The organism is Pseudomonas sp. P4_C8, from assembly GCF_056401975.1.
In genome coordinates this window covers 112,489-153,879 of record NZ_JBFUIH010000012.1, presented here as the reverse complement: position 1 = coordinate 153,879, position 41,391 = coordinate 112,489, and the positions used below count along the sequence as shown (strand labels likewise).

Sequence of the window (41,391 nt, the reverse complement as noted above, 5' to 3'; positions counted from 1 at the left end):
GCTTCCTTCTGTCACTGTTATTGGTTGGACAGTTGATCTCGGTTGGGTCGGACACCTTCTTGGGGTCATTTACTTGGTCTGGATGCTAAATCTTTACAATTTCATGGATGGAATTGACGGTATTGCTAGTATTGAGGCTTTGTGTGCTTGCCTCGGGGCCTGTTTACTTTACTGGCTTGGCGGGTTTACTGAGCTTTTATGGACTCCTTTGATACTGGCAATGGCCGTTGCCGGGTTTCTCTATTGGAATTTTCCTCCTGCACGTATTTTTATGGGGGACGCAGGAAGCGGATTTTTGGGTATCGCCCTGGGAATGATTTCGTTACAGGCTGCTTGGGTTTCATCGCAGCTACTCTGGGGATGGCTAATCCTCTTGGGCGTGTTTATTGTCGATGCGACATTTACACTGCTACGTCGGTTGGTTCGAGGAGACAAGGTTTACGAAGCTCACCGAAGCCATGCTTATCAGTACGCTTCGCGAATGGCTGGAAAGCACTTGCCAATCACGCTTGCGGTGGGAGGCATCAACCTGTTTTGGTTGTTACCTATCGGAATCTGCGTAACAAAGTTTGGGCTTGATGGCGCGCTCGGGCTGATGATCGCCTACTTGCCTCTAATCGTCCTGGCGATAATGTTTCACGCAGGGGAGTTAGAAAAGACGCCATCCTCAGGTGTTTGAGGCTTGATGTTGTAAAGTATTGATTGTATGCGAATGTGGCACTCAAAGTGTCTGACTAATAAAAGTGTGGTGAGAGGTGTTCGTAGGGGTATGGATAAGTTCCGAGCTTTGCTATTAGGTCTTCCGCGCCGAAGTAAACGACTTATTCAGGTGACGGTAGACATCGTCCTTGTCTGGCTAGCCCTCTGGATGGCATTTGTTGTTCGCTTGGGGGTTGATGATTTGATCAATCCTTTTACTCAACACCTTTGGCTCTTCCTAAGTGCCCCAGTGGTAGCCATTCCGCTCTTTATCCGGTTTGGAATGTATCGCGCTGTTATGCGCTACTTCGGGAACGACGCTCTTATCGCAATCATTAAGGCAGTCAGCCTGTCATCCTTAATTCTCGGCGTTGTCGTCTATTGGTACAGTAATCATCAAAATGTCGTACCTCGGTCAATCATTTTCAACTACTGGTGGTTGAATTTGATCATGATTGGTGGTTTGCGGCTGGCAATGCGTCAGTTTTTCCTTGGAGATTGGTTTTCTGCGGCTCAACATGTCCCTTTCACCAATCGTGATGACGGTTTGCCGAAAGTAGCTATCTACGGGGCTGGAGCTGCCGGAAATCAGCTCGTCGCAGCGTTGCGAATGGGGCGTATCATGCGTCCTGTTGCCTTTATCGATGACGATAGCAGTATTGCCAGTCGTATTATCTCCGGACTGCAGGTCTACAAACCCAAGCATATTCAGCAGATGATTGACGTGACTGGCGCGCAAGAAATTCTACTGGCGATTCCTTCATCATCTCGTGGTCGTCGTCGTGAGATCCTCGGTTTGCTTGAGAGTTACCCGCTTCATGTCCGTAGTGTGCCTGGGTTCATGGACTTGGCAAGCGGGCGGGTTAAGGTCGATGATATTCAAGAGGTGGATATTGCCGATTTGTTGGGGCGCGATGCAGTGCCTGCTCAAGAGGAGCTGCTTGAGCATTGCATCAAGGAGCAGGTGGTCCTTGTCACCGGTGCAGGCGGCTCCATAGGCTCCGAACTGTGCCGACAAATTCTGGCTCTTCGTCCGACTGCCCTTTTGTTGTTCGAACATAGCGAATTTAATCTCTACAGTATTCTTTCTGAGCTTGAACAGCGAATTAATCGTGAATCCTTGTCGGTAAAACTGCTGCCAATTTTAGGGTCGGTTCGAAACCAGCATCAACTTCTGGATGTGATGAAATCTTGGCATGTAGACACTGTTTATCATGCCGCGGCTTATAAACATGTCCCTATGGTTGAACACAATATTGCTGAGGGTGTGCTAAATAACGTGATTGGCACTCTTAATACAGCCCAAGCTGCTTTGCAGGCGGGCGTCTCGAACTTTGTGCTGATCTCCACCGACAAGGCGGTTCGGCCCACCAACGTAATGGGCAGTACCAAGCGGCTCGCTGAACTGACTCTTCAGGCATTAAGTAAAGAGGCCGGGCCGGTGTTATTTGGCGATAGGACTAGTATCTCTACGGTTAATAAAACTCGATTTACGATGGTCCGGTTTGGTAATGTTCTGGGGTCCTCAGGTTCGGTTATCCCTTTATTCCATAAGCAAATCAAGTCGGGTGGTCCGCTAACAGTTACGCACCCGAAGATCACTCGTTACTTCATGACTATTCCCGAGGCCGCACAATTGGTCATTCAAGCCGGCTCTATGGGGCAGGGCGGCGACGTATTCGTGTTAGACATGGGCGAGCCAGTAAAAATCGTCGAACTGGCGGAAAAAATGATTCATCTGTCCGGTTTAAGTGTCCGCTCAGACAAAAATGCCCATGGCGATATCGCTATTGAGTTCACTGGTCTGCGGCCAGGAGAGAAGCTTTACGAAGAGTTGCTGATTGGGGATAACGTAGCTGCAACTCAGCATCCGATGATCATGACTGCAAACGAGGATCATCTGGATTGGGATGTGCTCAAGGCCAGGCTTACCGAACTGTTGGCTGCGGTCGAGCAGGATGACTACTCCCGTGTCCGTCAATTGCTGCGTGAGACTGTCCAGGGTTATACGCCGGATGGCGAAATTGTTGACTGGATCTACCAGCAACGTCGACTTGAGCCCTGATCACATCATAGGGGAGTAGGATAGTCAGCATCGGAAGGGCTTCTACGTAGGTGCTGAGAAACTGCGTCGTGAATCCCATATTCGCAACTGCTCGCCAGACATTACGCGGAAACGTGAGGCATGTCTGGCAGTAGGTGTGCCATAAATGGGGGCGCGCCTCGTAACGCTTAGTGAAGTGCCATTAGCTCACCGGAGTGAGGTAGTAGGCTAACAGTGCCATTACTCCAAGCGACGATCAGAATGCAAAAAAATATCGATATCGAAGCCCTAAGAACTTACGCGGTCGGTATGACGGTGATCGCCCATTTAGGTGAGTTGATACCCGCTTGGACGTCATCTTTATCGGTATTTTGGTTGGGTAGTGGTGTAGATCTATTCTTCTGCATCTCTGGATTTCTAATCTGCCAGATTCTTCTTCAACAACGTGATTCAACGTTTGGTGATGTCGCAAAAGTATTTTGGGTCAAGCGAGTATCCAGGCTATGGCCTGCCGCGATGTTCTGGAGCGTGTTCTCGCTCTGGTGTGCCTTTTTTTTCAAAGATGGAGTTTTTGGTTCCTTTAATGACAGCCTGACTAATGCGCTTTTTAGTATGTTGCAGTTTGAGAACGGCTATCTTGTAGGTTGCGTGTATTTTCAATGGTTACCTTGCGCGATCAGTCCAAACTATTGGGTCTATTGGTCGTTGTCGCTAGAAGAACAGTTTTATTTTGTATTCCCGTTTCTGTTGTTTTTTGTTCGAATGCGATACTTGGTCCCTGCGTTACTAATAATGGTGCTTTTGCAACTCGCCATCGTCAGGCCGTGGGGGACACCGCTATGGTTTTTTCGCACTGATGCGCTATTGCTCGGAGTGCTTCTTGCTGTATTGAAACAAAACGTCTATTTAAAAAATATCCGTTTGTTCGACAATAATAATGTAATTAGAGTTGCCTGTGTCGTGTCGTTGTTGGCGGCGACAGTGTTGCTCGCTCGACGAGACTGGTTTTCTTTATTTCACAGTTATGTTGTTCTGGCAGCATTTGCTCTAGTTGTACTCGCTTCTTTCAACAAAAACTATATCGTGAGTTCGGAACGAGGGCGCCGGGTTTCATGCTTTTTTGGCGCGCGATCTTACTCTATCTACTTGATCCATACTATCGCGTATTATCTGACGCGCGAAATATTTATCAGGCTAGGGGCGGGAGGTGAACCTACGCAGGTACACATCGCTTTGATGCTTATAGTCGCCGCAGTTCTATTGGGGTTGATGGTAGAATTTTCGTACCGGTTGGTAGAGCAACCTTGTCGATTGTACGGACGTAATCTAGTCGCCAGTTATAGGGAGGAATAGTCTTGAACAGTGTAAAGAATGACAGTGGCCCCGGGGTGAACGGCGTAATGCAGCGTCTTGTGGTGATTGGCGGTACTGGTTTCGTAGGCCATCATCTTCTCAAGGCATTGTCGGATACCAGCAACGCTTTCGAGATTATTTTTGCGGTGCATCGGAACGAACCGGCTTGGTTGGCTGACTCATCGATACACGTTCAGCGCTTCGATGTAGAGAGTAGCGCTTCGCTGGCGGTGATATTGACCCCAGGCTGTATTGTATTGAATTTACTCCGCCCAGACGGATCTGGTTGGTTCTTGCCGGCGATTGAGAGCGTGCTGCGGGCTTGCCGCACCGCTTGCGTTAAGCGCTACATCCATGTTTCAAGTATCGATGTATTTGGAGCAAGTCAGGACAGTGTCTGTACATCTGCTTCTCCGATAGTCCCCATGACACCTTATGAACGAGAGCATGCAGCTGCGGAAGCGCTCGTACGTGCTGAAGTGGCCGAACATTTTGAGGTGTTGGTTTTACGGTTGGGAGCGGTGTTTGGTGTGGGAGGGCTGAATATCGTATCGTTCGTAAAAGAGGTTTCGAGTGCTCCCCATTGGAAGCTCGCACTACGTCGATCGTTGTATGGTGCCCGTCGTATGCATCTCGTTAGCGTTGAAAAAGTAGTCGAAGTATTACTTTTTATCACTACCGTAGAAACAATTGTCCAGGGTGAAATCATTGTCGTCACCGAAGATTCTGCGCCCGATAACAATTTTGCTTACCTTCAGGACTGCCTGATGAAAGCATTCGGTCGATCGGTTTTTTCTCGTATACCTTGTCTTCCTCCCAGTATCCTTCGTTACGTTTTGGATGTGCGCAAGGTTAGTAATTCTGATCCAATGCGACGTTTTCGTGATACTCGTTTGTCCGAACTGGGTTTTTTGGATTGTGCGCAATTTACGACTCGCCTTGATAGTTACGTTAAATATTTGAGGGCGAATGCATGAAGATCCTATTGGTTAACATTTCGCTGGATGCTCAGCGAGGAGGAGGTACGGCTGAGCGTACTCGGCATTTGGCCAAGGCTTTGTCCGAGAAGACAGGCTGTCCTTGTGAAGTCATTGCTATGGCCGGCGACTCTTGGCAGTCAGAGTTCGATGCCAATGGTATAGAGACATACATCACGGGAAGGATTGGCCACCGTTTACCAGTCCCATTGGTCAATCCATTGCGGGCGTGGAAGGCAATTAAGTCCGCTGACGTTATACATATCATGGGTTACTGGAATTTGCTCAGCGTGTTTATCGGATTCTTGGCCAGGCTGGCAAAAACGCCTTACGTATTGTGCCCGGCTGGTGAGTTTGCGTCTGTCGGAAAGCCACGACCGATCATGAGGATTTTTCATGCTCTCCTTGGCAAGTCATTGATCAAAGGCGCTGCGGGCTTTATTGCGATTACTCAACTTGAACGGACGCTCATTGCGGAAATCTCCCGCCTGCCAGAAGACGGTATACCCGTATTTTCAAATGCAGTATCGGAGCCGGCGTTGCTTCCGAATCGTACCCAAGCAAGTCTCCCTCTTGAGCCCTACATCCTATTCATGGGAAGACTAGCGCCTGTAAAAGGACCTGATCTTCTGCTTCAAGCCTATCTCGCTACTCCTGCTGCGCAAGCTTATCCATTAGTTCTCGCTGGACCTGATTTCGGCATGCAGAGTGAATTACAGTTATTACTCGCAGATAGCGCGCTCGCGAATAAGATTCATTTTATTGGTTTCCTGAATGAGGCGCAGCGTAACGAAGCTTATCAACACGCGTTGATGTTGGTTATCCCGTCCAGATCAGAAGCAATGTCCCTCGTTGCCCTCGAGGCGGGTATTGTTGGCTTGCCGTTGCTGCTGACTGATACCTGCGGGTTCGACGAGGTACAAGCGATTGATGGGGGATACGTGGTCGAGCCCACTGTCGTCGGAATCAGTCAGGGGCTCGAACTCATGCTTTCTGATGTTGACGATCTGGCTAATAAAGGCAATCGTCTCAAAACGTACATCATCGATCACTACAGTTGGCAGGTTATTGCCACTGGAATGATCGAGTATTTTGAGGGCCGTATAGGAGTGGAAAAAGTGCGAACTACGAAGTCGTAGCCTTAGAGGTTCTCATGGTTGTCTTGTCAAGTATCAATTTAAGCACGAGTAAACCAACCAGGAATGCTGAAAGTTCTAAAATAAAGAACCAGAAAGCGATCGGAAAATTCATCTGAACGATGAGGTAAGCTAACGCAATGCCTACTGTTGCATTGGTCATGGCATTGTTTAGCAACTTTCTTGTGGCAAGTTCGATGTTGTAACCGAGGAAGAAAAGAAACATAATTCCGGCAAAAAGTACAAGGTGGCTACCGCTATAAAATAGGACCGCGATAGGGCCTGGAATTGTCATAAAAGTGAAATTCTCATAGTCTGCATACTTCGCATCGGATATACGCTGGAAGATTGCCTTAGTACCCTTTGCCGGATCTTCCTTTAGCCCTTCCGTTAATAGCTGGATGCTTAGACTTTGGTCGCTCGTCACTGCTAGCACGCCTTCGATGCCGACCCAGCGATCAACTATTAACTTGCTTATTTCCTTAGCTATCCGATTGATCTTCTGTTCGGGGGTTAGGGGCGGAGCGACATATGGTATTTCCGCCTCGCTAGGCTTCAATTCTTTTTCGGAAGGTTTGAGTGTGTCCTTGGAAGCGGTATCTGCATTACCTGCAAAACCTGCGTCACCTGCATTACCAGCATTACCAGCATTACCAGCATTACCTGCATTACCTGCATTGCCTGCATTGCCTGCATTGCCTGCGTTATCTGCATTCTCTGCATTATCTACATTTGCTTGTTGCTTCATTAACGTTGCATCCGTAACGGGTACCGCTTTGGCAAAGGATGCCAATCGGTCCGTTGAAACAGCAAGAAGCGAAAATACGAACAAAAGTGCCGTGGCACAAACTACTTTTATCCAGTCTCGTTTCGACAGCTGCCAGCCTAGGCGTTTGCCTTGAAGCAGGTAAATTACGAATGGAACCGCAACATGAAGAATCATCTGTGCCCGACTACCCATGGAAATAGCGGTCAGTGCACCTTCAATAATAACAATATAAAAAAGTGTGCGTGGGGCAAATGTGCCGTTTGCGACCATCCAGTAGGCTAGCGTTGAAAGAGCAATGACATTGCCCCAGGCCACCATGAACGCCACCACCACGTAGATGTAACTATTTAATTTTAAAGTTGGCTCGTAACCAATTTTCAAAATTGAAAAATAGTAATTGAATGTCAAAAGCCCTATGGTGAATAGGACCATTAATGCCAGTAGTGGAGGTAAAAGCCTGGAGTTTACTATGTTGTTTTTGAGTTCGACTCGGTCTTTGGCTTTGAATGCTACAGAGTAGTAGCAAATGAGCAGGGCACCGAACGCCGTGATCAGTACCGTAACAGCCTTGTCCCAAGCTGCCGGGGACTCATCGAAATCACCAATCGGTTCGTTGAAGTCGTTACCCAGGAATAAGTGCAAGACAATTTTTGCCCAGCAGCCGAGTGTCAGAAAAGAAAATAGAAAGAAACTGAAATAACTCTTTGCACGATTGATAAGCGTGGCATGTACTATCGCAATAGATAGAGCGCTATACGCTATAAATAATATTTTTGTTCCCGGATAATAAAAAGTTGCGCTGATACTGACCATGAGTACCATGGCGAGGATCGATAATGTGATTGGTTTATGCACCATAAAACTTTCCGGGATTACTTTCATTTTTTCACCGATCTGGATTTATAGATTCCAATGACGTAGCTGATCATCTTGCGAGAAAAAAGCGATGAGGGGTGCAGCGCAGCAGCGCGAGCCATTCTTTTAAAAGAGACTGCGTATCGACCAGAAAAACCGTGCATGAATCCAGAGAGCATGAGTGCGTTCGCCGTGGCTCTTTTCTTCCAGTGCAAGTAGGGTTTCGGCAAATCAGCACTGTTAAAGAAGCTCTCAATCACCTGGACCGGCTCGTCTGATCTCTGGGCCGTGGATCGATTATAGGTGGTCGAGCCAGAATGAATACGGAAGTCTGCCAGAGCTTCAGGGACCCTGATGAATGGGCCGCGCTGGCAAAGGCGTAAGAAAAAATCCATATCCGGAATGCTCCTTAATGCGGTGTTCCAATCACCCACTTGTTCCCATGTCGATCGTTTGAACAATGCGCCTGGGCCAGGTAAGCACTGAAAATTTGCGACAAGGAGTTCGCTGGAAAAGTCAGGAGCATTAATGGTTCGGACATAGGACGAATGTTCGTCGATTACGCAAAAGTCAGGGTACGCCAACACTGTTTCTGGCGACGACTGCATGAGCGAAACGATTTTTTCGATGGCCGTCGGGTGCAATCTATCGTCGGCGCTAAGGTAACCCAATAAATCTCCGGTACTTTGCTTCCATCCGAAGTTCATCGCGGCGCTCTGACCGGCATTCTCTTGTCGAAAATGCAAAAACTCATCCGGAAGACTTTTCAGCAAGTCGGACGTGTCATCTGTCGATCCATCATCCACAACAATCAGCTCGACATTTTGATAGGTCTGCTTTTTGACGCTGTCAATAGCATCCAATACATACCGGCCGGTATTGTATGTCGGTATGACGATGCTGACCTTTGGCAGGTTCAGGGTTTTATCTTTCATGCGAAATCTCTTTGCGAAAGTAGACGCGAGCGAATTGCGTGAGTGATTTGTAGTTGGCAGTTGTTTTCAGGCCGAATATCCGACGTACGTAGTAAATCATCAGAGTGGATTGGATGATGCTGCCAACGCTATAGACGATAGCCAGCCCTATAATTCCATAAAAAATGATTGCTACACTTCCGCCGACAATCATCAGGACACCACTTACGACAGAAATTTTCATCGCGATATTTTGTTTTTGTAGCATGACCAATGCCATGCCAGCGGTACCAGCGTATGTCTGAACCACTTGCGCGATACCGAGAATAATGAATATATAGTAAGCCTGTGAGTATTCTTCGGGCCACGCTTTCGAAATGATGAACTTGCCAGCAGCGGCGAATAGTATGTAGCCGAAGATCGCCATTCCTGTCGCTGCTCCGGCGCCTATCCCCATTACCTTTTGAAGGTAGAGTCTTTTGTTGCGCACCCATATACGACCGATTGACGGTGCGATGACGGTGTTGATGACGGCCAGCGGTATCAAAACCAATGCAGCAAGTCGTGACGCTAAGCCGTAAATTGCGACGTCTGCAGTACTGCCAAAATACGCAATGATCCACAAGTCGGCTTGAGCAACTATGAACAGCACACTTGTTGTCGTAACGTTAGGTAAAGTTTGTCGGAGTATCTCTGTATAGCTGATAGGCTGGATGATTTCTCCAGTATGTGCTCTATACCAGCGCCACAAGGAGTAACCACCAAGCAATGCGGTACATAAAACACCGGATATTCCTGCCAGAAGCAATACGTCAAGCGGCAACGTCAATTTCGACTGCCAGGCAATGATTACGGTAGCGGCGCTCGCGACACCTGCCCCCACAACCAGGAAACTGGCTTGGACGAAGTGTCCTAATACTCGATGCTGTTCAGATAGCAAGGTTACCAGGGCAGCCAGTACCATACTGATTGAAATCAGAGGTGCGAGTGTTTGAAGTGCTCCCACTAATTCTGAATCTAATAAATTATTCAGCAAGTGAAGGGTTAGCCAGAAGCTAAAGGCGAAAGTGCAAGCGGCTAAACCACCAATTAACAAGGTCCGAAGTAATGTTTGCTTTATTCGGCCATTATCTTTAACACCCATCGCTCTCGAAATAATGGCTGGGGACGTAATACTCAAACCCAACTGACCCAATGTTGCAAGCGCCGCTATTATGGATTGGCAAAGAAAAAACAAACCAACCGACTCTTGTTTCATGGTGAGCGGTAATAAAATTCCGGTCAGGGCCCCTGTGCCAAGCAAGAGAAACCGGCCGATAATTGCTGCAGCACTTGCCGCTAATGGAGAGGATAGCGCGCTGATAGATTTCTTTGCAGCCATGTGATGAGTTCGCAGGGAAGACAGAAGGCGGTCGGCGATTTTCACGGTTTTTCAATGCTCTGTCTATCGCTCACCGTAGCTCAGGGCACAGGTATGTACAACAGATCCTGATTTTTTTCTGATGGTGCCAAGGCTTTCCGTTTTTAGGACGTGCTGATAGCGAATTGCAGCGATATTGCTTGCACCAGGTCCGGCTTCATAGGTGGCGAGCGCTTGCTCGGCATGAGTGTCTGATAGATCGGCTTCAGCGCTTTGCTCAGCTCGCGCCGCTTTTCCCAAGTGGCGTAGTCAATGTTGTTACGGATCAGATGGACGATGCAGGTCTGCGGTGTGTTCATGCCCGAGCACAAAATTTATGACTACGCCCAATGAGGCTGTCGATCGCATCCATCCCTGCCTTTATTAATTCATATCCTGTAACGGACACACTTTTGACAGTTCCATCCCATGGCCTAAGTTTGGAAGGCAGCTTCGGAAAGCTGCTTTCTAAATCGATGTCATGGAGCTTCAATTATGCGTACTGGCTATTTCTACTCTTTGGTTTTTGCCCTGCTCACCAGCGCTTCTGTTGCCACAATTGCCGCACCTGCGGCGAAACCCGAATCAGGCAGCGCACCTCTGGTGCTGGAGGTTTCCCCTAAGACGCAGTCTGGCAAAGTCGACCTCAATGCAGCCGATGCCCCGACACTGCAGCGCGAGTTGACCGGTATCGGAGAGGCCAAAGCCAAGGCGATTGTTGCCTATCGTGAGAGTAATGGGCCATTTTCATCCGTAGACGAACTGCTGGAAGTGAAGGGGATTGGTAAAGCGATTCTGGACAAGAATCGCGAGAAGCTCCACGTGAACTAAGCTTTTAGCTCAACGCCAGGGGCCGGTCATTGACCGGCCTTTTTGCTTTCTGGCGAAAGGGTCGGTGCTGCGCCTTTCATCGGTCAATAAAAAATTATGGCTATCATATACGGCTTAAATTATGTCTATAATTCATTTGTCGTTCGCTGACGCGTACTGGCATTCAGGCGCTCGCTTCCCCTAAACATCTCCCAGGAGCACAGTCATGACTTCCACCCAGTCCCAAGGTACAGCCCTCGTTACCGGTGCATCTTCCGGTATCGGTGCGATTTACGCTGAGCGGTTGGCAGCGCGTGGTTTTGATTTGTTGTTGGTTGCTCGTGACGAGCAGCGGCTTGAGGCTGCTGCGAGCAAGTTGCGCGCCGAGCACGGTGTTCAGGTGGAAGTATTCAAGGCAGACCTGACACAAAAGGATGATGTACTGAAGATCGAACAGCGTGTTCGCAGCGATTCGAGTATCAGTCTGCTGCTGAACAACGCTGGCGTCGCGGCAGATGGCCTGCTGGCGAATGCCGACATGGAGCAGCTGGAAAAGTTGATTCAACTGAACGTCACCACGGTCACACGCCTGGCATCGGCGGCAGCCGCCAGTTTTGCCAAGGCAGGCCGGGGTTCTATCATCAATATAGCGTCGGTGGTGGCGTTGTTTCCCGAGCGCTTCAATGCGACTTACAGCGCTAGTAAAGCGTATGTGTTAAGCCTGACGCAGTCCTTGAATGCCGAACTGGACGGCACTGGGGTCAAGGTTCAAGCCGTGTTGCCAGGCGTGACGCGCACCGAAATCTGGGAGCGCTCAGGTATCGACGCTAGCCAGATTCCGGCGGACATGGTCATGGAAGCAGGTGAAATGGTTGATGCTGCGTTATCCGGTCTGGACCAAGGTGAGCTGATCACCATTCCATCGTTGCCAAACGCCTCCGAGTGGGACGACTTTGTAAAAGCCCGCCTGGTAATGGCGCCGAATCTTTCCAAGAGTACGGCCGCCGCACGTTACAAATGAGGCGCCATCCATCGGCTTGAGGTATTTGCGACATGAGTGATCGTCGAGTAGTTGTCACCGGCATGGGCCTGGTGTCTCCGCTGGGTAGCGGTGTTGAAGCTGTCTGGGAGCGTTTGCTGGCCGGGCGTTCCGGGTTGCGTAATTTACCTGAAGAGGTGGTCGCGGATCTGCCGGCCAAGGTTGGCGGCGCTGTACTCTCCGTGGCGGAAGATCCCGAGGCGGGTTTTGACCCGGATCGAGCAACGCCACCCAAAGAGCAGAAGAAGATGGACCGCTTCATTCTGTTTGCCATGGAGGCCGCGCGACAGGCGTTGGAGCAGGCCGGTTGGCAAGCACTGGACCCGCAAGCCCAGGAACGCACGGCAACCATTATCGGTTCTGGGGTCGGTGGGTTCGGCGCGATTGCCGATGCGGTACGCACCACCGACAGCCGTGGACCTCGGCGACTGTCGCCCTTCACTATTCCGTCGTTCCTGGTCAATCTCGCGGCGGGTCATGTGTCGATCCAGTACGGATTCAAGGGTCCGTTGGGCGCTCCGGTTACGGCGTGTGCGGCCGGGGTGCAAGCAATTGGTGATGCGGCGCGGCTGATTCGTTGCGGCGAAGCGGATATTGCCGTGTGTGGCGGCGCTGAGGCAGCGATCGATCGGGTCAGCCTGGCCGGGTTCGCGGCTGCGCGTGCCTTGTCCAGTGGTTACAACGAAACCCCTGAGCGGGCTTCTCGGCCGTTTGACAGTGATCGCGACGGCTTTGTGATGGGGGAGGGTGCGGGGATTCTGGTGATTGAATCACTGGAGCATGCCTTGGCGCGCGGGGCTCATCCTTTAGCCGAACTGGTCGGCTATGGCACCAGTGCTGACGCCTTTCACCTGACCGCGGGCCCCGAAGATGGCAGCGGTGCGCGCCGGGCGATGTCGTTGGCATTGGCGCAGGCTGGTATTTCAGCGGCTCAGGTACAACATCTCAATGCGCACGCTACGTCGACGCCGGTTGGCGACCTCGGCGAGTTAGCCGCTATCAAGTCGTTGTTCGGTACAGACAACAAGGTGGCGGTGACGTCGACCAAATCGGCGACAGGGCATTTGCTCGGTGCGGCCGGCGGGATTGAGGCGATCTTCACGCTGTTGGCGATTCGCGATCAGATTGTGCCGGCCACTCTGAATTTCGATAATCCGGACCCAGCGGCACAAGGCGTGGACATCGTCCACGGTCAAGCGCGGCCAATGGCTATCGAGTATGCGCTGTCCAACGGCTTTGGGTTTGGCGGTGTCAATGCCAGCGTGCTGTTCAAGCGCTGGCAGGATTAGTCCGGGGTTGTTTAAGAAACGCGCGTGTCACGTCGAGAATCCGCTGGGCCAGTTCAGGATTCTCGACACTGCGCGAGAGCAGCAATGCGCCGACCAGTGCGGACATGATGACGATGCTCTGGTCCGCGGCATCCTCGTCTGCAAGGGTGTCTTCTATTTGTTGGAGCCGTGCGTTCAACACTGCGTCCGAGGTCGGGCTTGGCTGCCCGCGCAAACCAAGTTCTGATGACATGGTTGGCAACGGGCAACCTTCATGAGGTGAGGTCTGGTGCCATTCGGACAAATAAGCGTCGATGAAGGCATCCAGTGGGCGATCCTGGGCGAACAGCTCGGCACACAACGCTTCGAGCTGATCGCCAGCCGCTTGCAACGCCTTTTCAACCAGTTCGTCTTTGGACTTGAAGTGCGAGTAAAAGCCTCCGTGGGTCAGCCCCAGCGCTTTCATCAACGGTTGCAAGCCAGTCGCCCCAATACCGTCCCGACGGAATCGCGCTGAAGCTTCCTTGATGATGCGCTTGTGGGTCTGGGCTTTATGGTCCTGCGAGTAACGCATCTGAAATCTCCGCAACAATGCGCCATCTTAACCAATGAAAATGGGATGGTGATTGTACTTCTACTTCTAAAAAGCATGCAGATGCGTCTAACGGTGCTCTAAAAGCGTCAATGACTTGTCAAAAATAATGACTACTCCTTTACCAAAGTTTATTGAGCAATCATGAGGCGAAGTACATCAGCAAGGGAAAGTCCTTGGCCGACATGACGCTGGTGGAGAAAAATCAGGTGTTTGCCTACAACGCTAGATAAACAAAACCCTGTCATTCACTGAGAATGACAGGGTTATTGGGTTAGCGGTCCTTCGCTTCCTTGGCATCCATTTCCGCATTGCGTTCAGCGACGCGTTTACGTTGCTCATCGGTCAGTTCGACCTTGTTGGCGGTGTCGCGCAACATCATCAAACCGCCAACAATCGAGCCGATTGCAACGACCAGAATCAACCAGGCATACCAGGGCATAGGGCTCTCCTTGAGGGCAGGCCGATTGACGGAGTTCGCCAATCGATCGTGCATACCACTTTGAGCGATGGGTTTTCGCAGTGGTTCCATTCTATGCCTGATAGGCCAAACGCACCTGAGCTGTTTATAGCCCGGTCAACATCGCGTCCGCCGGTGCATCGGCGCGCAACTGCGCGGTCAGCAGGAAGTACACGAAACCCACCGCCATAAAGCCGAGAAAGATCAGCCCGATCAAGGTGTTGAACCAGGCCATCGCCACGAGGCACACCACCGCCAGTACCAGCGCGATCATCGGCACCAGCGGATAGCACGGCGCACGGAAAGTGCGCTCCAGGTTCGGTTCGGTTTTACGCAGTTTGAACAGGCTGAGCATGCTCATGATGTACATCACGATCGCGCCGAACACCGCCATGGTGATCATTGCCGCTGTCAACGTCATACCGCCGAGGTTGATCAAGCCGTCACTGTAAATCGCCGCGATACCGATCACACCGCCAACAATGATTGCCCGGTGCGGCGTCTGGAAGCGCGACAGTTTGGCCAGGGAGGCCGGCAGATAACCGGCCCGGGCCAGCGCGAAGAACTGCCGCGAGTAGCCGAGAATAATTCCGTGGAAACTCGCCACCAGGCCGAACAGGCCGATCCACACCAGCATGTGCAGCCACCCGGAGCTTTCGCCGACCACGGTTTTCATCGCTTGGGGCAGTGGGTCGTTGATGTTCGACAGGGTGCGCCAGTCGCCCACGCCGCCAGCAAAGAACATCACGCCCATAGCCAGCAATACCAGAGTCAGAATCCCGCTGATGTACGCTTTGGGAATCGTCCGTTTCGGGTCCTTGGCTTCTTCGGCGGCCATGGCGGCCCCTTCGATGGCGAGGAAGAACCAGATGGCGAACGGAATGGCCGCGAACATCCCGGCGATCGCCGGGGCACCGAATACATCGGAACCGGCCCAGCCATTCAATGCGAAGTTGCTGAAGCTGAACGCTGGTGCAACCACGCCCATGAACACCAACAGTTCGGCCACGGCCAGTACGCAAACTACCAATTCGAACGTCGCTGCGAGTTTCACCCCGAGAATGTTCAGGCCCATGAACACGATGTAGGCACCGACCGCCGCGTGTTTTGGATCGAGAGCGGGAAACTGCACGTTCAGGTAGGCACCAATCGCCAGGGCAATCGCTGGCGGCGCGAAGACGAATTCGATCAGTGTCGCCAACCCGGCGATCAGCCCGCCTTTTTCGCCAAACGCGCGGCGACTGTAGGCAAAGGGACCGCCGGCATGGGGAATCGCCGTGGTCAGTTCGGTGAAGCTGAAGATGAAGCAGGTGTACATGGTGGCGACCATAAACGAGGTCACCAGAAAGCCCAATGTGCCCGCGACGCCCCAGCCGTAACTCCAGCCGAAATACTCACCGGAAATCACTAACCCAACGGCAATGCCCCACAGGTGCAACGTGCCAAGTGTGGGTTTGAGTTGTGTGTTCATGCAGTTGCTCCCTGAACGGTTTGGAATGCTCGGGAGGAGGGCGTGTGCAGTGGGCGTGCCAGTGTTGTGATAGCAGTCGTAAAGCGTAAAAACACGTCGTATCGGGGATGTTCGCTGCGGGATGCCCGCATTTTGTGCATCAGTTGGGGGCATGGGTGCCTGTACTGCCGCCTTCGCGGGCAAGTCGAAGAGGCCCGCCAGGACGACACAAAAACCAAGCTGTAACGCCGCCATAAACCCACTCTTTACGCTTTCTTTATGCCCCGCCCGCACCCTCGGTCTCGTTCCTTTACAGCCTCCCTGCCGACAATGACTCCACACGCGGCAATACGCCGTAACACGGAGAACTTCCATGAGCGTTCTGGACGGAGTGTCGCTGCTACTGGCAGTGGGGCTGTTCATTTATCTGTTGGTTGCGCTGTTGCGCGCGGACCGGAACTAGGAGCGGCTATGCACAGTTATGACTATTGGCTGATCCTCGCCTTCTTCGCCCTGGTGCTGATTCCGGCACCGTTTCTGGGTCGTTTCTACTACAAGGTGATGGAAGGTCAGCGCACTTGGCTTTCGCCGATCCTCGGGCCGGTGGAACGCGGCTGTTATCGCGTGGCCGGCGTTGATCCGCTGGCCGAACAGAGCTGGCAGAAATACACCCTGGCCTTGCTCGCCTTCAACCTCGCGGGCTTCTTGCTGTTGTTCGCGATCCTGTTGTTCCAGGATCACCTGCCGCTGAACCCGCAAAACCTGCCGGGTCAGGAGTGGACACTGGCATTCAACACCGCCATCAGTTTCATGACTAACACCAACTGGCAGGCGTATAGCGGTGAGGCGTCGCTGAGCTACTTGAGTCAGATGGCTGGCCTCACCGTGCAAAACTTCGTCAGCGCCGCCACCGGCCTGGCGGTATTGGTTGCGCTGTGTCGCGGTATCGGTCGCAAGTCGACCAAGACCCTCGGTAATTTCTGGGTCGATATGACCCGCGCCACCCTCTACGGTTTGCTGCCGCTGTGCCTGCTACTGGCGCTGTATCTGGTCTGGCAGGGCGTGCCACAAACCTTCGCCCAATACGTGAATGCCGTGACCATGCAGGGCGTCGATCAGGTGATCCCGCTCGGCCCGGCCGCCAGCCAGATTGCGATCAAGCAACTGGGCACCAACGGTGGCGGCTTCTTCGGCGTCAACTCGGCGCACCCGTTCGAGAACCCGACGGCGTGGAGCAACCTGTTCGAAGTAGGCTCGATCATCCTGATCCCGGTCGCGCTGGTGTTCACCTTCGGCCACTACGTCAAAGACCTGCGTCAGAGCCGCGCGATCATCGCCTGCATGCTGGCCTTGTTCCTGATTGGCGGCGCGACGTCGCTATGGGCCGAGTACCAACCTAACCCGGCGCTGAACAACATCGCTGTTGAACAGACCGCGCCGCTGGAAGGCAAGGAAACGCGTTTCGGCACCACCGCCACGGTGCTCTGGTCGGTGACCACCACGGCCGCGTCCAACGGTTCGGTCAACGGCATGCATGACAGCCTCAACCCGCTGAGCGGCATGGTCGCGCTGGTCAACATGATGGTCGGCGAAGTGATCTTCGGCGGCGTCGGTGCCGGGCTCTACGGCATGCTGCTGAACGTGTTGATCGCGGTGTTCCTCGCCGGCCTGATGATCGGCCGCACGCCGGAATACCTCGGCAAAAAGCTGCAAGCCAAAGAAGTGCAATTGCTGGTGATGACCTTGCTGGTGATGCCGGTCGGTGTGCTGGTGCTCGGCGCGATTGCTTCGGTCCTGCCCGGGCCGGTGGCGTCAGTCAGCAACCCTGGACCACATGGCTTCAGCCAACTGCTCTACGCCTATACCTCGGCCAGTGCCAACAACGGTTCTGCGTTCGGTGGCTTCAGTGCAAACACGCCGTTCCACAACCTGATGCTGGGGCTTGGCATGTTGATCGGTCGCTTCGGTTACATCCTCCCGGTACTGGCGTTGGCCGGCAGCCTGGCGATGAAGAAAACCGCACCGATCGGCCAGAACAGTTTCCCGACCCATGGCCCGCTGTTTGTGACTTTGCTGACCGTGACCATTTTGCTCGTGGGTGGTTTGACCTTCCTGCCAACCCTGGCGCTGGGTCCGATCGCTGAACACTTGAGCATGGGCTTCTGAGGAATCAATGATGAATATGCCCGTAACCAAAACCGCCGTCGTCAAGGCGCCGGAACAACCGAAAACCGCGATCTCGGCCCTCTGGCGCCCGGCGCTGGTGCAAGCCTTCGTCAAGCTCGACCCTCGGCAATTGCAGCGTGCGCCGGTGATGCTGGTGGTCGAACTGACCGCCATCCTGACCACCGTGCTGTGCTTCATTCCCGACAGCGCCGTGCCGACTTTTGTCGCCGCGCAAATCGCTTTGTGGCTGTGGTTCACCGTGCTGTTCGCCAACTTCGCCGAAGCCTTGGCCGAAGGTCGCGGCAAGGCTCGCGCCGACAGCCTCAAGGCTGGCAGTGAAGGCTTGAGCGCCCGTCGCCAAACCACCAGCGGCACCTTCCAGTTGGTGCCGGCCACCACCCTGCGTAAGGGCGATGTGGTTCGCGTTGAAGCGGGGGAAATGATTCCCGGTGATGGCGAGGTGATTGAAGGGATCGCCGCAGTCAACGAAGCAGCGATTACCGGTGAATCCGCGCCGGTGATTCGTGAATCCGGGGGCGACCGTTCGGCCGTCACCGGCAACACGCGATTGGTCTCCGACTGGCTGCTGGTGAAGATCACTGCCAACCCAGGCGAGTCGACACTGGACCGCATGATCGCCTTGGTCGAAGGCGCCAAGCGCCAGAAAACCCCGAACGAAGTCGCGCTCGACATCCTGCTGATCGGCTTGACCCTGATCTTTTTGCTGGTGGTCGTCACCTTGCAACCGTTCGCTCACTTCGCCAACGGCAGCCTGCCACTGGTGTTCCTGGTGGCGTTACTGGTCACGTTGATTCCGACCACCATTGGCGGTTTGTTGTCCGCCATCGGGATCGCCGGGATGGACCGTCTGGTGCGGTTGAACGTGATCGCCAAGTCCGGTCGAGCCGTGGAAGCGGCGGGGGACGTGCATGTTCTGCTGCTGGACAAGACTGGCACCATCACCTTCGGTAACCGTCGTTGCACCGCAGTTCATGCGGCACCGGGCGTCACCGCCAGAGAACTGGCCGAGGGTGCCTTGTTCGCCTCGCTGGCTGATGACACGGCTGAAGGTAAATCCATCGTCGAGTACCTGCGTGGGACTCAACCACAACCTGAGCCCGCCACCGAGTTGCTGACGGCGGTACCGTTCAGCGCTGAAACCCGTCTGTCCGGTGTCGACTACCAGGGTCGCGTGTATCGCAAAGGTGCGGTGGATTCATTGCTGGCCTTCGTCGGCCTGAAACGCGCCGACCTGGCCGCGCCGCTGTCCCGGGAAATCGACAAAATTGCTCAGAGTGGCGGCACCCCGTTACTGGTCTGCGCCGACGGCAAATTGCTCGGCGTGATTCACCTCAAGGACGTGGTCAAACCCGGCATCCGTGAACGTTTCGCCGAGCTGCGCAAACTGGGGATTCGCACGGTCATGGTGACCGGCGACAACCCGCTGACCGCCGCCGCGATTGCCGCCGAAGCGGGCGTCGATGACGTGCTGGCCGAAGCCACACCGGAGAAAAAACTGGCGCGCATCCGTCACGAGCAAAACGACGGGCGCCTGGTCGCCATGTGCGGCGACGGCGCCAACGACGCCCCGGCGTTGGCCCAGGCGGACGTCGGCATGGCGATGAACGACGGAACTCAAGCGGCGCGCGAAGCGGCGAACATGGTCGACCTCGACAGCGACCCGACCAAGCTTCTGGACGTGGTGCAGATCGGCAAGGAATTGCTGGTGACGCGAGGTGCGTTGACGACCTTTTCCATCGCTAACGACGTGGCCAAATACTTCGCGATTTTGCCGGCGCTTTTCGCTTCGATCTACCCGCAACTGGGCGTGCTGAACGTCATGCACCTGACCAGTCCGCAGAGCGCGATTCTGTCGGCCATCGTCTTCAACGCCTTGATTATCGTGGTGCTGATTCCACTGGCCTTGCGCGGCGTGCGAGTACAGGCCGCGAGTGCGGCGGCGCTGCTGCGACGCAATCTGTTGATCTATGGATTGGGCGGGATTCTGGTGCCGTTCGTGGGCATCAAGGCGATCGACATGCTGTTGACGGCGCTGCATCTGGTTTAACCCTGGCGAGCGCTTCGCGCTCGATCGCGGGCAAGCCTTGCTCCAACGGGGTTTGAGGTGCTCCCCAGGCCTGTGTACGACACCAACCCGTAGGAGCAAAGCTTGCTCGCGATGAATCCAACACGATGCACCTGATATTTGTTATCCGAATTCGAGGATTTTGAAATGTCCACAATGATACGTCCGGCCTTGAGCCTGCTGGTCCTGATGACCCTGATCACCGGTGTCGCCTACCCCTTGGTCGTCACCGGTGTCGCCCAGATCGCGTTCCCGGATCAAGCCAATGGCAGTCTGGTGCGCGATGCCGACGGCAAGGTCCGTGGTTCGTCGCTGATTGCCCAGGATTTCGTCGGTGACGCCTGGTTCCATCCACGACCATCGGCCGGTGCTTTTGCCACCGTGTCGAGCAGCGCGAGCAACCTGTCGCCGAGCAACCCGGCGCTGGCCACTCGGGTAATCGACGATGCCAACAAATTGCTGGTGCCGGGGCAAGGGCCAGTGCCACTTGCCCTGGTGACCACCTCGGGCAGCGGGCTCGATCCGCACTTGCCACCGGCGGCGATTGCCTATCAACTGGCGAGAGTGGCCGCCGCGCGCAATCTGCCGGTGGCGACCCTTCAGCAATTGCTGGATGCACACATTGAGCAGCCGTTGGTGGGACCGCCGGTGGTGAATGTGCTGGCGCTGAATATCGCGCTGGAACACCTGTAGATCGATGGTGCCACCAATCGCGAGCAGGCTCGCTCCCACAGGAGAATGTATTCCAAAATGTGGGAGCGAGCCTGCTCGCGAAGACGGCCTCACAGACACCACATCAACACCTGAAAAAAGAGAGCTTCAGCATGAGTGACTCCGGCCGCGCCGACGCGCTGTTAGCAGACCTGCCCCGCGATGGTCGTGGCCGACTCAAGGTTTTCCTCGGCGCAGCGCCCGGTGTCGGCAAAACCTACGCCATGTTGCAAGCCGCTCACACTCAACTGCGCCAGGGCGTGAAAGTCATCGCCGGTGTGGTCGAAACCCATGGCCGCGCCGAAACCGAAGCGCTGCTCGGTGGCTTGCCGCAACAGCCATTGGTGCGCTCGGAATACCGTGGCGTGATGCTCGAAGAAATGGACCTCGACGGCTTGCTGGCAGCCAAACCGAAACTGGTGCTGGTGGACGAACTGGCCCACAGCAACGCCCCCGGCAGTCGCCACGCCAAGCGCTGGCAAGACATCCAGGAATTGCTCGCCGCCGGCATCGACGTCTTCACCACGGTCAACGTCCAGCACCTGGAAAGTCTCAATGATCAAGTGCGCGGCATCACCGGTGTGCAGGTTCGGGAAACCCTGCCGGACTGGGTGCTGCAAGAAGCCTACGAACTGCTGCTGATCGACCTGCCACCGCGCGAACTGCTAGAGCGTTTACGCGACGGCAAGGTCTACGTGCCGGAGCAGGCGCGGGCGGCCATCGACGCGTTTTTCACCCAGACCAATCTGACCGCCCTGCGCGAGATGGCGATGCAAACCGCCGCCGCTCAAGTCGACAATGACCTGGCTCAGGGGTATCGCCAACTCGGTCAAGCGGCGCCAGCGGTGCGCGGTCGCCTGCTGGTCGGTGTCGATGGCGATGCTCAGGCCGAGCGTCTGGTGCGTCACGCCAGTCGTGTCGCCCAGCGTCGGCATTTGCCGTGGAGCCTGGTGCATGTTGATAACGGCAGCGTGCGTGACGAGCAATCGCGGCTGCGCCTGCAGAGTGCCCAACAATTGGCCGAACGCCTCGGTGGCGAAATAGTGTTGTTGCGCGCTGGCGAAGTCGCGAAAACACTGATCCAGCACGCCGCCGAACGCCGCGCCAGTCTTGTGCTGGTTGGCCAGTCCCGGCAGCGTCTGCGTCGGCGCTTGTTCGGCGGTGGCTTGGCATCACGCCTGCTGCGTGATGCGCGCGGGCTGGAAATCAACGTCCTCGACAGCGATCACCTGCCGCATCAACCGCGCCAGCGTTCGACACAGTCGCTGGTGTGGTTCGATTACGCGCTGGCGGCAGTGGCGACGGTGTTGGCCAGTGCCTTGGCCTGGGGCGTGGCGAGTATTTTGCCGCTGCCCAACATCTCGTTGGTGTTCCTCGCCGCCGTGTTGCTGGTGGCGGTACGCAGCAGTCTTGGCCCGGCACTGGCCTGTGCGGCGCTGTCGTTTCTGACCTATGACTTCCTGTTCATTCCGCCGAATTTTTCCTTCGCCATCCAGCGCGAAGAAGACGTGCTGACCCTGCTGTTCTTCCTGCTGATGGCGGCACTCACCGGCAACCTCGCGGCCCGGCAAAGGCGGCAGTTACAGGCGCTACGTGACACTCAGGAAGAGACCAGCGAACTGCTCGACCTGTCGCGCAAACTGACAGCAGCCACCGACCGTCAAGCCGTGGTCAGTGCCGCCGCCCAGCACCTCAATGGCTGGAGTGACTTGCAACTGTGCCTGCTCAATCAAGACGGGCAGGGTGGCTGGAAGGTCGAAACCGGCGGCCCGCTGGAGTTTTCCGAAGCCGAACGGGCGGCCGCCGATTGGGCCTGGCAACACGACCAACCGGCGGGGGCGGGCACCGATACGCTGCCGTTGGGGCGTTGGTGGTGGTGGCCGTTATCGGTGGAAGACGGGCCACTGGCATTGCTCGGCGTGTGCGCTAAAGAAGGCCAGACGTTAAGCGGCCAGCGTCGGCGTCTGTTGACCGCGTTGAGCCAGCCGCTGGCCCAGGCGCTGGCCCGTGCACAACTGGCCGAAGACCTTGAAGCGGCGCGACTGCACGGTGAAACCGAGCAACTGCGCAGCGCGCTGTTAGCCTCGGTGTCCCATGACTTGCGCACACCGCTGACGTCGATGCGCGGCAGCATCGACAGCCTGTTGGCCCTCGGTGAAGCCATCCCGCTGGAGGATCGCCGCGAGTTGCTCGAAGGTACTCGTGACGAAGCCGAGCGCCTGGATCGCTACATCCAGAACCTGTTGGACATGACCCGCCTGGGCCACGGCGCGTTGAAGCTGGCGCGTGATTGGGTGTCGCCGGCCGACATTGTTGGCAGTTCACTCAACCGACTGCGCGCCGTGTTGGCGCCGTTGCAGGTCAGCACTGATGTGCCGTCGGAGTTACCGCTGCTGTTTGTCCACGCGGCGCTGATCGAACAGGCGCTGGTCAACGTGCTGGAAAACGCCGCGCGATTTTCACCGGCTCATGGGCGGCTGCAATTGTGCGCCGGGGCCGATGACCGCGAGCTGTTTTTTTCGGTGAGCGATGAAGGGCCAGGCATTCCGCAGGAGGAGCGGGCGAAGATTTTCGACATGTTCTACACCGCCGCGCGCGGTGATCGGGGCGGGCAGGGCACCGGACTGGGGTTGGCGATTTGCCAGGGCATGGTCGGTGCGCACGGCGGGCGGATCAGCGTCGCCGACGGCATTGAAGGGCATGGGACCTGCATCACTCTTCACTTACCCCTGCAGGAGCAACCTGTCTTTGAAAGTGAAGCCTGATACCCTTTGGATCTTTCCATGCCGCGATCAGAAATCATGAGCCAGACCGCGACCGTTTTGGTCATCGACGACGAACCGCAAATCCGCAAATTCCTGCGCATCAGCCTGGTCTCCCAAGGCTACAAAGTGCTGGAGGCCGGCACCGGCACCGAAGGCCTCGCGCAAGCAGCGCTGAACAAACCGGATTTGCTGGTGCTCGACCTCGGTTTACCCGACATGGACGGCCAGCAAGTGCTGCGCGAGTTTCGCGAATGGTCGACAGTGCCAGTGCTGGTGCTGTCGGTGCGTGCGAGCGAAGGGCAGAAAGTCGAAGCACTGGATGGCGGCGCCAATGACTACGTGACCAAGCCCTTTGGCATTCAGGAGTTTCTGGCGCGGGTGCGCGCCTTGTTGCGGCAGGCGCCAATGGGGGAAGCTCAGCAGGCGGCGCTGACGTTCGGCCCGTTGACCGTGGACCTGGCGTATCGGCGGGTGCTGCTCGATGGCGTCGAAGTGGCTCTGACGCGCAAGGAGTACGCGGTGCTGGCGCAACTGGCGCGGCATCCGGGGCGGGTCATTACCCAGCAGCAACTGCTCAAGGATATCTGGGGGCCGACCCATACCGAGGACAGTCATTACCTGCGGATTGTGGTGGGGCATTTGCGTCAGAAACTGGCGGATGATCCGACTCAGCCTCGGTTTATCGTGACCGAGGCGGGGGTTGGGTATCGGTTGTTGAGTGAAGTAAGCCTTTAGTTTTTTGCTGACTGTTCCGGCCTCATCGCGAGCAGGCTCACTCCCACAGTGGACGGCGTACACAAATCCATTGTGGGAGCGAGCCTGCTCGCGAAGAGGCCTTTCGATTCACTCGAGAACTTCAGGACTCCCGCTCATTCTCATACCGATCCAACGTATCCCGCGCAATCTCCCGACCCAGCGCGATCAACTCAGGTGCCTTGTAGAACTCGAAAAACCGGCACACCCGCTTTGGCACGTTGATCAAAATATCCGGTGGATACCCGGCGATCTTGTACTGCGCCAACGAGGTTTGCATCACCTCGAAACTCTGGTTGATCAGGTCCAGCAAAGACGCCGGCCCAACGTTATCGATGATGAATGATCCCGTGGCCGACTTCGGCGCTCCATCACGTTCAGGGGCGGCGGCCGGTTGCTGGGCTTCGGGGTCGGCAGATTCGACCCAAGGGTTGATTTCGGCCGCTTCCGCCATCAATGCTTCCTTTTCCAGCAGTAGCAATTTTTCCGCCTGATTGCGTCGGAACGGCATCTTCGAACCCAGTGAATTGATCAAGTTGTCGAAACGGCTCTTGAAGGCCGCCGGGCGCTGGATAACCGGCATTTGATAGTGGCGCTGGTTGGTAGAGTTAAGGTTGACCGCGATGATCAGGTCGCAGTGACTCGACACCACCGGCACGATCGGCAAAGGGTTGAGGATGCCGCCATCCACCAACATCCGGTTGCCTTGCATCACCGGAGTGAAGAGGCTGGGGATCGCCGCCGAGGCGCGCATGGCCTGGTGCAGGCAACCTTCCTGGAACCAGATTTCCTGCTGGTTGGTCAGGTCCGTGGCCACGGCCGTGTAGGGAATGCGCAGGTCTTCAATATTGATCTCGCCGACGATCTTGCGGATCTGCCCGAAAACCTTTTCACCGCGAATGGCGCCAAGCCGAAAGCTGACGTCCACCAGACGCAACACATCGAGGTAATCCAGGCTCTCGATCCAATCGCGATACTCGTCGAGTTTGCCGGCGGCATAAATCCCGCCGACCACCGCCCCCATGGAACAGCCGGCGATGCAGGCGATGTCGTAGCCACGCCGTTCGAGCTCTTCAATGACACCGATATGGGCATAACCTCGGGCTCCACCTGAGCCCAGTACCAGTGCGACACGCTTTTTCATGAATCGCCCTCGTCTGACAAGGTTCAACAATGCACCCATCGAGGGGCGTGCTTCAATCGCCAAGTTCGCTCGATGGGCCGGGTGCGTCGTTTTTTCGACACTCCATGGCGGCAGATGGCTATTCTTGCGCACGCTATAGTGATTTTGCTTAGTGCGGCCAAGGCACTTTTCACCTGCCGGGCCGTCTTACCTGCACAACTGTTGACCTAACTTGAGGTGGTATTGATGAAAGCCTGGATTTGCGTACCTTTGATTGCTCTGGCGCTCGCCGGTTGTGCCGGCAAAACGGCCTACCGCGAGAGCTGCGGTAGCCAGATTGACGCCGCGTGGCGTGAGCTAGACTTGGCCAAGGCCGAAGGTTTCGCCGGGACTGTCAGCTACTCCAAGGCCTTGTCGTTGCTGACCGGCGCCAAGACCCAGCAACAATTCGAAGCTTACGAAGGCTGTACCAGCAAGGCCGAGAAAGCGCGCTTCTATATTCGTGAGTCTCGTGCCGGCCGTTGAAGCAGGATGTAATCAATAGGGGACACTCGATTCTGGGAGCAAGCAATGTCTGATTTGGTTGATCGGTTGGTGGCTCATGTTCTGGGCCTTGAAGTCCGCTTGTTGGCCTGTCAGGCACGTTTGAGTGCCCGCACTGACCCTGAAGCATTGCACGAGCTGCGCACCACGGTTCGCCGTTTGCGCAGTCTGTTGCGACCCTTGCGCGGCCTGCCCGGCGTCGAGCAGGTCGAAGTGGCGGCGGCCCGGGTCGGCGAGCTGACCACGCCGTTGCGTGATCGCGAAGTGCTGGCGGCGTATTTGCTTGAGCACGGTCAGCCCGAAGCCGCGCATTGGCGCATGGCGCAGATGGCGCAGGCGTATCCGGCGGTGGCGGCGAGTCCTGAGCTGGCGCAGTTGATGATGATCTTCGATGCCTTTCCGCGTTTCTTGCGCGCCTCCCAACGTCAGGGGTTGCTCAAGGGCTTGCGAAAGCGTATTGAAAAACGCCTGGGCAAACAGTGGAAGAAACTGGATGTTGCACTGCACGATCCGGCCCACGACCGTCACCGTTTGCGCCTGTTGATCAAGCGTGTGCGCTATGGCATCGAAGCCTATCCCGAACTGGACCGTTTGCCGAAGGCGGCCCTGGCCCGATTGAAAGCGGCTCAGGGCGCTTTGGGTGATTGGCACGACAGTTGGCAATGGCTGGCCAGAGCTGTTGAAGAGCCAGATTTATTGCCTTGTGTCGCCGTCTGGAAAACCACGTTGGCCGATGCCGAAAGCCGCGCTGACCGCGTTCTCGACAAACTCAGCGCCACTTGCTTCAAATCCTGAAATCACCACAGATCAAATTGTGGGGGCGAGCCTGCTCGCGAAGGCGTCGTATCAGTCGACATCTCTGTAGGCTGGCACATCGCATTCGCGAGCAGGCTCGCTCCCACATGGGGTTGGTGTTGGATGAAGATTCGTATTCCACGACCAGACGCGGCTCTTCTGTCAGTGCTTTTGGCCGGAATAAGTGCTGTGTCGACGTCGCTGGCTGGTTAAGATCTCCCTCTACTTTTTCCCGTCTCTGAGGTTTTCATGCGTTTTTGCGATTTGCTCGACGCCGTCCGCCGGCAACCGCTGGAGCTGTCTATTCCGGCGGGATGGGCGCAGGGACGTGCCAGTTTCGGTGGCCTGGTGGCGGCGTTGCAATACGAAGCCATGCGCGCAAAAGTCCCGGCAGACCGGCCGGTGCGTTCGCTGGCGATCACCTTTGTCGGACCGGTCGAGCCTGAAGTACCTGTCAGCTTTGAAGTCGATGTGTTGCGCGAAGGCAAAGCCGTCAGCCAGGTGCTGGGCCGGGCAATGCAGAAAGGACAAGTGGTGACGTTGATCCAGGGAAGCTTCGGTGCGTCACGCCCCTCTGAGGTGTCGGTGATGGCCGAGCCAGCACCCGACATGAAGCACTGGGACGAGTGCCAGGAGTTGCCCTTCATCCCGGGTGTGATTCCGGAATTCATGCAGCATCTGGCGATGCGTTGGGCTGTCGGTGGCATGCCGTTTACCGGCAACAACTCTCGCGAGATGGGCGGTTGGGTGCGTTTGCGCGGGGACGTGAAGGAAGAGGTCGTCACCGAGTCGCATATCCTCGCGCTGGTGGACGCCTGGCCGCCGTCCTTGTTACCGCACCTGAAAAAAACGGCGATGGGCAGCACGCTGACCTGGACTATCGAATTCGTCCAGCCGTTGCTGGAGTTAAGCACGCTGGACTGGTGCAAATACCGGGTGGAAACCGAGCATGCGGCAGACGGCTACGGTCATGCGGCCGCGAAATTGTGGAGCGCGGACGGACAGCTGATCGCCATCAGCCGGCAGACGGTAACGATTTTCGCCTGATCAGTGCCGACGGTGGCGCTCACGCCAGGCGCGCCACCAGCCGCCGCTCAGGAAAAACCGTGGGAACGTCAGGAACTGCTCGACCAGCAAGCGTGACACCGCATCTTTGCGATCACTGAACGGCTCGGAGGCTTGCACCTCCAGGCTGTGACCGTGACGTTGCAGACCCAGCGCAGCGAGCAGGCCGACCACACCGATGGCGATGTTCACCAGGCTCAGGCTGAACACCCCGGAAACAATCAGCAGAAACGCGACGATGAACAGCGGCACGGCTATCAGGTGCAGCACCAGGTTGGTCGGGTGCTGATGATTGCTCGGGTACGCTCGCCATTGCCAGGCGGGTAGGTTGGGGTGACGTTTGCCCATGTTGAAACTCCTCAATCCGGGTTGACCTTATGATTGAAGAATAGAAAATGTGGGAGCGAGCCGGCTCCGGGCGGCGTTCCGACGATGGGGCCCTCAGAGCTTGAGCTGTCCGATTGCCTTACTCAACTCCCCGGCCAGCGCCGCCAGTTCATGACTGGTCGTCGCTGAGTTGATGGTTTGCTGCACGGTATTTTCAGTCACATTGCGAATACTCACTACCGCCCGATTCATCTCTTCCGCCACCTGGCTTTGCTCTTCGGCCGCCACCGCAATTTGCGTATTGCTTTCACGCATCTGCGCCACAGCGCCGGTAATCTCTGCCAGCGCGGCACCGGCCTCTTGAGCCTGTTTTACACAGTCGTCGGCCTTGAATGAGCTGTCCTGCATGAAGTCCACCGCGTCTCGAGTCCCGGCCTGCAAGGCGGACACCATCAGGGTGATCTCGTCGGTGGAGATCTGTACACGTTTGGCCAGATTGCGCACTTCATCGGCGACGACCGCAAAGCCTCGACCCATTTCACCGGCACGTGCCGCTTCGATGGCCGCATTCAGGGCCAGCAAATTGGTTTGCTCGGCAATGCTGTGAATCACGCTGACCACGCCGTTGATTTTCTGGCTGTCCTCGGCCAGGCGCTGAATCATTTCGGCCGTCTGCTGCACACCGCTGGACAACCCGGCAATCGACTTCTGCACCCGACTGACCACCTGCTGCCCACTGCCCGCCAGCGTGTCTGCCGTTTGCGAGAGGTCGCGGGTGGCGCCAGCGTGTTGGGCGATGTGATAAACGGTGGCGGTCATTTCATTGATCGCCGTGGCCGCCTGATCGGTTTCGCTTTGCTGGCCGAGCATGCCCTGGCGCACTTCGTTCATGCTCGAAGCCAGGCGTGCGGCGCCGATATCCAGTTGCCGCGCAGTGTTGGCGACAGTGTTGACCACCCGCTGGTAGCCGGCCTGCATCGCGTTGAAGGCGTTGGCCATCTGCCCGACTTCATCCTTGCAGGCCAGCGGTACACGGGCGGACAGGTCGCCGGTTTTCTCGACGTGGAGCATCACGTCTTTCAAGGTGTTGAGCTGACTCAGCAGGAAGCGGATCAACAATTGCGAAGCGCCCAGCATTGCCAGCATCAGAAGAAAAACGGCCACTGCGTAGGCGGCGAAGCGCTCATTGAAGATTTGGCTCAGGCTCGGGCCAAAGGCGATCACCGCGACGTGCTGGTCGTCAGGACGCGTGAACACCTCGGCACCCATTAACGGGTTATCGCCGAACAGCGGCATTGAGTTGATCTCGACCCAGCCGTGGCTATCCGTCAGTTCCAGTAGCGGCTGATCGTTCAGCAACGGCGCTTGCCCGCGACCGAAGGTCAGCAGGTTGTCGGCCTTGGGCAGCGGTTGGCCGGGTGGCCACGCGCCGAGCAATCGCGCCTGCGCCTGAGCGCTTGCCTGCGCGGCATGACTGCGAGCCTGTTGTTCGAGCTGTACGGCGTACAACACCAGCAACAGCGTCGTGAAGAAGGCGACCGCATTGACCGCCCAGAATTTGTATTTCAGCGAGATGTTGCTAAGCCAGGCACCCATGGAGGTCTTCTCTGATAGCGGAAACAGTATTGGCAAGGTGCCATCATTGTGCCGCTACTCAGGAGCCCAGTGTTTGATGTGGATCAACATGTATCACCGTCCCCCTGTGGGAGCGAGCCTGCTCGCGATAGGGTCGGCACATTCAGCATTAATGTGTCAGACAGTCCGCTATCGCGAGCAGGCTCGCTCCCACAGAGGATTGTGATTATCGGGGGATTGAAGGCAAACCGAAGAACGCTCGTGCACAGGCAGTGGTGTGATCAGCCACATCCTCCAACGTCTCCCCACGATGCAACGCCACCTCCCGCAACACTTCAGTCAAATACGCCGGCTCGTTGCGACCGTTTTTCGGCTTGGGCCGCAAGCTGCGTGGCAGCAGATACGGCGCATCGCTTTCCAGCATCAACCGGCCCCGTTTGATTTCCTTCACCAACGGATGCAGGTGCGTGCCCCGGCGCTCGTCGCAAATCCAGCCGGTAATGCCGATGTGCAGATCCAGATCGAGGTAGCTGAACAGGGCTTTCTTTTCGCCGGTGAAGCAATGCACGACGGCGGCCGGCAATTGATCTCGGTAATCACGCAGGATTTCCAGCAGTCGCTGACTGGCATCGCGTTCATGCAGGAACACCGGCAACTGCAACTCGACCGCCATCGCCAGATGCTCTTCGAGGACCTTTTCCTGCTGTGGGCGCGGCGAGAAGTCGCGATTGAAATCCAGCCCGCATTCGCCCACGGCCACCACGTTTGGCTCCCTGAGCAAACTGCGCAAACGCTGCGCGCTGTCAGCGTTCCAGTCGGTCGCCGCATGCGGGTGAATGCCGGCCGTGGCAAACAGCCGTTGAGCTGTTTCGTCCAGTTGCTGGCACAGTTCAAGAGCCTGTTCACTGCCCTCGACATTCGTGCCGGTCAGGACCAATTGGCAGACCCCCGCGGCATACGCGCGGTCGAGTACGGCCTGGTGTTTGTCGGCAAAACTGGGGTTGGTCAGGTTGACGCCGATATCGATGAGTTGCATGGTGCTACCTCGGACCAAAGGCCGGAAAGCATATCAGAGCTGTAGATTTATAAGAAAAACCAAGAACTACAACGAGTTAAAGCTGTCTCTTGATGCCGCAAGACAGGGCAGGGTGGTCAAGGTGCCATCACTGTGCCAGTCTTTCGCACTTTGCCAGCGCTCATGGCGCTCTGTTTCTGTCGTTCGATTTCATGATTTTTTTGGAAATCGGCCAGTAATCTTTCCGGAGAGTGGATGATACGTCCCTCGATATTGCTACTGCTGTGCTGTTCGTTGCTGCTGCCGATGCCGGCGGTTGCACGTCTGGCCGGGCCGCTGCAAGCCGTGCCGGCAGCCAAGGTGCGCGACCTGGCGGAGATTCGCAGCAGCCGGGTATTGCGGGTGCTGGTCAACCAGAGCCGCAACAGTTCCGGCGAAGTCCAGGGCCAGGCCATCGGTGTCGAATACCACCGCTTGCACGCCTTCGAGCAATACCTCAATGGCCACGCCCGTGACGGTCAGGAAATCAACCTCAAGATCATCCCCAAAGCCAAGGATCAACTGCTCGGCGCCTTGCAACGCGGGGAGGGTGATCTGGTCGCACCCGGGGAGTTGCTCGATTTGCAGCCAGGCTTCGCGGTCAGCAGCAGTGAACCGCTCGCCAGCAATATCCCGTTGGTGCTGGTGGGGATCAAAGGCGAGCGTCGTTACACCCGTGTTGAACAACTCTCGGGCAAAACCCTGGCGCTGCCCAACGGCAGTGCAGCCGGGGACGCGGTGAGCCAGATCAATTCCAAACTGGCGCTGCACAAGTTGGCACCGATAACGATCGAGTGGGTTGATCCCAGCCTCGCCGTCGAAGACGTGCTGGAAATGGTTCAGGGCGGGATCTTTCACCTGACCATTGTCGAGCAACCGATTGCCGAGCGCTGGGGCAAGATTTTGCCCAAATTGCGTTTCGACAAGCAGGTGCAGATCAGCGAGCCGGGCGAAGAGTTCTGGTTTGTGCGCCGCGATGCGTCGATGCTACGGGCGAGCATCGATCGTTTTTTGACGACGTACAAGAAACCGTCGGACCAGGACGTGGCGTTTCTGCGGATCTATCGGCGACTGTATCAAGTGCACAATCCACTGGCCAAGGCCGACCGCCAGCGCCTGGAGAAACTGCGTCCGGTGCTGCAAAAGCATGCCGATGCCCAAGGCATGGACTGGTTGAACCTGGCGGCGCTGGCGTTCAAGGAGTCGGGACTGCAACCCAATGCCCGCAACAGTGGCGGCCCCACGGGCTTGATGCAAATCACCCCGTCTGCCGCCCAGCGAGTGGGGGTCAACAACATTCAGGACCTCGACGCCAATGTCCAGGCCGGGGCCAAGTACCTGGCCATGATCCGCCGCAAGTTCTTCGCCAGCCCCAAACTCAACGAGCGTGAGCGCATGGCGTTTGTGCTGGCCGCCTACAACATTGGCCCGGAGCGGGTTCAAGGCATGCGCGCCGAAGCCCGGCGGCGTGGCCTGAACCCCAATCAGTGGTTCTTCCAGGTCGAGCGCATTGCCATGGAGCAGGTGGGCATGGGCCCCGTCAGCTATGTTAATAGCGTGAACAAGTATTACCTGGCATTCGATCGTGAGAGGGAGTCGCTGGAGCCGCAGGGACAAAAAGTTGTCTCTCTTAAATGATCAGCTAATTTGATCGTTATGTCGCAATTATTGCGCTTTTAACATTTGTCTTATCGATTAACATGGCGCCCAACGAACACACTCTCACAATGGATGACACAGCATGAGCTCACTGATCAACAAGGTACTGTTTACCCGCGCCGGTTTCGGTCTGACCGCCATACGGATCGTTGTCGGGATCATTTTCGCAGCTCACGGCTCGCAGAAACTCTTCGGCATGTTTGGGGGATACGGCATTGCCGGCACTGCCCAGTACATGGAAAGCCTGGGCCTGGCGCCGGGTCATCTGATGGCGATCCTGGCCGGTGGTACCGAGTTCTTCGGCGGCCTGGCCCTGATCATCGGTCTACTGACACGTCCGGCTGCACTGGGGCTGACATTCCTCTCGCTGGTCGCGATTTTCTCGGTGCATATTCATAACGGCCTGTTCATGACCAACAACGGTTATGAATTCGCCCTGGCCCTGCTCGGTGGCAGCGTCGCGGTATTGATCGAAGGTGCCGGCAAGCTGTCGGCAGACCGCGTCATCAGCGACTGACCGCTCTGACTCAACGAAAAGGCCTGCATTGCGCAGGCCTTTTTTGTGTGCGTCATTCTTGACACTGTCCGGTCAGCTTCTCTAGGATGTTGCCCATGCGCCGATTTAAACAGCTACTTGCGGGGCGCCAGGTGACTCAATCAGTTGCCGATAGAAGCTTGAAACAGGCTTCGAAATACCGCTAAAGCGCTGGTTCGGTGTTGCCTCTCACCTGCCATGCAGACTTTTGAGGCAGAGACACGACTCGATGAACGCACTTAGCCCTACAGTACGTCCCGCGCCGATCACGGCACATCTCACCCAGCGCAATCCAAAGATCCTGCTTGGCGGTCAACATCAGCCGACACTTCTGCGTTATCTCGATGGCTGGCCACGTCGTACCGGCGGGCCTGCTGCGTTCCTGATCCAGTTTGTCGAAGACGGCGAATCGCTGGCTCGATTTGCCAGCGACAGTTTTGACTTGGCGGTGATTCAATCACCCAGCCTTGAAGACGCCCCGGAAATGATCCGGCAGTTGACCCGCGTTGCCCGACAAGGCCTGATCACCCGCCGCTGAGGTTCAAAGGTACTCAATCGCCACGATATACACGCATTGCTCACCGGTCGGTGTCTGGACACGAACTTCGGCGTCCAGCGCCTTGCCGATCAGCGCGCGGGCGAGCGGTGAGTCGATGCTGATCAGCCCCAGTTTCAGGTCCAGCTCATCCGGCCCGACAATGCGGTAGCGCGACTCTTTGCCGTCCTCGTCTTCGATCGTGACCCAGGCGCCAAAATAGACCTTGTTCGGATCGCTGGGTTTTTCGCTGACCACCTTGAGCGCTTCCAGCCGCTTGGTAAGAAAGCGCACGCGGCTGTCGATCTCGCGCAGCATCTTTTTGCCGTACGTGTATTCCGCGTTCTCGGAACGATCACCCTGAGCCGCGGCCTCACTCACCGACTGCGTCACTTGCGGTCGCCGTACATGCCAAAGCTCATGAAACTCGGCCCGCATCCGCGCTTCACCTTCGGGGGTGATCAGCGCGGTGCCAGCGGTGCGGGGAGGGCGATAACGGCTCATGGCAACTTCTTGTGAGGGAGAAGGTTCGAGTCTATCAACCCTCGCGCAACACTGTCAGGGGGCTGGCGTTCAACGCACGACGGGTACCGAACACTCCGGCACCGCCAATCAGTACTGCGCCGATCAATGGCAAGACCAGTAACCACGGATGCGGATGCCACGGCAGGTCAAATGCGTAGCGGTAGAGCACCAGGCTCACCAGTTCCGAGCCCAGTGCCGCCAACAAGCCGCTGACCGCGCCGAGTAAACCGAACTCGATCCTTCGGGCCTTCACCAGCAATTGCCGTTCGGCCCCCAGCGCTCGCAACAGGGCGCCTTGTCGGATGCGCTCATCGAGCGTCGCCTGCAAGCCGGAAAACAATACCGCCATCCCCGCCGCGAGTACAAACAACAACACATACTCCACCGCCAGCGTGACCTGGGCGAGGATGCTGCGCAGCTGCTCCAGCAAGGCTTCGACTTGCAGAATGGTCACCGCCGGGAAGCTTCGCGACAGGTCGACAATCTGCTGATCATGACCGGCCGCCAAATAGAAACTGGTCAGGTAAGTCGCTGGCAAATCCTTCAAGGTGCCAGGCTGGAAGATCATGAAGAAGTTCGGCTGGAAGTTGTCCCAGTTGATCTCTCGCAAGCTGGTGACTTTCGCTTCACGATTGACCCCGCCCACGGTAAACACCATGTGATCGCCCAGCTTGAGCTTCAGGCTTTCGGCCACTTTGCCTTCAACCGAAACACCGGGAACCTCCTCGGGTGTCTGTTCGGTCCACCAGTTACCCGCCGTGATCTTGTTGCCCGTCGGCAAGTCTGCCGCCCAGGTCAGGCTCAGGTCGCGCTGGATCGCTCGATCACCTGCCGAATCCTTGCTGACGATGTCCTGCACCGGCTCGCCGTTGATGCTGATCAGTCGACCCGGCACCACCGGGTAAAGTGGTGCGGACTGCGCTGACAGTTGGATCAGGCGATCCGTAAAGGCCTGTTTGTCCGCCGGCAGGATGTTCAGCGCAAAGTAATTCGGGGCGTTTTTCGGTAGCTGGTTCTGCCAGGTGTCCAGCAGCTCACCCCTCAGCAGCGCGATCAGCGCCATGGACAGAAGAATCAGCCCGAAGGCCAAGGCTTGTCCCGCTGCCGCCAACGGATGACGCAGCAGCTGGCCCAACCCGAGGCGCCAGGGCAGCGAAGCGCGGGCCAGCATCCGACGCAGGCTTTTCAGCAGCAGCAAGAGCAAGCCGCCGAGTACCAGCGCGGCGATCACGCCACCGCCGAGCAGGGCGAAGGTCAGCACCAGGTCGAGGCTCAGACGCCACATGATCAGGCCAAGGGCGCCCAAGGCGGCGCCATAGACCATCCAGGTGCTGGACGGAATCGGTAGCATGTCCCGACGCAACACCCGCAGCGGCGGCACGCGACCGAGTGCGGCCAGCGGTGGCAGGGCGAATCCAGCCAGTGCAACCAGCCCGGTGCCGATCCCTGCTATGGCCGGCAGCAAACCACCCGGCGGTACATCGGTCGGCAACAAATCATGCAGCAACGCAAACAGCCCAAGCTGTGCCAGCCAGCCGATAAGGGCGCCGCTGAGGCTGGCGAGCAGGCCGAGTACCGTCAGCTGCAAACTGAACAGCACCATGGTTTCCCTGCGTGACAGGCCCAGGCAACGCAGCAATGCACTGGCATCGAAGCGGCGCGTGGCGAAGCGAGTGGCAGACAGCGCCACCGCCACACCGGACAGCAGAACCGCCACCAGGCTCGCCATGTTGAGGTAACGCTCGGCCTTGCCCAACGCACCGCCAATTTGTCGGTTGCCGTCGCGGGCATCCTGCAGGCGCTGGTTGGCAGCCAGACCAGGCTTGATCAGTTGGCGATAGGTTTCCAGCGCCTCGGCTTTGCCGCGCCAGAGCTCGCGGTAACTGACTCTACTTCCGGGTTGCACCACACCGGTGGCGGTAAGGTCGTTGAGATTGATCAGCACGCGTGGCGTGAGGCTGTAGAAATTGCCGGTCCGGTCGGGTTCGTAGGTCAGCACGCGTGCCAGTTTCAGGGTTTTCATGCCGACGTCGATGCTGTCGCCGATCTTCAAATCCAGCGCCGTCAGCAGTCGCGCCTCAACCCAGGCCTCACCGGGTTTCGGTCCGCTTCCGGGTACTTCCGGGGCGAAGGGCGCCGGGGCACTTTTCAGTTCGCCGCGCAGTGGGTAGACGTCATCAGCAGCTTTGATGCTGGACAGCTGAATGCCGTTGTCAGTGGCGATGACGCTGGAGAACTCCACCACTTGAGCATGCTGGAGCCCCAGTTCCACACCGCTTTTGATCTGTTCGGGCCGTGCCGGTGAGCTGCCTTCGAGCAACAGGTCGGCACCCAGAAACTCGGTGGCGCGCAACATCATGGCGCCGTTCAAACGGGCGCCGAAATAGCCGATGGCAGTACTCGCCGCCACAGCGACCAGCAAGGCGAAGAACAACACGCGCAACTCACCCGCGCGGGCATCGCGCAGCAGTTGGCGGATGGCAAGACTGAATAGGCGCAGCAGCGGCAGGCGTGCCATCAAGGCTCCAGAGGGCCGACCAGCAGGCCGGCTTCAAGGCGGATCAGGCGCCGGCAACGATGTGCCAGGCGTTCGTCGTGAGTCACCAGCACCAGCGTTGTGCCGCGTTCCTGGTTGAGTTCGAACAACAGATCGCTGATGCGCTCGCCGGTGTGGCTGTCGAGGTTGCCGGTGGGTTCATCGGCGAACAGCACATCGGGTTCGGCGGCAAACGCCCGGGCAATTGCCACGCGCTGCTGTTCTCCACCGGAGAGCTGGCGCGGCGAGTGCGTCAGGCGCTGGCCCAGGCCGACCCGTTGCAGAAACTCGGTGGCACGCTCGCGGGCATCTTTGCGGCCATCGAGTTCCAGGGGCAGCATGACGTTTTCCAGGGCGTTGAGACTGTCGAGCAACTGAAAGGACTGGAACACAAAACCGACATGCTCGGCCCGAATGCGTGCGCGTTGATCTTCATCGAGCGTGCTCAGCCCTTGCCCGGCCAGCGTGACTTCGCCGCTGCTGGGCAGGTCGAGCCCGGCAAGCAGACCGAGGAGGGTGGACTTGCCGGAACCGGAGGCGCCGACGATGGCCAGGCTGTCGCCCTTGTTCAGTTCCAGGCTGAGTTCGTGCAGGATAGTCAGTTCACCTTCCGCGCTGGGAACCACTTTGCTGAGGTTCTTCGCGGTGAGAATGCTTGCGCCCATGGAGAATCCGATGCGTGTGTGGTTTTTGAGTGCTGGCCTGGCCTTGATGTGCATGGCCCAGAACGCAGCGGCGGGTACTGTCCTGATCGTTGGCGATAGTATCAGCGCGGGTTTCGGACTGGATACCCGCTTGGGGTGGGTCTCGCTGCTCGAACAACGGCTCAAACACGAAGGTTTCGACGATAAGGTGGTCAATGCCTCCATCAGCGGCGACACCAGCGCCGGAGGCCAGGCGCGCCTGCCTGCGCTGCTTGCAGAGCATAAGCCGGAACTGGTCATCCTCGAGTTGGGTGGCAATGACGGACTGCGTGGAATGCCCCCGGCTAATTTGCAACAAAACCTTGCTTCGATGATCGACAGCTCCCGCGACAGCGGTGCCAAGGTCCTCCTGCTGGGCATGCAATTGCCACCCAATTATGGCGTTCGTTACACCGAGGCCTTTTCCAAGGTCTACAGCACGCTGGCCACCGAGAAAAAAATCCCGCTGGTGCCGTTTTTTCTCGATGGCGTCGGCGGCCATCCGGACTTGATGCAGGCGGACGGCATACACCCGGCGGCCGGGGCTCAGGACAAGTTGCTGGAAAATGTCTGGCCTACGCTAAAACCGCTGTTATGACGCTTTTCTAGGCGCAGGCTTTCGGCTAAGGTGGCGCCCCCGATTTGGAGCCCCCGATGCCGCGTCCTGCCTGGTCACTTTTTGCCTATCAACTGATCGAGCCTGACGAACAGCTGGATCTGTTCGCCTGCCAGGAAGTGCGGGTACATCTGGTAACCCGTCAGCTGGAGCTGGGCGGCTCGGCGGACCGAACCTTGTGCGGCAGCCTGTTGCCGGCACAGCCGCGTTGGTCGAGTGTCGATCGTCGGGTGTTCCAGGACCAGCGTCTATGCTCGCTGTGCCGGGCCATTCTGGAATCGCAAAAACGCGGTACCTCGCCGATCTGGCCAGAGCTACGGTTCGAGCTCTAGCGCATAAAAGGTAGCGTGCTATCGGCCGACTCCCCGAATTCAAGGGCGCCGGTGTACAATCCCGCTCTTACCCTTGTCGATCTGCGAAGGACTTTCCGGATGTTGCCGCGTTTTCCTGCCGTCACCCGCTTCTTGTCTCTTGCCGCCCTTTGTGTGGCTGGTCCAGTTGCAGCATTGGAGTTTCCCCTGCCACCTCCCGGTGAAGACATCATCGGTCAGGTGCAGGTGATCAAGGCCAAGTACGAAGATACCTTCGCTGACATTGGTACCGCTTACGACTTGGGCTACACAGAAATGCTCGCGGCCAACCCGGGAGTCGATGCATGGTTGCCGGGCGCCGGTACCGAAATCATTCTGCCGACACGTTTCATCCTGCCGCCGGGACCGCGTGAAGGCATCGTGATCAACCTGGCCGAGTACCGCCTCTACTACTACCCCAAAGGCAAGAATGTGGTTTACACATTCCCGCTGGGTATCGGTCGTGAAGGCTGGGGCTCGCCAATTGCCCACACCAACATCACCGCGAAGACGCCGAACCCGACCTGGACCCCTCCAGCGTCGATCAAGGCCGAGCACGCCGCCGACGGTGATCCGCTGCCTAACGTGGTGCCGGCAGGCCCTGACAACCCGCTGGGGCCGTTCAAGTTCACATTGGGCACACCGGGCTACCTGATCCACGGTTCCAACAAGAAGTTCGGCATTGGCATGCGCACCAGTCACGGTTGCTTCCGCATGTTCAACAACAACGTACTGGAAATGGCCGGCATGGTGCCGGTCGGAACGTCGGTGCGCATTATCAACGACCCGTACAAGTTCGGTATAAGTGCCGGCAAGGTTTACCTGGAAGCGCACACGCCGCTGGATGACAAGGGCAACCCTTCGGTGGTCGACAAGCACACCGCGGTTATCAATGCGATGCTCAAGCGTGAGGACATCACCAACAACCTGCGCATGAATTGGGATGTGGTGCGCGACGTGGTCGCCGCTGAAGATGGCTTACCAGTGGAAATCGCCGTGCCGAACAATGCCGCGCCGATGATGTCGAGTGCGCCGCTCGATCCATTGCAGTAAGGCTTGAAAAAAACCCGCCGACGCAGGCTGCGTCGGCGGGTTTTTTGTTGCCTGAAAGAAGCATCAGGCAATAAAAAGCCGACCCATAAAATGGGTCGGCTTGATAATAATCCCGAGGGACTATTACTTGCGGCTAGCTTTGTCCAGCATGCGCAGAGCACGCTCGTTAGCTTCGTCAGCAGTCTGTTGTGCTTTTTGAGCAGCAGCCAGAGCTTCATCAGCTTTACGGTAAGCTTCGTCTGCACGAGCCTGGGAGCGAGCAGCTGCGTCTTCAGTAGCGGTCAGACGTGCTTCGGTTTCTTTCGATGTGCTGCTGCAACCAGTGGCCAGAACTGCGGCCAGAGCCAGAGCAGAGAATTTCAGAACGTTGTTCATCGTGTTCCCCTTCAAGGACTTTCTATTAAGTAGCTGTCTCCTCAGAGTGAGGAAATAGCCGGCGTACATACTACCCATTACTACTCGTAAGTAAACTGACGTAAAGCAAGAAGCAAAAAAAATTGTAGGCGTTGATTCTTTTTCGAGCAACTTTTAACTGCATTGTTTAAAAAATATCCAGCTGCGAGGCCCGAGATGAGCGAGCCGCCAAGGAAAAGTTCCGCGCACTCACGGCGTTTTTTTTCAGTCTTGGCTAAAGTCTGGCTAGATGAATTCGTCCATACTTTTGTTCGAATTTTGCACAGCGGCTCTCATAATCTTTATCCATGTAGAGGTGACTTTAAGAGAACGGGTTCGTCTTATGTCTCAACATCCGGCAATGTTCAGGCTGTCGACCCGCAAAGACCGTCGGTCGAGCCGTCCCTACGTACCCTGGAGCAGCACCCGCTGGCTAAGCACGATGACGAGCGCACCTTGAGCATTTCTGCCAATGGTGCCTACTATTTGTTACGTGTTCGGTTGCGCGAGATCGGTGCAGTTCTTCTCGGTGTCCATTCAGGCACGGGGTGGCGTAGATGTTCCTTCGCCGGAAAAACATCGGTAAGGTAGGGGTCAGATTTCAAGACCCGCGAGGAGTAGTGATGAGCGAGGCGTTGTCCATCCACCATGACCAGGCTGGTCATCAGTTCGAGACCACTGTGGACGGTCATCGTGCCTACCTGACCTATATGGATCTGGGGAAACAGACCCTGGATATCTATCGCACCTTTGTGCCCAACGCATTGCGTGGTCGCGGCATTGCCGCAGCCTTGACCGAGAAGGCGCTTTCGTACGCAGATGAAATGGGTTACACCGTGATCCCATCGTGCTCTTACGTCGAGCGCTACATGGAACGTCACCAGCGGCACGCCGCCAAGCTGTGACCAAAACGAACGCATAAAAAAACGCCAGGTTTAAGCCTGGCGTTTTTGTGTGCGCTAAACGGTGATCAAGTGCGATCGCGTTTAGGCAGCACGTCCTTGAGCTTGGCATGCATGCTGCGCAAGGTGTTTTCGGTGGCGGACCAATCGATGCAGGCGTCGGTGATCGACACGCCGTATTGCAAGTCGGCGAGGTCTTTCGGGATGGCCTGGCAGCCCCAGTTCAGGTGACTCTCGACCATCAAGCCGATGATCGACTGGTTGCCTTCGAGAATCTGGTTGGCCACATTCTCCATCACTAGCGGTTGCAGGGCCGGGTCCTTGTTGGAGTTGGCGTGGCTGCAATCGACCATGATGTTTGGCTTGATCTTCGCCTTGTTCAGCGCTTGCTCGCAAAGCGCGACGCTGACCGAGTCATAGTTCGGCTTGCCGTTGCCACCGCGCAGTACCACGTGGCCGTAGGCGTTGCCCTTGGTGGTGACGATCGACACGCCACCTTCCTGATTGATGCCCAGGAAACGGTGCGGGCTGGAAACCGATTGCAGGGCGTTGATCGCCACTGTCAGACCGCCATCGGTGCCGTTCTTGAAGCCGACTGCCGAGGACAGGCCAGAAGCCATTTCGCGGTGAGTCTGGGACTCTGTGGTACGCGCACCGATGGCCGACCAGCTGATCAGGTCCTGCAGATACTGCGGGGAGATCGGGTCGAGGGCTTCGGTCGCGGTCGGCAGGCCCATTTCGGCCAGGTCGAGCAACAATTGACGACCAATGTGCAGACCATCCTGGATCTTGAACGAGTCGTCCAGGTACGGGTCGTTGATCAAGCCTTTCCAGCCGACGGTGGTGCGTGGCTTCTCGAAATACACGCGCATGACC

General features: G+C 56.7%; 39 protein-coding genes and 1 pseudogene (1 of these 40 only partly in view). 24 read left to right on the top strand and 16 right to left on the bottom strand.

The features are described from left to right. The 5 genes from AC1DWM_RS10380 to AC1DWM_RS10360 form a co-directional block, all read left to right on the top strand. Positions 1 to 679 (top strand): MraY family glycosyltransferase (locus tag AC1DWM_RS10380; RefSeq protein WP_477795140.1); only part of this gene is annotated, 679 nt, incomplete at its 5' end. 90 nt (positions 680 to 769) lie between these two features. Next, positions 770 to 2,764: a polysaccharide biosynthesis protein gene (locus AC1DWM_RS10375; protein WP_223519110.1), complete on the top strand. Its 1,995-nt coding sequence runs from the start codon at positions 770 to 772 to the stop codon at positions 2,762 to 2,764. A gap of 240 nt (positions 2,765 to 3,004) precedes the next feature. Continuing rightward, entirely contained in the window at positions 3,005 to 4,096 is a 1,092-nt protein-coding gene (locus AC1DWM_RS10370; protein WP_223519112.1) for an acyltransferase family protein, read from the top strand. Between the two features lie 2 nt (positions 4,097 to 4,098). Then, on the top strand, positions 4,099 to 5,073 hold the full coding sequence (locus AC1DWM_RS10365; protein WP_477795139.1) for an NAD-dependent epimerase/dehydratase family protein: 975 nt from the start codon (positions 4,099 to 4,101) through the stop codon (positions 5,071 to 5,073). Then, positions 5,070 to 6,212: a glycosyltransferase gene (locus AC1DWM_RS10360; RefSeq protein ID WP_477795138.1), complete on the top strand. Its 1,143-nt coding sequence runs from the start codon at positions 5,070 to 5,072 to the stop codon at positions 6,210 to 6,212. Before AC1DWM_RS10365 ends, AC1DWM_RS10360 begins: the two co-directional genes overlap by 4 nt. Here AC1DWM_RS10360 and AC1DWM_RS10355 read toward each other — a convergent pair. From AC1DWM_RS10355 to AC1DWM_RS10340, 4 genes and pseudogenes are all read right to left on the bottom strand, one after another. Next, on the bottom strand, positions 6,199 to 7,860 hold the full coding sequence (locus AC1DWM_RS10355; protein ID WP_477795137.1) for a hypothetical protein: 1,662 nt from the start codon (positions 7,858 to 7,860) through the stop codon (positions 6,199 to 6,201). The genes AC1DWM_RS10360 and AC1DWM_RS10355 overlap by 14 nt on opposite strands. Continuing rightward, on the bottom strand, positions 7,857 to 8,768 hold the full coding sequence (locus AC1DWM_RS10350) for a glycosyltransferase (RefSeq protein ID WP_223519120.1): 912 nt from the start codon (positions 8,766 to 8,768) through the stop codon (positions 7,857 to 7,859). The genes AC1DWM_RS10355 and AC1DWM_RS10350 overlap by 4 nt, the downstream gene beginning before the upstream one ends. Next, on the bottom strand, positions 8,758 to 10,173 hold the full coding sequence (locus tag AC1DWM_RS10345; RefSeq protein WP_223519122.1) for a lipopolysaccharide biosynthesis protein: 1,416 nt from the start codon (positions 10,171 to 10,173) through the stop codon (positions 8,758 to 8,760). Before AC1DWM_RS10345 ends, AC1DWM_RS10350 begins: the two co-directional genes overlap by 11 nt. A gap of 141 nt (positions 10,174 to 10,314) precedes the next feature. Continuing rightward, positions 10,315 to 10,460, bottom strand: a pseudogene (locus tag AC1DWM_RS10340) (transposase); the annotation flags it as partial. Between the two features lie 181 nt (positions 10,461 to 10,641). On the opposite strand from AC1DWM_RS10340, the gene AC1DWM_RS10335 reads away from it, so the two are divergent. The 3 genes from AC1DWM_RS10335 to fabF all read left to right on the top strand — a co-directional run bounded on the left by AC1DWM_RS10335 (position 10,642) and on the right by fabF (position 13,284). Continuing rightward, positions 10,642 to 10,977, top strand: coding sequence for a ComEA family DNA-binding protein (locus AC1DWM_RS10335; protein ID WP_223519124.1), 336 nt, complete (start codon positions 10,642 to 10,644; stop codon positions 10,975 to 10,977). A 205-nt stretch (positions 10,978 to 11,182) separates the two neighbouring features. Further along, entirely contained in the window at positions 11,183 to 11,977 is a 795-nt protein-coding gene (locus AC1DWM_RS10330; protein ID WP_223519126.1) for an SDR family NAD(P)-dependent oxidoreductase, read from the top strand. Between the two features lie 32 nt (positions 11,978 to 12,009). Next, the gene (fabF, locus tag AC1DWM_RS10325) at positions 12,010 to 13,284 is read left to right on the top strand and encodes a beta-ketoacyl-ACP synthase II (protein WP_223519128.1); all 1,275 of its coding nucleotides are present in this window, start codon (positions 12,010 to 12,012) and stop codon (positions 13,282 to 13,284) included. Here fabF and AC1DWM_RS10320 read toward each other — a convergent pair. The 3 genes from AC1DWM_RS10320 to eat form a co-directional block, all read right to left on the bottom strand. Beyond that, positions 13,265 to 13,837 (bottom strand): TetR/AcrR family transcriptional regulator, encoded by a 573-nt coding sequence (locus tag AC1DWM_RS10320; protein WP_477795136.1) that lies wholly within the window; start codon positions 13,835 to 13,837, stop codon positions 13,265 to 13,267. The genes fabF and AC1DWM_RS10320 overlap by 20 nt on opposite strands. A 292-nt stretch (positions 13,838 to 14,129) precedes the next feature. Further along, on the bottom strand, positions 14,130 to 14,297 hold the full coding sequence (locus tag AC1DWM_RS10315; RefSeq protein ID WP_008017828.1) for a DUF2897 family protein: 168 nt from the start codon (positions 14,295 to 14,297) through the stop codon (positions 14,130 to 14,132). Between the two features lie 124 nt (positions 14,298 to 14,421). Next, positions 14,422 to 15,786 carry an ethanolamine permease gene (eat, locus tag AC1DWM_RS10310; protein ID WP_223519132.1) on the bottom strand — a complete coding sequence of 455 codons (1,365 nt, stop codon included), beginning with the start codon at positions 15,784 to 15,786 and terminating at the stop codon, positions 14,422 to 14,424. 352 nt (positions 15,787 to 16,138) lie between these two features. Here eat and kdpF point away from each other — a divergent pair, with 352 nt between their 5' ends. The 6 genes from kdpF (at position 16,139) to AC1DWM_RS10280 (ending at position 24,228) form a co-directional block, all read left to right on the top strand. After that, on the top strand, positions 16,139 to 16,228 hold the full coding sequence (kdpF, locus tag AC1DWM_RS10305) for a K(+)-transporting ATPase subunit F (RefSeq protein WP_007899818.1): 90 nt from the start codon (positions 16,139 to 16,141) through the stop codon (positions 16,226 to 16,228). 8 nt (positions 16,229 to 16,236) lie between these two features. Next, positions 16,237 to 17,931 (top strand): potassium-transporting ATPase subunit KdpA, encoded by a 1,695-nt coding sequence (gene kdpA / locus AC1DWM_RS10300; protein ID WP_223519134.1) that lies wholly within the window; start codon positions 16,237 to 16,239, stop codon positions 17,929 to 17,931. 10 nt (positions 17,932 to 17,941) lie between these two features. After that, positions 17,942 to 19,999, top strand: coding sequence for a potassium-transporting ATPase subunit KdpB (gene kdpB / locus AC1DWM_RS10295; protein ID WP_477795135.1), 2,058 nt, complete (start codon positions 17,942 to 17,944; stop codon positions 19,997 to 19,999). Between the two features lie 165 nt (positions 20,000 to 20,164). Continuing rightward, positions 20,165 to 20,710 carry a potassium-transporting ATPase subunit KdpC gene (gene kdpC / locus AC1DWM_RS10290; RefSeq protein ID WP_223519138.1) on the top strand — a complete coding sequence of 182 codons (546 nt, stop codon included), beginning with the start codon at positions 20,165 to 20,167 and terminating at the stop codon, positions 20,708 to 20,710. A 131-nt stretch (positions 20,711 to 20,841) separates the two neighbouring features. After that, positions 20,842 to 23,493 (top strand): DUF4118 domain-containing protein, encoded by a 2,652-nt coding sequence (locus AC1DWM_RS10285; protein WP_477795134.1) that lies wholly within the window; start codon positions 20,842 to 20,844, stop codon positions 23,491 to 23,493. Between the two features lie 36 nt (positions 23,494 to 23,529). Continuing rightward, positions 23,530 to 24,228 (top strand): response regulator, encoded by a 699-nt coding sequence (locus AC1DWM_RS10280; RefSeq protein WP_223519357.1) that lies wholly within the window; start codon positions 23,530 to 23,532, stop codon positions 24,226 to 24,228. Positions 24,229 to 24,349: 121 nt separating this feature from the next. Here the strand turns inward: AC1DWM_RS10280 and AC1DWM_RS10275 are convergent, their stop codons facing one another. Beyond that, positions 24,350 to 25,390: a patatin-like phospholipase family protein gene (locus AC1DWM_RS10275; protein ID WP_223519142.1), complete on the bottom strand. Its 1,041-nt coding sequence runs from the start codon at positions 25,388 to 25,390 to the stop codon at positions 24,350 to 24,352. A 225-nt stretch (positions 25,391 to 25,615) separates the two neighbouring features. Between AC1DWM_RS10275 and AC1DWM_RS10270 the strand changes: the two genes are divergently transcribed. The 3 genes from AC1DWM_RS10270 (at position 25,616) to AC1DWM_RS10260 (ending at position 27,754) form a co-directional block, all read left to right on the top strand. After that, on the top strand, positions 25,616 to 25,894 hold the full coding sequence (locus AC1DWM_RS10270) for a hypothetical protein (RefSeq protein WP_223519144.1): 279 nt from the start codon (positions 25,616 to 25,618) through the stop codon (positions 25,892 to 25,894). Positions 25,895 to 25,939: 45 nt separating this feature from the next. Next, a complete protein-coding gene (locus tag AC1DWM_RS10265) occupies positions 25,940 to 26,707 on the top strand; it encodes a CHAD domain-containing protein (protein ID WP_223519146.1) in 768 nt (255 codons plus the stop codon). Between the two features lie 249 nt (positions 26,708 to 26,956). Further along, the gene (locus AC1DWM_RS10260; protein WP_223519148.1) at positions 26,957 to 27,754 is read left to right on the top strand and encodes an acyl-CoA thioesterase; all 798 of its coding nucleotides are present in this window, start codon (positions 26,957 to 26,959) and stop codon (positions 27,752 to 27,754) included. Here AC1DWM_RS10260 and AC1DWM_RS10255 read toward each other — a convergent pair whose 3' ends face one another. The 3 genes from AC1DWM_RS10255 to AC1DWM_RS10245 all read right to left on the bottom strand — a co-directional run bounded on the left by AC1DWM_RS10255 (position 27,755) and on the right by AC1DWM_RS10245 (position 30,710). After that, a complete protein-coding gene (locus AC1DWM_RS10255) occupies positions 27,755 to 28,120 on the bottom strand; it encodes an Mpo1-like protein (protein WP_223519150.1) in 366 nt (121 codons plus the stop codon). Between the two features lie 93 nt (positions 28,121 to 28,213). Then, complete coding sequence (locus AC1DWM_RS10250; protein ID WP_477795133.1) at positions 28,214 to 29,695, bottom strand: methyl-accepting chemotaxis protein; 1,482 nt, start codon at positions 29,693 to 29,695, stop codon at positions 28,214 to 28,216. Between the two features lie 205 nt (positions 29,696 to 29,900). Next, complete coding sequence (locus tag AC1DWM_RS10245) at positions 29,901 to 30,710, bottom strand: TatD family hydrolase (RefSeq protein ID WP_223519154.1); 810 nt, start codon at positions 30,708 to 30,710, stop codon at positions 29,901 to 29,903. A gap of 234 nt (positions 30,711 to 30,944) precedes the next feature. Between AC1DWM_RS10245 and AC1DWM_RS10240 the strand changes: the two genes are divergently transcribed. The 3 genes from AC1DWM_RS10240 to AC1DWM_RS10230 all read left to right on the top strand — a co-directional run bounded on the left by AC1DWM_RS10240 (position 30,945) and on the right by AC1DWM_RS10230 (position 33,460). After that, on the top strand, positions 30,945 to 32,366 hold the full coding sequence (locus AC1DWM_RS10240) for an MltF family protein (RefSeq protein WP_223519156.1): 1,422 nt from the start codon (positions 30,945 to 30,947) through the stop codon (positions 32,364 to 32,366). 103 nt (positions 32,367 to 32,469) lie between these two features. Beyond that, positions 32,470 to 32,904 (top strand): DoxX family protein, encoded by a 435-nt coding sequence (locus AC1DWM_RS10235; RefSeq protein WP_477795132.1) that lies wholly within the window; start codon positions 32,470 to 32,472, stop codon positions 32,902 to 32,904. Positions 32,905 to 33,151: 247 nt separating this feature from the next. Then, positions 33,152 to 33,460 carry a hypothetical protein gene (locus AC1DWM_RS10230; protein ID WP_007943613.1) on the top strand — a complete coding sequence of 103 codons (309 nt, stop codon included), beginning with the start codon at positions 33,152 to 33,154 and terminating at the stop codon, positions 33,458 to 33,460. Positions 33,461 to 33,463: 3 nt separating this feature from the next. Here the strand turns inward: AC1DWM_RS10230 and greB are convergent, their stop codons facing one another. Genes greB through AC1DWM_RS10215 form a run of 3 tightly spaced genes read right to left on the bottom strand, consistent with a single transcriptional unit; the run spans position 33,464 to position 37,183 of the window. Beyond that, positions 33,464 to 33,961 carry a transcription elongation factor GreB gene (gene greB, locus AC1DWM_RS10225; protein ID WP_033057207.1) on the bottom strand — a complete coding sequence of 166 codons (498 nt, stop codon included), beginning with the start codon at positions 33,959 to 33,961 and terminating at the stop codon, positions 33,464 to 33,466. A gap of 34 nt (positions 33,962 to 33,995) precedes the next feature. Further along, positions 33,996 to 36,500: an ABC transporter permease gene (locus AC1DWM_RS10220; protein ID WP_477795131.1), complete on the bottom strand. Its 2,505-nt coding sequence runs from the start codon at positions 36,498 to 36,500 to the stop codon at positions 33,996 to 33,998. Next, on the bottom strand, positions 36,500 to 37,183 hold the full coding sequence (locus AC1DWM_RS10215; protein WP_477795130.1) for an ABC transporter ATP-binding protein: 684 nt from the start codon (positions 37,181 to 37,183) through the stop codon (positions 36,500 to 36,502). Before AC1DWM_RS10215 ends, AC1DWM_RS10220 begins: the two co-directional genes overlap by 1 nt. Positions 37,184 to 37,193: 10 nt before the next feature. Here AC1DWM_RS10215 and AC1DWM_RS10210 point away from each other — a divergent pair, with 10 nt between their 5' ends. The 3 genes from AC1DWM_RS10210 to AC1DWM_RS10200 all read left to right on the top strand — a co-directional run bounded on the left by AC1DWM_RS10210 (position 37,194) and on the right by AC1DWM_RS10200 (position 39,220). Beyond that, positions 37,194 to 37,799 carry an arylesterase gene (locus AC1DWM_RS10210; protein ID WP_477795129.1) on the top strand — a complete coding sequence of 202 codons (606 nt, stop codon included), beginning with the start codon at positions 37,194 to 37,196 and terminating at the stop codon, positions 37,797 to 37,799. Between the two features lie 56 nt (positions 37,800 to 37,855). Then, positions 37,856 to 38,149: a hypothetical protein gene (locus AC1DWM_RS10205; RefSeq protein WP_003226812.1), complete on the top strand. Its 294-nt coding sequence runs from the start codon at positions 37,856 to 37,858 to the stop codon at positions 38,147 to 38,149. Positions 38,150 to 38,248: 99 nt separating this feature from the next. After that, positions 38,249 to 39,220: a L,D-transpeptidase family protein gene (locus AC1DWM_RS10200; protein WP_223519166.1), complete on the top strand. Its 972-nt coding sequence runs from the start codon at positions 38,249 to 38,251 to the stop codon at positions 39,218 to 39,220. A gap of 123 nt (positions 39,221 to 39,343) precedes the next feature. On the opposite strand, the gene oprI is transcribed toward AC1DWM_RS10200, so the two are convergent. After that, entirely contained in the window at positions 39,344 to 39,595 is a 252-nt protein-coding gene (gene oprI / locus AC1DWM_RS10195) for an outer membrane lipoprotei OprI (RefSeq protein ID WP_007943620.1), read from the bottom strand. A gap of 641 nt (positions 39,596 to 40,236) precedes the next feature. On the opposite strand from oprI, the gene AC1DWM_RS10190 reads away from it, so the two are divergent. Next, positions 40,237 to 40,518: a GNAT family N-acetyltransferase gene (locus AC1DWM_RS10190; protein WP_223519168.1), complete on the top strand. Its 282-nt coding sequence runs from the start codon at positions 40,237 to 40,239 to the stop codon at positions 40,516 to 40,518. 65 nt (positions 40,519 to 40,583) lie between these two features. Here AC1DWM_RS10190 and AC1DWM_RS10185 read toward each other — a convergent pair whose 3' ends face one another. Further along, positions 40,584 to 41,391: the 3' portion of a 3-deoxy-7-phosphoheptulonate synthase gene (locus tag AC1DWM_RS10185; protein WP_223519170.1), read on the bottom strand. The gene runs 269 nt beyond the window's last position; 808 of the gene's 1,077 nt are visible here — the last part of the coding sequence; its start codon lies off the right edge, out of view; the stop codon is at positions 40,584 to 40,586.

Coding starts and splice junctions, on each gene's coding strand:
- AC1DWM_RS10375 (WP_223519110.1), top strand. CDS start 770: ATGGATAAGTTCCGAGCTTTGCTATTAGGTCTTCCGCGCCGAAGTAAA.
- AC1DWM_RS10370 (WP_223519112.1), top strand. CDS start 3,005: ATGCAAAAAAATATCGATATCGAAGCCCTAAGAACTTACGCGGTCGGT.
- AC1DWM_RS10360 (WP_477795138.1), top strand. CDS start 5,070: ATGAAGATCCTATTGGTTAACATTTCGCTGGATGCTCAGCGAGGAGGA.
- AC1DWM_RS10355 (WP_477795137.1), bottom strand. CDS start 7,860: ATGAAAGTAATCCCGGAAAGTTTTATGGTGCATAAACCAATCACATTA.
- AC1DWM_RS10350 (WP_223519120.1), bottom strand. CDS start 8,768: ATGAAAGATAAAACCCTGAACCTGCCAAAGGTCAGCATCGTCATACCG.
- AC1DWM_RS10335 (WP_223519124.1), top strand. CDS start 10,642: ATGCGTACTGGCTATTTCTACTCTTTGGTTTTTGCCCTGCTCACCAGC.
- AC1DWM_RS10330 (WP_223519126.1), top strand. CDS start 11,183: ATGACTTCCACCCAGTCCCAAGGTACAGCCCTCGTTACCGGTGCATCT.
- fabF (WP_223519128.1), top strand. CDS start 12,010: ATGAGTGATCGTCGAGTAGTTGTCACCGGCATGGGCCTGGTGTCTCCG.
- AC1DWM_RS10320 (WP_477795136.1), bottom strand. CDS start 13,837: ATGCGTTACTCGCAGGACCATAAAGCCCAGACCCACAAGCGCATCATC.
- AC1DWM_RS10315 (WP_008017828.1), bottom strand. CDS start 14,297: ATGCCCTGGTATGCCTGGTTGATTCTGGTCGTTGCAATCGGCTCGATT.
- eat (WP_223519132.1), bottom strand. CDS start 15,786: ATGAACACACAACTCAAACCCACACTTGGCACGTTGCACCTGTGGGGC.
- kdpF (WP_007899818.1), top strand. CDS start 16,139: ATGAGCGTTCTGGACGGAGTGTCGCTGCTACTGGCAGTGGGGCTGTTC.
- kdpA (WP_223519134.1), top strand. CDS start 16,237: ATGCACAGTTATGACTATTGGCTGATCCTCGCCTTCTTCGCCCTGGTG.
- kdpB (WP_477795135.1), top strand. CDS start 17,942: ATGAATATGCCCGTAACCAAAACCGCCGTCGTCAAGGCGCCGGAACAA.
- kdpC (WP_223519138.1), top strand. CDS start 20,165: ATGTCCACAATGATACGTCCGGCCTTGAGCCTGCTGGTCCTGATGACC.
- AC1DWM_RS10285 (WP_477795134.1), top strand. CDS start 20,842: ATGAGTGACTCCGGCCGCGCCGACGCGCTGTTAGCAGACCTGCCCCGC.
- AC1DWM_RS10280 (WP_223519357.1), top strand. CDS start 23,530: ATGAGCCAGACCGCGACCGTTTTGGTCATCGACGACGAACCGCAAATC.
- AC1DWM_RS10275 (WP_223519142.1), bottom strand. CDS start 25,390: ATGAAAAAGCGTGTCGCACTGGTACTGGGCTCAGGTGGAGCCCGAGGT.
- AC1DWM_RS10270 (WP_223519144.1), top strand. CDS start 25,616: ATGAAAGCCTGGATTTGCGTACCTTTGATTGCTCTGGCGCTCGCCGGT.
- AC1DWM_RS10265 (WP_223519146.1), top strand. CDS start 25,940: ATGTCTGATTTGGTTGATCGGTTGGTGGCTCATGTTCTGGGCCTTGAA.
- AC1DWM_RS10260 (WP_223519148.1), top strand. CDS start 26,957: ATGCGTTTTTGCGATTTGCTCGACGCCGTCCGCCGGCAACCGCTGGAG.
- AC1DWM_RS10255 (WP_223519150.1), bottom strand. CDS start 28,120: ATGGGCAAACGTCACCCCAACCTACCCGCCTGGCAATGGCGAGCGTAC.
- AC1DWM_RS10250 (WP_477795133.1), bottom strand. CDS start 29,695: ATGGGTGCCTGGCTTAGCAACATCTCGCTGAAATACAAATTCTGGGCG.
- AC1DWM_RS10245 (WP_223519154.1), bottom strand. CDS start 30,710: ATGCAACTCATCGATATCGGCGTCAACCTGACCAACCCCAGTTTTGCC.
- AC1DWM_RS10240 (WP_223519156.1), top strand. CDS start 30,945: ATGATACGTCCCTCGATATTGCTACTGCTGTGCTGTTCGTTGCTGCTG.
- AC1DWM_RS10235 (WP_477795132.1), top strand. CDS start 32,470: ATGAGCTCACTGATCAACAAGGTACTGTTTACCCGCGCCGGTTTCGGT.
- AC1DWM_RS10230 (WP_007943613.1), top strand. CDS start 33,152: ATGAACGCACTTAGCCCTACAGTACGTCCCGCGCCGATCACGGCACAT.
- greB (WP_033057207.1), bottom strand. CDS start 33,961: ATGAGCCGTTATCGCCCTCCCCGCACCGCTGGCACCGCGCTGATCACC.
- AC1DWM_RS10220 (WP_477795131.1), bottom strand. CDS start 36,500: ATGGCACGCCTGCCGCTGCTGCGCCTATTCAGTCTTGCCATCCGCCAA.
- AC1DWM_RS10215 (WP_477795130.1), bottom strand. CDS start 37,183: ATGGGCGCAAGCATTCTCACCGCGAAGAACCTCAGCAAAGTGGTTCCC.
- AC1DWM_RS10210 (WP_477795129.1), top strand. CDS start 37,194: ATGCGTGTGTGGTTTTTGAGTGCTGGCCTGGCCTTGATGTGCATGGCC.
- AC1DWM_RS10205 (WP_003226812.1), top strand. CDS start 37,856: ATGCCGCGTCCTGCCTGGTCACTTTTTGCCTATCAACTGATCGAGCCT.
- AC1DWM_RS10200 (WP_223519166.1), top strand. CDS start 38,249: ATGTTGCCGCGTTTTCCTGCCGTCACCCGCTTCTTGTCTCTTGCCGCC.
- oprI (WP_007943620.1), bottom strand. CDS start 39,595: ATGAACAACGTTCTGAAATTCTCTGCTCTGGCTCTGGCCGCAGTTCTG.
- AC1DWM_RS10190 (WP_223519168.1), top strand. CDS start 40,237: ATGAGCGAGGCGTTGTCCATCCACCATGACCAGGCTGGTCATCAGTTC.